The sequence below is a fragment of the Oleiphilus sp. HI0067 genome, from assembly GCF_001635735.1.
The window spans coordinates 1-48,335 of the sequence record NZ_LWFI01000911.1 but is presented as its reverse complement, the minus strand read 5'-3'; the positions used below and the strand labels follow the sequence as shown (position 1 = coordinate 48,335).

The following is a 48,335-nucleotide window of genomic DNA, read 5'->3' as shown; positions in this document are numbered from 1 at the left end:
CTCTAAGTTATGAGAATGGGCAGTCTGTAATGGAAGTGGCGACCGAAAATATGGTGCCGGGTATTGATGCGGATTGTGGTGGGGAATGCGCGTGCGGCACGTGCCACGTNTTTATAGACCCACTATGGCGTGATCAATTGGGTGAAATCAATTTAGAAGAAGCTCAAATGCTAGATATGGCGCCAGAGAAACGAGAAGAATCACGACTTGCATGTCAGGTTCGACTTAGCGCTGATGACAACGGGATGGTCGTCAAACTTCCTGAATTCCAGATGTAATGTCACATAGTGCAACGAAGGTAAAAGACCAATGAAACTGTTAGAGCCTGTGATTGAAAAGAGTACCGCGCTTGTTCCTATGCATCTGCAAATTAAGGGAGCGCATGCCTTTCAAAAATTCAAAAAGCGTTTGGGTTTAGCGCGCGCTATTCCGACATTTACTGAAACCCCAATTCCTCCTGTTGCTGATCTTTCATTGGGTGAAATTGATGTCAGCAATCCTTTTTTGTTTCGACAGGGGCGGTGGTTGGAGTATTTTCAACGTCTACGAGATGAGAGTCCGGTGCACTATCAAGCGAACAGTCCATTTGGACCTTTTTGGTCGGTGACACGTTTCGAAGACATTATGTATGTTGATAAGCATCATGAGCTTTTTTCTGCCGAACCTATTATATCGATAGGCCCGCAACCTGAAGGTATCGAAATTCAAACCTTTATTGCGATGGATCCCCCTAAACATGATGTTCAACGACAAGCTGTTCAAGGCGTTGTTGCTCCTCAGAATTTAAAGGAAATGGAGTCCTTAATTCGTCAGCGAACCTGTGATGTGCTTGATAACTTGCCGGTAGATGAGCCTTTTGATTGGGTGGACTGCGTATCAATAGAGTTAACAAGCCGCATGTTGGCAACTTTATTGGATTTCCCCTACGAAGAACGTCGTAAATTGGCTTTCTGGTCTGACGTGGCTGCAGCATCTCCCGAAACCACCGGTGGGACGGGGTATCCCGCTCAAGCCTTCGAAGTTGCTGGTGCCATGGCAAAGGGCTTCTCGGAGCTATGGCGCGAAAAAGAGGCGCGCTTGAAGTCAGGTCAGTCTCCGGGATTTGATTTAATCAGTTTGCTGCTAACCAATGAAAACACGAAAGACATGATTGATCGACCTATGGAGTTTTTAGGGAACATGGCTTTATTGATTGTCGGTGGGAACGACACAACGCGTAATTCCATGACTGGCGGTGTCTTTGCGTTGAATCAGTTCCCTGATGAGTTAGCAAAACTAAAAGCTGATCCAAGTTTGATACCTAATATGGTTAGTGAAATCATTCGGTGGCAGACGCCTTTAGCTTATATGCGCAGGGTCGCGACGCAAGATGTTGAGTTACATGGTCAAACGATTAAAAAAGGCGACAAAGTCGTGATGTGGTATGCGTCGGGGAATCGGGACGAGCGTGCGATTGAGAATCCAGATGCATTCATCATCGACCGTAAAAATGCACGCAAACATTTGTCTTTTGGATTCGGCGTGCATCGTTGCATGGGGAATCGACTGGCTGAAATGCAACTTCAGATCCTGTGGGAAGAGTTGCTATCACGCTTTGATGATATAGAAGTGTTATCAGAGCCCGAATATGTCCAATCGAATTTCGTGAAAGGCTATACCTCTATGCAGGTTAAACTGACCGCTAAGCAAGGCTAAGCATTTACTGCTCGCAATAGAGTTCTTCAATCGAGGATGATTCAAACCCGTTTTGGTCATCCATCCATGCTGTCATGTCTTTGAAAACGCGCGGTGCTTGTAGGTCGCGACTTAGCATATGGTAGCCATTGGTATAAAGTTTAAGCTGATGGTTAACTTGGCTTTCCATTCGTTTGAGCATTTCGCAAGTAGGTGTTTTAGGAATGACTTCGTCCTTGAGCCCGTATAGTACGAGGGCGGGTGTTTGTATTGCTGACGCGTTCTCAAGCGCTAAGTCCATCAAGTTAGTTAATCCATAAATAGCATCAATTCTCGTCTCTTTGATAACGAGAGGGTCTTGGCTCATCGCGATCAGCGCTTCACCATTATCGGTGGCAACCACACCAAGACTTTCACCTGTAGGTTTCCAGCCAGGGAATGTATGTACGGCGACAAACAGCGCAAAACGCTGATACCAGGGTTGAGTGCTCCGTGCCCAGACTGCAGGGGCTAGTAAGATAATTCCATCTATATGCGAGGTCTTGTCGTTATTTTGAGTGAGCGCAGAAATAATGACGGCGCCGCCCATACTTTCACCAACAAGATAAAGTTCTGCATTTGGATATTGCAGTTTTAGTGACTTGCTCATTGTCATTAAGTCAGACTGTAGCTTTCCTTTTTGCGGCCAGATACCGGTTTGTTCTGTCGCACCGAATCCTCTTTGGTCATAGGCCATGCAAAGGGTTTTTGTAGAGTGTTTATCAGTCATGAATTCGCAGAGCCCACTGAAGGCATTTGAGTAATCATTAAAACCGTGTAGTGCGAGGATAATACGCTCAGGTTCTTCTGCAGCTGGCCAGCTTTTAAAAGGAAGTTTGTACCCGTCTTGCGCAATGAAATGCGTTTCATCAAAGGTGGGAGTTTGTATGCGGGTTTGGGCTAGTTCATTAGACGCTTGTGTGCTTGGTGTGACGCAGGACGCCAATGGTATTAAGGCGAAAATAGTCAGGAGACACCTAAGTTGTATCGACATTTATTAATATTCCATATGTCTTTTATCTACGCGTGACTCTAGCGATCGTGGACGCTTTACGATGGAAACTCTATCACCGTTGCCTTTTGATTGTCGCCTTGATGAGTCTCTTGTTTTAGTGGCAAATTTGAAGCGCTTTGCTCACTTTCAAGTAAGGCTTCAAATTGAGGGATTTGATTTACCAAGCGTTGCACGTTTTCGGCGGCAAGCATATGTCTATAAGCGAGATCTAGCTCAATATCTTGCAGATCTTCATGAATTTGGTAGTGACTCAATCTCAGACCAGTTTCGGAATTACGGATGCCAGCATCAACTTGTGCTTGAAAGCGCTTAAGCTTTGCAACAATGTCATTCAGTATTGCTTGGGAGGCACTTCCAGTCTGACGCTTTTGAATTTGCAGTTGTGTGTTGCTGGTAAGTATTGAGCGAATCAGGTTCATTCCGAATTTGTCGGATGTTTGACGTTTGACTGAAGGTGCTTGTCTCTTAACTGGGAGGTCTACGGCAAATGCAATGTTGTTCCCGAGTTGCGCATGCTTATTGCGCTCAGCTTTACTGTTTGACCAGTAGACGTCTTGTTTGCATTGCGGGCAAAAGAACTTGTCGGCTTTGTCTGTAGGGTCAAGACCGTCTATAGATCGAGGGCAATCGTTTTGCCAGCTGAGTGAACGACAGTCGATGATTGTGTGTGATGTTTTTGGGTCAAGATGTTCGCGACGAACGAAAAAACCTTTCGCCTTTGAATCTAATCCGCGTAAACCGATCGCTTCATCATGGCTGATGCATAGCGATGCAGCGCTTTTGCGTTGCAACTTAACTTGATGAATAACAGATGCCAATTTGGGGTGAATCACCGGCGCTGATTTATCGTTTGATTGGTCGTTACTGCTCATAAACTACTCACTCATTTTTCTGCACTTTAACGAGCGATGTAACAGTTTGTAAAGTTGGTAAGGCCTGAAATGTCTACTTAGATAGCATTTAGAGCGCAAAAGACGCTAGATTTTAATGAATATTACGTTTCGGAAGATAAGCTTGAGTAAGTTAAGAATATGCATGCAAAAAAAGGCCGGTTGTGCAATGCACAGCCGGCAATAAGTGCGAGTAGTATCCATGAAAGTCTTTCTATTGCTGACGCATGAATAACATCAGCAACCCAATACTGGTACAGATTTTTGGTTATGCAAATAAAAAGATGAAATTATTTTGCGTTCAATATTTCTGATGCTCTAAGTGTTTGTTTTTGCGTCAAACGTTGGCAGAATTACGTTGAAGAATTTTTATAAATAATAAAAAAATAGGTGTATCTGTGGCCGTCATCGAACCAATATCCAACCCGCGCTGTGCTCAAATTAGTCAGTTTGCTGAAGACCCCGTTAAAGGTGTCGAGAAGAACTTACATTTGGTTTCTCAAGTAAAACCCAATGTACAAGATCTAGTAAGTCATGATGTATTGATTCAAGTGAAAGCTGCCGCGCTTGGCTGGGTCGATCTACTCATGACAAGCGGACAGTATCAGCATATGCCGCCTTTACCATATACCCCAGGCTTAGAATATAGCGGGGTGATTGAATGGGCTGGTAAAGAGGCGAAAGCAGAGGGTTTGTCTATTGGTGATCGCGTATTTGTAGATGGGTTTGTGACCGGACCAAGATCTCCGGGAAAGTATCAGCAATATGGAGGGTTCGCTAACTACGCGGTTGCACCTGCTGAAGCTGTTAGAGCAATTCCTGAGGGTTTCAGCTTTGAACAAGCGTGTAACCTTTTAGGAAGTTATGAGACTGCTTATCACTGCCTCGTAAAATGTGGCGAATTAAAGCCTGGTGAGACCGTTCTCATTCATGGCGCCTCAGGCGCAACGGGTTTAGCTGCGTTGCATATGGCCAAGTTGTTAGGCGCTAAGGTCATTGCAACTGGGCGCAGTGATGAAAAATTGGCAGTGGTTAAAGAGCAGGGTGCAGATTGGGTTATTAATACTTCATCATCTGATCCTGATTTCGGTGTGAGTCGCTTCAGAGATGAAGTGAAAGCACTTACCAATGGTGCCGGGGTCGACGTGGTTTACGATGGCGTAGGTGGGGATATATCGCTTGAGAGTATGCGTTGCGTAAAGTTCGGAGCGCGGTTTCTTATTGTTGGTTGGGCATCAACGCCGTTTGTCGCAAAAGGAAAAGGCCAACGTGGAGCGCCTAATGCGAATATGCTCCCCACTAACTTAATTATGATGAAAGGGCTCAAAGTCTTGGGCTGTCCTACTGTCATATCCGCGCAGCAAGATCCATCTATTCGACAAGAACGCTTATCACAGATTATGTCATGGGTACGAAATGGTGATATTCAGCCGTTTGTTTCAAGTGTTTATGACTTGGAAAATGTTAAACAAGCAATGAAAGATAAATGGACTGGTAAAATTATTGGCGGCGCAGTGCTTAAGCCAGAATAAATTGATATTGAGAGTAAGTGCACGAAAGTGTAATGAGTGCCTGATTGTGTGAGAGCGTTAATTCAGAATTTAGAGGAAAGTGCGGGGCGCTGAGTTGAAAGTGGTTTGAGAGAGCCACAATGAAACTGTGGCTCTGCATTCTCAGAGACTATGAAAGGATGTTTACGCTAGGCTTAGCGGCTTTTCACCCTGTGATGTTAGAAATACGTCGATTGGGTCTTCGAAAGTATCGTGAGCATCACCTTCAAATTTGTTTTCCCATAATAGGTAGCTTAGAAGAAGCTCTTCACCTTTCATTTCATTTTGAACTTGAGTTGTTTTAACTGTTTCAGTGTTGTTAGAAGCTACGATAGTAAGCATGTTCAATCTCCGAGAAAAATAGTGTTGTTTTTGCAATGGTGTGTTTAAAGCAAAAACCATGTACAGAGTTGAAAATAGCTATTAAAAACAATTGTTTATATTTAATTATTTTAGCTGATTATCAAGTTTCAGATTGCGGTGTCAAAAGTTTGGCGCATGTTTCTGGCAACCTGTGACCTAAGTGTATATGAGGTTTTTGTTGAGCTCGGTAGTGTTCACAATTGTTCTAATTGCTGTGCGAATTTTCATCGCATTGTTTCGTTGCTGAACAATTCACGAGGTGAAGTCATTCGCAAGCTTGGTGAGTTTCATTACTTCTGTAAATTGCTTCTCTTGAATAGTCTGTGCTTTTGTCGCGTTGTCATACGTTTGTACCGCTGAGTCTTGGATTGTGTGAACGTTCTGATTAATTTCTTCATATACCATGCTTTGTTGTTCTGTTGCCGAGGCAGATTGAATCATTGCCGCAAGGGTTTCTTCAGTCAGATTTGTGATTTCTGCTAACGCTTCTTTGGCCTCTGTGGATTGACGAGTAGTGGTGTTTGAGCTTTCAAGGGTTTGATTCATTAGATCGACAGTGACATCGACGCCTTCTTGTATCGCCGCAATAGCTGCTTGAATTTGCTCTGTTGTGGTTGCTGTGCTGCTCGCTAAATTCCGCACTTTATCTTCTACGACGGCAAAGCCACGACCTTGTTCGCCTGCATGGGCGGCTTCTATGGCCGCGTTTAATGCCAGTAGATTGGTTTGTTCAGCAATGCCATGAATCGATTGAACCAGTGTTGAAATTTCTTGGCTGGTATTACTGATACTTTTGATTTGTTCTGAGGTTGTTGAGAGCTTCGAAGCCAGTTCTCCGACTACTTGTTGCGTTGCGTTGCATTGACTTGGCTTGAGCCTTGCGCGACGTTATTTTGAACCGATTGCATTAGGCTGCTCACGTTTTGGGTGTTCTGTGAGACCTCTGTTATAGATGTCGACATCTCATTGATAGCGGTGGCAAGTTGCTCAAGTTCTTGTTTCTGACGTGCTGTTTGCTGCTCTGTATCACTCGCCATATTCGCAGATAATCGCGCACCATCTTCTACGTTTTTGGTGCTGTCCACCACTCGCCAAAGGGCGGTTTCTAACTTATTGCGCATAAATATTTTACTAAGCTCAAGACTGCCTAGTTCATCCAAACGGCCCGTATAAATATACTGCGCGAGTGTGTCGGAATAGGTTGTTGCTGATTCTTTCGCTGCTTGTCGTATGTTGAGTGTGATGAAAAAATTAAAAAGTGTCATCACTCCAAGAAAAGCGATTGTGGAAGCGGCTCCGATTAAAAAATGTGTGATGGCCAAAAAAATGGCAATAGGAAGTAGTAGGGTCGTGGTCGCTGCATTCAATTCATAGGCGATTGGCCAATGTTTAGGGTGCTATAGATGGTAGGGCTGTTTACCTTCATTAATTAGCTTGTAAGCATGCGTAGCGCGACTGATTTGATCACGACTTGGCTTGAATCGAACGCTTTGCAGGTGAGCTTCACCGTCAGTTTCATCCGCATTAGCCATCACGAAAGCATCGACCCAATAGTGATCCCCGTTTTTACAACGGTTTTTAATGATGTCCATCCACGATTTTTGATCCGCCATTGCGTCCGAAAGCGATTGAAACGCGGCTTGTGGCATATCTGGATGACGAACAATGTTGCGTGCTTGCCCAAGCGCTTCTTCTTCGGTAAACCCTGATATTTCAACGAAGTCTTTATTGACGTATGTGATCACGCCTTTAGACGTGGTTGTTGAAACAATGCGAGCGTGCTGGTCATATTCAAGCTCGTTTTGAGTAACGGGTTCGTTAATGCGCATGGGGATTTCCTAATTAGTAAACTGCCCAAAGAGCTTAGTAAGCGCAGGCATAGCTTGCTGAGCTTTTCGAATATGCTGGATCTAAATCAATTAACTTGAAGGGAGCTATCATGGAAACGGATCATCACATCAACTAAGGTTTGGAATCTAATCTAAGCAATGACGCGTATTTAACGCTGGGTTTAATCAAAGGAATCTTTTATGTATAGAGCGTATGCAGCAGAGACCGCAGGCGGAAAGTTGGTTGAAGTAGGGAGAGAACTTCAACCTTTAGGTGCGAATGATGTTGAAATTGACGTGATGTATTGCGGTATTTGCCATAGTGACGTGAGCATGCTCGACAACAGCTGGGGGATGTCTGTGTACCCTATCGTAGCAGGGCACGAAGTCATTGGCCGTGTTGCAAGCGTTGGCGCGGAAGTTGACGATACCTTAGTTGGTAAAAATGTAGGGCTTGGTTGGCATTCTGACTATTGTGGTCATTGTAAAAGCTGCCGAAGTGCAGATGAGAATTTATGTGCAGAAGCTCAAGGCACGATCGTCAACAGAGATGGCGGATTTGGTGACAAAGTCGTTGCGAGCGCGGCGAGTGTTGTAGAAATTCCTGAGGGCATGGACCTGCCTAAGGTAGGGCCTTTGTTATGTGGTGGTATTACCGTTTATAACCCTCTAGTTCAGTTTGATGTTAAACCGACTGACAAGGTTGGCGTCATCGGCATAGGGGGCTTAGGGCACATAGGTCTGAAGTTTTTAAACGCGTGGGGATGCGAAGTTACCGCTTTCACAAGTTCTGACAGCAAAAGAGAAGAAGCCTTAGCTTTGGGGGCGCATGCAACGATTAATTCTAGTTCTGCGGCAGACCTTGCTCGGGCGGTGGGCCAGTTTGATTTTATTATTTCTACCGTCAACGTGAAGTTAGACTGGAACGCTTACATTGCCTGTTTAGCTCCAAAAGGCCGACTTCATTTTGTGGGAGCGACAACAGAGCCTCTCGATCTAGCTGTCTTTCCACTGCTAATGGGACAAAAGTCTGTGTCGGCTTCGCCAGTAGGGAGTCCTGCAACGATTGATCAGATGCTAGCGTTTGCGGTAAGGCATGACATCGAACCACAGGTTGAGATGTTCCCGATGTCTGATATCAATGCGGCCATTCAACATTTGAGAGATGGCAAAGCGCGGTATCGCGTTGTGCTTGATAATACTTGAGGTTTTACGCTGTAAATAAAAAGGGCGTGAAGTGAATACTTTACGCCCTTTTTTGTATCTATTAACTGTCTAGTCGTTAGCGGCAACGGTAAAGAACAAAAGTTTGACGGCCGTCTTCAATTTCTGAGATGGGAGTAATGGTGTTCGCCTTTTTTGAGTAGGCGGCATTTCGAGCTAGTGTTGAAAGCTCTTGCGCCATTGTATCTTCGTCACGATCAATGCCAGCAATACTGGATAGTACTTTTACCTCGGTTTCGCCAATGCGCTTACATTCTGCCGTGTCGTGGCTAATGATCACCTTCTGACTGCCGGGCACCGTATCAACAAATGAACATCCGACAAGCGTGATCGATAATATAAAAGCAGGCGCAATGCTTGTAAGAATACGTTTAGGTGTGAACTGCATGAAGAATACCCATGAATTTGTTGTTAGAAGCCGGTTGATATTAACAGGTCTTTGTCGATAATACCTCGCACAAACTTCATTCTCTGATTTCGAACGAAAGGCGCTGTAATGGCATTAAAATACGAAATTGTTCCGGTTACGCCATTTGAGCAGAACTGCAGTCTTGTTTGGTGTGATGTGACGATGTCTGCTGCGGTTGTAGATCCAGGCGGGGACTTACCTAAAATTCAGGCACGTATTGATGCGCTTGGTCTTAAACTAGATAAGATTATTTTGACGCACGCGCATATCGATCATGCTGGTGCGGTAGGGGAATTGAGTACATCTCAAAACCTTCCCATTGAGGGGCCGCACAAAGAAGACCAATTCTGGATTGATATGCTGCCTCAGCAATCTCAGATGTTTGGCTTTGCGCCAGCTCAATCCTTTACTCCAAATCGGTGGTTAGAGCAGGGTGATACTGTCGAGATCGGACAGGAAATTCTAGAAGTCTTGCACTGCCCAGGCCACACGCCGGGTCACGTTGTTTTTTATCATCGTCCGAGCGAATTGTTGTTCGTCGGAGATGTTCTCTTTCAAGGCTCTATCGGTCGAACTGATTTCCCGAAGGGAGATTACGACACTTTATGTAAGTCTATCCGCGGCAAGCTCTGGCCTTTGGGTGATCAGATTTCTTTTGTTCCTGGTCATGGCCCTATGTCTACGATTGGACAAGAAATTAAAACAAACCCTTTTGTTGGTGGTTACGGTTAGTCGATAAGCTAACGAAAGAATTTTTAACCACCCATATTATTTACTGAACGACTGGAAATTTTAATGACTCAAACTGTACGTACCCGTATTGCTCCATCTCCAACAGGCGACCCGCATGTCGGCACTGCTTATATCGCACTGTTTAACATGTGCTTCGCGAAGCAACATAACGGCAAGTTTATTTTACGTATCGAAGATACGGATCAGGCGCGTTCCACGCCAGAGTCAGAAAAGCAGATTCTTGATGCTTTACGTTGGTTAGGTCTCGATTGGGATGAAGGGCCTGATGTTGGCGGTCCTCATGGACCATATCGCCAAAGCGAGAGAAAAAATGATTACGGCGCGTATGCGAAACAACTGGTTGAAGAAGGTAAGGCTTTCTACTGCTTCAGAACACCTGAAGAGTTAGATGTTATTCGTGAGGAACGAAAAGCAGCTGGTTTGAATCCCGGTATTAAAGGTGATTTGGAATTGCCAGCAGATGAAGTCGAGAAGCGTTTAGCTGCAGGCGAGCCTCATGTTATTCGTATGAAGGTGCCAGAAGAAGGTACATGTGTCATTGATGATATGTTGCGCGGCACGATCGAGATTGATTGGGCGCAAGTAGATGCTCAAATCCTGTTAAAAAGTGATGGAATGCCAACCTACCACTTAGCCAATGTTGTTGATGATCATTTAATGGAAATCACTCACGTGATTCGTGGCGAAGAGTGGATTAATTCTGCGCCAAAGCATCAGCTTCTATATGAGTACTTTGGTTGGGATATGCCAACCCTATGTCACATGCCTTTGTTGCGTAACCCCGACAAGAGTAAATTGAGTAAGCGTAAGAACCCTACCAGTATCACCTATTATGAACGGGCTGGTTTCATGTCTGAGGCTTTAACAAATTACCTTGGCCGTATGGGTTATTCATTGCCCGACGAAACCGAAAAATTCTCGCTTGATGAAATGATCGCAACATTCGATATCAAGCGCGTTTCACTAGGTGGACCAATTTTCGATGTTGAAAAACTTAGTTGGTTAAATGGTCTGTGGATTCGAGAAAATCTTTCAGCCGAAGACTTTGCCGCGCGTGCTCAGCAATGGGCATTTAACTCAGATTATGTGAAGCCAATGCTTGAGCATGTTCAAGGTCGAGTAGAAACTTTTGCTGATATTGCGCCACTTGCTGGATTTATGTTCTCAGGAATGCTGAATATTTCTAAAGACGACTTTGCGCATAAAAAATTAGAAGAAGGGCAGGTGAAGCGTGTGCTCCAGTTTGCTTTGTGGACGCTTGAGGCGCAGCGTCATTGGAACAAAGACAATATATTTGGTGATGTAAAAAGCTTGGCAAAAGCAATGGAAATAAAGATGGGTGATTTCATGCAGCCATTATTCGTGGCAATTGCTGGAACGCCTAATTCGTGGTCTGTGGTTGAGTCGATGGCCATGCTTGGACCGGATATGACGCGAGCGCGATTGCGTCATGCCTTAAATGTTTTGGACGGGTTCTCCAAGAAAGAAGGTAAGCGTGTTGAGAAAGAGTTTGCTGCACTGCAAAACGTCCTAGCAGGCTAATTTTAAAGCGTTATTTTTGAGAAATTGATCAATGATTGTGCGATCAAAAATAATCTCGAAAAAGTTCAAAAAAGCGCTTGACTCACCAAGGGGGCTTCTTTAACATTCGCCCCCGTTGTGAGGCACTCATCGCAGATGGGGCCATAGCTCAGCTGGGAGAGCGCAACGCTGGCAGCGTTGAGGTCGACGGTTCGATCCCGTCTGGCTCCACCAAACATCTAGGCAGTTTGGTGAGATGAAGGAAAAGAGTTCACAACAACGGCAATAAATTGCGAGTTGTCAAAAAGGTTTATGTCCCGTTCGTCTAGAGGCCTAGGACACCGCCCTTTCACGGCGGTAACAGGGGTTCGACTCCCCTACGGGATGCCAATTCTGCATTAGCAGATCAAAACCGCTTCAGGAAACTGAAGCGGTTTTTTTTTTGCCTAAAATATTTAGGCGTAAAAAAAGGGAGTCATGACTCCCTTTTTAACTGATTGTATTTGAATCTTTGGTGTTATTGGCTTTCTGGTACATTAATAGTGAGGTCGAAGCCACCGCCTGGGCGGGGAATTAATTCGACTGGACCACCGTCTTGAACCGCTTCAGGGATATTAATTTGATCAATTCCTGGCAGGTTGCCAATAGAGAACGTTAGCTTATCGCCCTGTCGGCTAAGTGCTAAGTCATCACCAATGTATGAGAAGTCGAAGTCACCTTCAGGTGGACGATATCGTTCATCACCAAGAATATCGGCAACCGGCTGAGTGTTGATCTCCTCATAGGTGGGAATGTCAACTTCAATCTCAGGGATAAATACAGCATCAACCGAAGAGTTTCTCAGGGTTTCCTCATCAAGAGCAACGGCGTTAATCAAGCCTGTTTGAGATTCTTCCTGCTCGATCAGTAACTCAGAGTCGGTGTCTTCACCTTCATATGGCGCAATTGTGACACTTGAAATTGTTCTCTGTTGGCTCAGATTACTTTGTTTTTTCGGGGTGATAATAATCGTAGAGTCTTCAATGTACGTATCGGTTAATTCTGAGCTCGTTAGTGACTTAACTTCAGCCTGAACGCTTGAGCTAATTGCGAAGACGCTTCCTGCGACTGTAATGAACGCGCTTTTTCCTAAAGAGCGAAGAGATAGACGATCAATCATAAAGTCTTTACTTCTATGTGAATGCCCCATGAGTATTTACCCAAGTCTCGTTTATTGCAAGTTGACGCGCTATTTATATGCTTCTTTTATTAGGTGTTTATGCTGTAATTAGATGCAGTTAAAAAAATTGGAGAATGACAATAAAAAAGCTATTTAGGCGTTGGCTTGAACGTCGTACGCAAAGGCGCTCCGAGTACCTTCTTACCCAAAAGAATATTTATATATTTCCGAGTAAGCAGGGTTTTTTCTTTCTGTTGATGTTGCTAGTGATGCTAATCACAGCGATCAACTATCAGAGCAGCCTTATTTATTTGTTCGTTTTCATGTTGGGTGGCGTGTTTGCAGTCTCGATTTGGCTTTGTTTTTTTAATATGCAAGGTTTGACTTTGCGACTCAGCGAAATGTTACCGGTTGAGGCTGGAGAAAAGGTCACAGTAAATGTCGTTGCAGATACGGCGGGTAAGCAGCGTTCTGGGTTTTATGCTGCATTTGAAGTAGGGCCAGAATCGATATGGCATATGGAGCAGAGTTTCGATGTAAAGGTTCAGACTCAGTCATTTGAACGAGGCGTGCACTCGTTATCAGGTATTCGTCTTCAAACATACTTTCCTTTCGGTTTAGTTCGAGCATGGACATGGATGTGGTTTGACGAAGCTGTGTACGTTTATCCTAGACCCTTACCGTCACCCGAAAATACAAGCCTAGAGCGCAATGCGGTTTCAGGATCGGGGCAGATCTCGGGGCAAGAGCTCGATAATGTTAAGGCTTATGATAAGGGCGATAATGTTCGAAGAATTCTCTGGAAGCATTTTGCTAAGCGTGATGAGCTAATAGTTCGCTCGCCAGAGCTTCTTAGCGCGGATCCTGTCCATCTTGAGTATGACTCATATATGCGCTTTGGTAAGGAGTTGGCGCTGAGTTATTTGTGTTTCGATGTTTTTGAGTTACATGAAAGTCGTCTTCCGTTTTCGTTATCCTTGCCAAATGTAAGTGTTGGCGAAGAGCAGGGCGAGCTGCATTTGCGACGCTGTTTGAGGGCTTTGGCGGAGTGTGCTTAATGGCCGAAGTGCAAGTATCCCAAACTGAGGTTCTTGAATTAAACGGCATTCGGCACGGAGTTGTTGGTGTCATGCTGCTTCAGGCCGTGTCATTTTTATCGATCGCGCCAATATGGCTCTTCTCGTGCATCGCCCTGTTTATCGCTTTAGTTGCATTACCAGGTCTGGTTGGTAAGCGCTTGTTAAATGTGATTGTTCTCAGTGCGTCATTCATTGTTTTCTTCCTTGACTATCGACTGGATTATTCCGTTGAAATGGCAGCTGTGTTTCTCTTGTTAGTCGGTTGTATGAAGTCACTAGAGTTGCGTTCTCAGCGGGATGTGCTCATTTTCGTTTATGTGATGTTATATTTAAGCGCAGTATCGATGCTGTTTGAGCAAGGTATCATGCATGTGGTGCTGCAGTTTTGCTCACTTCTCTTTTGTTTGGCGCTGCTCATGCGTATTAACGATAGTGTGATAGGAAGCGTGCGCTCTCAAATTGGACGAGTGTTGAAGATTGTTTCTTTGGCGTTTCCGTTGGCAATTTGTCTTTTCATGTTTTTTCCTAGAATTGCGCCACTGTGGTCGATGCCAATTAAAACAAGTTCTGCACAAACCGGGCTCAGCGAGACACTTCGTCCTGGTGCTATTGCCGATCTCACTCAGTCCGCGGAAACGGCATTTCGTGCCACATTCTTTGGTTTGCAGCCAGAGCGAGAAACCTTGTATTGGCGAGCGCTTGTTTTAGATCGATTCGATGGTGATGCTTGGTCGCGTGATCGTGAAGCGCTTTTGGTGGAGCGAGGGCGTGCTGGCATTGCTTCAGTTCAGGCACAAAAGATATATCAGCCGCAATCTGTGAGTACGCCATATTATGATGTGATCCTGGAGCCGCATAACAACCGATGGGCTCTCGCATTGGCAGGTTCAGAATCTGCATCAGGAAACGTATTTTCTATAGGGATGGGGATCAGCGAATTTAACTACTCTCTTAACTCTCCAACACCATACCGAATGAAAATAGATGGGGTGGCAAGTTCCTACGAGGGTACGGCAATTGCTTCTTTGCCTGATGTATCACGTAAGGTATCTAGTTCATTTCAGGATGTGCAGTTGCCGGCTAATGGAAACCCACGCGCTCGTGACTTAGTGACTCGCTTTTTATCCGATGGTACCACCGAAATCGAACTGATATCTAAAATACTGGATTTTTATGCTTCTGAGGGTTTTGCATACACGCTTAAGCCGCCATTACTTGAGCAAGATACAGTCGATGGTTTTCTATTCGATACAAAGCTTGGTTTTTGCGAGCACTATGCAAGTAGCATGGCTTTTTTGCTGCGTGAGGCGGGTATTCCTTCAAGGATTGTTTTGGGATACCAAGGCGGAGAATTTAACGAGAGTGCAGGGCACTGGACGATTCGCCAATATGATGCGCATTCTTGGGTTGAAGCCTATGTTCAAGGGCATGGTTGGTTGCGTATTGATCCGACAGCCTATGTGGCGCCAGATCGCTTGTCTTTCGGGCTTGCGGCAGCAGTACAGGCGGAAGGAACTTTTCTTCAGGATAACTATTTAGCTTCAATCGGTTATCGAGTGGGTGCGTTACGCTGGCTGATTGAGCAGGGTGATGCAATCAATTATCGTTGGCAGCGTTTTGTCTTAGGGTATGGAGAGGCTGATCAAAAAAAACTGCTTCAAAGTATGTTGGGTGAGTTTAGCTGGCGACATTTAGTGTATTTGCTTATTGGTATTCTCTCTGTGTTATCCGCCGCAACGATGCTTTATTTATATCTTGGACGATATTCGAGAAGTTTAACTCGCGTTGAACGTCGCTATTTGCGTTGTTTGTTAGTGTTGCGAGTTTTTCGCGTCGAGCGTTTGCGCGGTGAAACGCCGATCAATTTTTATAAGCGTGTGAGTGATGCTTTGCCGACATATATAAAAAAATATCTTGCCATTCGTACTCGCGAGCTGCACAAAAAACTATACAATGCGGATCTGTCTTTAGAGTAGTGAATTATGAATATCATGCCTTGGCATGCTGAGTTGGTCGAGACAATCTCAGATTTAGAAAAAAGAGACGCATTACCTCATGCGGTTATGTTATCAGGCGGAGAAGGCTTAGGTGTCGATGTGCTTGCGCATACTCTAGCTAGGGCATTGCTGTGTGAATCGCCTGCTTCTGGTTATCCCTGCGGACAGTGCAAAGCTTGTCATTTGATGGAGGCAGGGAGCCACAACGACTTTATGTCTCTTGAGCTAGAAGAGGACGCAAAGCAAATTAAAATTTCTCAGGTGAGAAGCTTGGTTGATTTCGTTAGCGAGTCTAGCATGCGTGGCGGACATAAGGTTGCGGTGATCAATCCGGTCGAAGACTTAAATATCGCCGGTTCAAACGCCTTACTAAAAACGCTTGAAGAACCAGCAGGCGATACGATTATATTTCTCGTTGCGCAGCGTCAAGAAGCTGTATTGGCAACTATTCGTTCTCGTTGCCAGATCTTAAACATCCAGCCGCCCTCACATGAAGATGCTTTATCGTGGTTAATGCAGAGTTTGCCTGCTGCAGATTCTGATGTTGTTCATTCATGCTTGAGTATCTCGAATGGCGAGCCAGTTACAGCGATGCGATTTATTGAGCAAGACGCTTGGGGTCAGCAAAAAACTATGATTGAAGGGCTTGGTGCGGCCGTTAAGCGTAAAAAAACAGTCAGCGATTTGGCTGAGTCATGGGCGGATGACTATTTGCAGGATCGACTCGTTTGGCTGATTCAATGGATCGAGCAAATGATTCGTTTTAGTTCGACGGAAGATGAGAGCGTCTTTTTAAACGCTGATAGCGTTGCAATGCTTAAGTATTTGGCAGGCAAGGCGGGTTTTTCCGTATTGTTTGAATTGCGCGAAGCGCATTTGGTGCAATTGCGTCTATTGATGGGAAGCACAAACCCCAATCCGCAGCTTCTTTGTGAGTCGCTGATTATTCTATGGCAAGACCTAATGCGAAGTTCTCGATAATGTTGCGCTAATTTCACTCGCAGAAATGCGTCATTGCCCTATACTTCAAAAATAGACGTTATTTTTCAGGAATTTAAAACGATTATGTCAGCTGGGTTCGGAGCGCGTAGCGGTATATTAACGCTAACGATCAAAGATAAAGCAGTACTGTATGCTGCGTATATGCCATTTATTCAAAATGGCGGCTTGTTTATCCCGACAGGCAAAAACTATCACCTGGGTGATGAGGTGTTTTTGCTTCTCAATCTAATGGATGAGCCTGAAAAAATTCCGGTAGCAGGTAAGGTTATTTGGGTGACACCAAAAGGTGCGCAAGGAAATCGCGCAGCAGGTATTGGCGTTCAGTTTAGTGCTGAAGACGAAACAGCAAAAAATATTATTGAGAAGGAATTAGCTGGGGCATTAAGTTCGGATCGTCCGACCCACAGTATGTAATTCGTTCTTTTGTAAATAAAAAAAGGCGCACATCATGATGCGCCTTTTTTGTGTTCGCGTTACACTGGCGCGCATTATTTGTGTGTATTCGAGTACTTATGTTTATAGATTCCCATTGCCATTTAGATCGATTAAAGCTTGAGAAATATGAGGGTGGATTAGCAGATGCCATATCTGCAGCTCGTGACGAAGGTGTGAGTGAAATGCTTTGTGTTGCGATTGATCTTGAGCACATCGAAGATGTGTTAGGCGCGGCAAGCTCCTTTGATAATATTTATGCTTCGGTCGGTGTTCATCCAACAAGTTATGAGGGCGAAGAACCGAGCGTTGAGCGTTTATTAGAGCTATCTAAGCGAGAAAAGGTCATTGCGATTGGTGAAACGGGGTTAGATTACTACTACAGCGAAGATAAAAAAGAGCTTCAGCAAGAACGCTTTATTCGACACCTAGAGGCAAGCAAGCAATGTGGCAAGCCTGTGATCGTCCATACGCGAGATGCAAAAGAAGATACCTTAGAGATTATTGCAAAACATGGTGACCCTAGTGTTGCTGGCGTGCTCCATTGTTTTACCGAAGATCTCGATATGGCCTTACGCGCGATTGAACTCGGTTACTATATTTCGTTTAGTGGTATCGTCACGTTTAAGAATGCAGTTGAGCTGCAAGACGTCGCTAAGTCGATTCCGCTTGAGCATATGCTAATTGAGACAGATTCACCTTATTTAGCGCCTGTTCCGTTTCGCGGTAAGCCTAATGAGCCAAAGTATGTTCCTAAAGTGGCGGAGTTTATAGCCGAGTTGCGCGGTATTTCTGTTGAGGAAGTGGCCAAGAAAACCGCGGAAAATTTCCACGCTCTGTTCACGCATGCAAGAGCGTAAGTGTATTTTGAATTATCAGCACTTTTCTCAACAAACTGAGCGATTGACGCTTGCGGGCTTCCATAACGGACAAACGCAGGGCCGGCCTGTGATCATGCTTCATGGGTGGCTAGACAATGCGGCGGCCTTTGAGCCTATGCTCGAAAGGCTTCAACTAGAGGGGCGTCCTGTGTATGCATTGGAGTTGCCTGGTCATGGGAAGTCACAGCATCGCGATAAGTCAGCTCAATATCACCTTGTTGATAATACGATCGATGTCTTGGCGTTTGTTGATAGTATTTCTGAAGGAAGTGATTTCGATATCGTTGGTCATTCCATGGGTGGCATTATCGCGACCTTAGTTGCTGCTTCAGTGCCCGAACGAGTTAAGCATTTGGTGTTGCTAGATAGCTTAGGGCCGCTGACTGATGAAATTGAAAATGTGTTGCCGCAACTCAAAAGAGCGGTGAAGCGTGCATCCTCGTTGAGAAACTCAAAGCTTAATGTTTATCCTACTAAAGAAGTGGCTGCCCGCGCGCGAACGGCAGGGGTCGGTAAGATTTCTATGCCTGCATCAAGACTTCTTGTAGAGCGGGGCACGATAGAGGTGGAAGGTGGTTGGACGTGGTCATCTGATCCAAGGCTGTTAGAGCCATCACTTTTGCGATTTTCTGAAGCGCAGGTTGAGGCAATAATGGGAGGCATCGAATGTCCTGTGCTATTGCTTGTTGGAACGGATGGTTATTTCAAGCAATATGAAGCTATTAAGAAGCGGCTTGCGTATATAAAAACGTTAACGCAGCATCAAGTAGACGGCGGGCATCACTTCCATATGGAAGGTGACGTTGCGCTGACAGCTCAATTAGTCGGTGACTTTGTCACTGAGTAACTACATCGAACCAAAGGGGTTTAGTGAATGCAAAACAGGTTGGCTCGTTCAAGTTGGATGAATGTACACGTGTTTTTGGTCTCTATGCTTTCGATTGCGCTAGTACAAGTAGCGCATGCGAAGCAATTTAGTTTTGAGGCGCCGGGCTTGGAGTTTGTTTCGAAATCGGAACAGGACGTTGCTTTGCATCCGTTTCCTCTTAGTAGCATTAAACGGGTGAGCAATAGTTTACGTGTTGACCGCCAAACTAGCCTCGAAGGTAGTCGAACTAATTATTTATACCGTGTTGCGAGTTTTTCGAGTCGCGATAAGGTCTTAAGTTACTACCGAAATTTGCTTTCATCAAAGGGAAAAATTGAATTTGAATGTGCCGAGCGTAACTGCGGATCGAGTAATGATTGGGCTAACAAAGTGTTCAGTATTCGAAACCTTGCGGGGCGAGACAACAATCAATCTTACTTAGTTGGGAAGGTTGATGATGGTGTAGAGCAAGGCTGGCTTAGTGTTTACGTTGTTGAAAATGTTCGTCGCGAGAATATGGTATATCTGAGCTTCTCCGCGGCGCCTCCAGCAGATTTAGTCGCAGACATGAAGCGCGGTTTATTGGTCAGTGATTCGATGCTAAAGCATTTCAATGCGGATGCGCTAAATGATTATTTGACGAAAACCGAAGGCGCTAAAGTTGTTGCTTTGGCTTATTCGAGTGTTGAGGGTGAAACGCAAGTTGAAGCTTTGGGCGCTGCCGAAGCCTTCGCAAAGCCCTTGCTGCAAGATATCTATGCCCAAGGTTTGAAAGCTGAAAACGTTGAATTTCGACCGATGGGCCGTTTAGGCCAAAAGCCACTTTCTCTCGACGCTAGCCAATGGCTATATCTATATCTCTTAGATTGAGGCCTCTTTTTTATAGTTTTTACGCTTCAGTAGCCAGCATGCTTAGCACTCTGGCTCCATTCCCTATATAATTGCGCGGTTTTTCTACCTTGAGGCAATGTTGTGGCGGCGCAACTACACACAATTGCAGACTTTATTCGATATAGCTTTACGCGGCTCAATAGCAGTGATGTCTATTTTGGTCACGGTACAGATAACGCGTGGGATGAAGCTGTCGCATTAGTTTTACAAACCTTGTCTCTTCCATGGGATTTTGACCGTGAACTTTGGGCTTGTCGTGTGACGGATGAAGAAATTCTTCGCCTCACTAAGAATCTCAATGCGCGCATTGATCAACGTATTCCTTTGGCTTATTTGACCAACAAAGCTTACTTTTGTGGCCTAGAATTTTACGTTGATGACCGCGTTCTCGTGCCACGCAGTCCGCTGGCACAGCTCATTGAGAATGGTTTTTCTCCTTGGTTATTGGATGAACCGCAACGCATTATGGACCTTTGCACAGGTAGTGGGTGTATTGGTATTGCGTCGGCACTTCTTTTTGAAGAGGCTCAAGTTGACTTATTAGATATTTCTGAAGACGCATTAGAGGTATGCAATAAGAATATCTCGAAGTTTGCCCTGCAGGATCGCGTTACTGCCATGAAGTCAGATTGTTTTTCTGCGCTAAGTGAGCGAGATCATCACACTTACGACTTGATTGTGTCTAACCCTCCGTATGTCGATGCAGAAGATATTGGCAGTATGCCGGACGAGTATCGCAAAGAGCCGATGCTGGGTCTCGCATCAGGCAATGATGGCTTGGATTTCACAAGAGAAATGTTACGTCAGGCTGCTTCATATTTATCGCCATCAGGCGTCCTGATCGCTGAGGTTGGAAATAGTTGGGTTGCGCTAGAAGAGGCGTACCCAGAATTAGAATTTACGTGGATTGAATTTGAGCACGGCGGGCATGGTGTATTTATGCTCACGGCAGACCAACTTCAAGCCGTTAAAGAATAAGCAAAACGAAAGGGTTATACGATGTCAGGTAATACCTTCGGAAAGTTATTTACGATAACCACCTTCGGCGAAAGTCATGGTAAGGCACTCGGTTGTATCATCGATGGTTGTCCTCCAGGAATAGAGATTTCTGAGGAAGATATTCAACACGATTTAGATCGTCGTAAACCCGGGACTTCGCGCTTCACCACGCAACGTCGCGAAGCGGATGAAGTAAAGATCTTGAGTGGCATTTTCGAAGGAAAAACCACAGGGACATCGATCGGTATGATTATAGAAAATACTGATCAGCGCTCAAAAGACTATTCAAATATTGCTGATACCTTCCGTCCTGCACATGCCGATTATGCCTACACGCAGAAGTACGGTTTTAGAGACTACCGTGGCGGTGGTCGTTCCTCTGCGCGTGAAACAGCGATGCGTGTCGCTGCGGGCGCTGTTGCTAAAAAGTATTTAAGTCAGGCTTTTGGCATCGAAATTAAGGGATATTTGTCTCAACTAGGCCCGATTAAAGTTGAGAATGTTGACCTGTCTATCGTTGAGGGAAATCCTTTCTTCTGCCCGGATGCGGATAAAATTCCGTTGATGGAAGAGTACATGAAAGACATCAACAAAGAAGGTAATTCGATCGGTGCAAAGATCACGGTGATCGCGACAGGAATGATGCCGGGCTTGGGTGAGCCAATCTTTGATCGTCTTGATGCTGAAATTGCTCATGCTCTGATGAGTATTAATGCAGTAAAAGGTGTGGAAATCGGTGCAGGTTTTGATTCCGTTGAGCAGAAGGGTACTGAGCATCGCGATGAGATGACTCCTGAAGGTTTTCTTTCCAATAATGCTGGTGGTGTCGTTGGTGGTATTTCTACGGGGCAAGATATTGTTGCTCACATTGCTTTGAAACCAACATCAAGCATGCGCCTACCTGGCAAGAGTATTGATCGTTTCGGTAACGAAATTGAGGTAGTGACACATGGTCGTCACGACCCTTGTGTTGGTATTCGTGCAACGCCAATTGCTGAGGCGATGTTAGCGATTACATTGTTGGATCATGTTATGCGTCATCGTGCTCAAAATGCCGACGTTAAATGCGAAACACCAATTATTAAGTCTGAAGCAAACTAAGAGGGTACATGAAGGTTTCTGATTTCGACTTTGAATTGCCAGAGTCGTTGATTGCAAAATATCCACCGAAGGTAAGAGGCGAAAGCCGCTTGCTGCATGTTCAAGGCGCAACCGGCGCCTTGGCAGATCTTCAGTTTGCTGACTTACCTAATTTGCTTAGGAAAGGCGATCTTCTCATTTTCAATAACACGAAGGTCGTTCCCGCTAGGATGTTTGCAAAAAAAGAAACCGGCGGGGCACTCGAAATCTTGTTCGAACGTAAAGTCGAAGAGCAGGTTTTTTTAGCACATGTTCGTTCGTCTAAATCACCGAAACCTGGTTCCAAGTTATATACAGAAGGCGGAAGTGAACTTGAAATGCTTGGGCGCAGAGGCGCGCTGTTTGAATTGAAAGTTTGCGGAGATCAAGAGGTGTTTGCGCTTCTTGAGTCGGAAGGCCATGTACCGTTGCCACCATACATCGATCGTGAAGACGAGTCTCTTGACGATGATCGTTACCAAACTGTTTACGCCAAAGAACCTGGCGCCGCCGCTGCGCCTACTGCGGGTCTGCACTTTAGTGATGAAATGATCAGTGATCTTGCTGAGCAAGGTGTTGAATCGGCTTTTGTCACCTTGCATGTTGGGGCGGGAACGTTTCAACCAGTAAAGGTTGATAGTGTCGAAGACCATGTTATGCACAGTGAGTGGATTCAGGTCACCAAAGAATCAGTCGACAAAATTCGTGAAACGAAGGCAAATGGCGGTCGCGTCGTATGTGTCGGTACAACCAGTATGCGAAGCCTGGAGGCAGCTAGTCAATCAGGTAGCTTAGAGCCTTTCGAGGGCGATACTGATATTTTTATCTACCCAGGGTATTCGTTTGTAACTGTCGATGCCTTAGTCACAAACTTTCATTTACCGCAAAGCACGCTATTAATGTTGGTCTCGGCGTTTTCTGGTCAAGAGAACATGATGAACGCGTATGCTCATGCGATTGAGAATAAGTATCGCTTTTTTAGCTATGGTGATGCGATGTTCTTAGAGCCTCAGCGCTAATCACAAACTATTTTATTTATTGGAGAAGCTATGTCTCGCCCTGAATGCTTTATGTCGTTCGAATTAAAGACGACAGACAAAGTTGCGCGACGCGGAGAACTGAAATTCCCAAGAGGAACGGTTCAGACTCCGGCATTTATGCCTGTAGGTACCTACGGCACGGTTAAAGGTATGCTGCCTCGTGACATCAAAGAGATCGGTGCAGAAATTATTCTAGGTAATACATTTCATTTGATGTTGAGACCAGGAACTGAAGTTATCGAAGAGCATGGTGACCTTCATGACTTTGCGCAATGGGACAAGCCAATTCTTACAGACTCAGGCGGTTTCCAAGTATTCAGCTTGGGCGACATGCGTAAGATAACCGAAGAAGGTGTGAAGTTTAAAAGCCCTATTAATGGCTCTGAAGTGAATGTTACGCCTGAAGTGTCTATGCAGGTTCAGCGTAGTCTCGGCTCAGATATCGTGATGATCTTTGATGAGTGTACGCCTTATCCAGCAACATGGCAGGAAGCGAAAGATTCGATGGAGCGTTCTATTCGCTGGGCGCAACGTAGTAAAGATGAGCATGGTTCAAGTCCTTCTGCACTATTTGGTATTGTGCAGGGTGGTATGTACGAAGATTTACGCGATATCTCTTTAGAAGGCTTAACCGATATTGGTTTTGACGGTTATGCAATTGGCGGTCTTTCTGTTGGTGAGCCAAAGGAAGACATGATGCGCATACTCGAGCATTTGCACGACAAGATGCCAGAGGATAAGCCACGTTATTTAATGGGTGTTGGTAAGCCAGAAGATCTCGTGGAAGGTGTTCGTCGAGGTGTTGACATGTTTGATTGTGTGATGCCTACGCGAAACGCACGAAACGGACATTTGTTTACGCACAGTGGTGTTATAAAGATTCGCAATGCGGTACATCGTCATGATCTAGGTCCAGTTGATTCTGAGTGTGATTGTTACACTTGCAAAAACTTCTCACGAGCATATTTGCATCACTTAGATCGCTGCAATGAGATGCTCGGGGCGCAACTGAATACCATCCATAATCTCCGTTATTATCAAAATCTTATGAGTGGTTTGCGCGAAGCAATCGAACAAGGTAAATTGTCCGACTTTGTTGACGACTTCTATGCTGCGCTAGGGCGCGATACGCCCCCATTAGACATCGAAGATGCGTTTAACGACGCTTAAAACACTAATTTTTTAAATATTCTAAATAGTTAAGAGGAAGAAAATGAGCACGCTTATTAAACAACTTTCGTTATTGGTTCTTATGGTTATGTCAGGTGCGGCATATGCAGAAGGCGCAGCGCAACCAGGTGAGCCTAGCGCGCTTATGCAACTTATCTTCTTCGGTGGTTTCATCTTGATCTTTTACTTCTTGATGTGGCGCCCACAGTCTAAGCGAGCGAAAGAGCATAAGAATCTTGTAGCTAGCTTGAATAAAGGCGATGAGATCGTTACTAACGGCGGAATTGCGGGCAAGATCACAAAAGTATCGGATGACTTTGTTTCGGTCGAGGTTTCTGAAGGTGTTGAATTGAAAATTCAGAAAGTGGCCGTATCTTCTGCTTTACCGAAAGGGACGTTGAAAGGTATTTAATGGAAAGCCGGGTTCGCCCGGCTTTTGTTTTTTTGTGCGCAGTAACTTCTTAGTAACATCCTACTCAAGTTGCATGTGATTAGACACAACAATTAGAAAGGCATTTAGGAGCTCACATGCTCAATAAATATCCGGCTTGGAAATATGCATTGATCGCCCTGATTTTGGTGATCGGTGGTATTTATGCAACGCCTAATTTATTCCCAGACGATTTCGCGATTCAGGTGACGGGTACTCAAACTACGACCGTTGCTGATCAAGAACTTGCGAACGACATTAGCGAAGCGCTTGAACAAGCAGGTATCAATCCCAAAGCGGTTGAATTGCAAGACCGTCTTGTATTGGCGCGATTTGATTCAACTGAACAGCAGCTGAGTGCTAAAACTGTACTTCAGGATGCGCTTGGTGATGATTTTATTGCTGCGCTGAACATGGCACCAACTACGCCAGATTGGTTGAAAGCACTTGGTGCAGGGCCAATGAAGCTAGGTTTGGACTTACGTGGTGGTGTTCACTTTTTGCTTCAAGTAGATATGGAAAAAGCGCTAAGTCAGCGTTTGTCTGTATACGAAAGTGAAATTAAGAGTGCGTTGAGAAATGAGCGTATCCGATATAGAGCTTTCTCGATTGACGGTTTGGACGGTATAAAGATCAAATTCCGTACCGCTGAAGAGCGTGATAAAGCAACTTCTTTTGCGGCGACAGAATACCGCGAGTTCACACGCACCAATCAAGATGAAGAAGATGCGGCTTACCTCATCTTGCGTCTTTCAGAACAAAGCGTGAAAGAGATTGAAGACTATGCCGTTCAACAAAACTTAGTCACGCTTCGTAATCGTGTTAACGAGCTGGGCGTTGCAGAGCCATTGGTTCAGCGCCAAGGGCGTGATCGTATCGTAGTTGAGCTTCCAGGTGTTCAGGATACTGCAACAGCTAAACGTATCATTGGTAAGACGGCTAACCTTGAGTTCCGTTTGGAAGCCAAAGCTGGTGCGCCAAGTAGCCAAACTCAGCGTTTTAACTTTAAGCAAGACGAAAACCGTAGCGGTATTCTCGAAAAAGATGTGATCGTTACGGGTAGTAACGTATCCAATGCGAATGCTGGTTTTGATGAAAATGGCGTCGCGCAGGTAAATATTTCGCTTGATGGTAACGGCGGCAAGATGATGCTTGACGTTACGAAGCGCAGCATCAAACGTCGTATGGGTGTTTTGTTTATTGAGCAGAAAACAGAAACTCGTAAGCGTATTGTTGATGGTGAAGAGGTGGTCGAACGCCGCAATCGTGAGATTCGTAACATCATCAACCTTGCAACAATTCAATCTGCCTTTGGTAATGCCTTCCGTATTACCGGTCTAGATTCCCCGACTGAAGCGGCTGAGCTTGCATTGTTATTGCGTGCTGGTTCATTGGCGGCACCAGTGTATTTCGTTGAAGAGCGTACGGTTGGACCAAGCTTAGGACAGGCTAACATCGATGCTGGCTTGTTGTCCGTGCAGATCGGTTTTGCTCTAGTACTATTGTTTATGCTTGTTTATTACCGTGTATTTGGTGTGATTGCGAACATCGCGCTATTAGTTAACGTTGTGCTCTTGTGTGCATTGATGTCTATGATATCGGCGACGTTAACTTTGCCGGGCATTGCAGGTATTGTTTTGACGGTCGGTATGGCAGTTGATGCGAATGTACTCATATTTGAGCGTATACGCGAAGAATTGAAAGCAGGCATGTCTCCACAACGAGCGATTGATGCGGGTTATGGCAGAGCTTTCGTTGCGATTTTAGATGCAAACATTACAACCTTTATCGCAGCGATTATTTTGTTTGCTGTAGGCACCGGACCAGTGAAAGGCTTTGCGGTTACCTTAGCGTTAGGTATTTTTACCTCAATGTTCACTGCAATTTTCTTGAGTCGTGCCATTACTAATTTGGTTTACGGTTCACGTAAAGTTGAAAAGTTATCCATTGGTTAATAGGTAGTAGGAAACAAAATATGAATACGATTAACTTTATGGGTAAACGCAAACTAGCAGCGCTAGCTTCTATTTTGCTTCTTATCGCATCGATAGCTTCTATTGCTACACAGGGCTTGCAGTTAGGTCTCGACTTCACCGGTGGCACATTGGTGGAAGTGGAGTACGAAATGGCTCCTGATCTAGAGGAGGTTCGAGCGACCCTTAATGATGCAGGTTACGACAAGCTTGTTGTTCAGAACTTTGGTGCAGATACCTCTGTCTTAGTTCGTTTGTCACAAGGCTTTGACGACACAGTTGGTGTGCAAGTGCTGAATGCCTTGTCACAGAGTGGTGAGAAGGTAACGCTGGAGCGCGCAGAATTTGTTGGCTCACAAGTCGGTGAAGAATTGCGTGAGCAGGGCGGTCTAGGGTTGTTGCTCGCACTTGGTATCGTGATGGTTTATGTTGCCTTGCGCTTCCAATTCAAATTCTCTGTGGGTGCCGTAGCGGCCCTTATCCACGATGTAATTATCGTGGTGGGTGTTTTCTCGATCACGCAGTGGGATTTTGACCTGACAGTATTGGCGGCATTGTTGGCGGTCATTGGTTACTCTCTAAATGACACGATTGTTGTTTCGGATCGGATCAGGGAAAACTTCCGTAAGCTGCGGAAGTCGGACTCCGAAGAAGTCATCAACATTTCTTTAACTCAAACCCTGTCGCGTACCTTGGTGACCTCGTTGACAACGATCCTAGTGTTGATTGCGTTATACATTGTGGGTGGAGAGATGATCAATGGCTTCGCTAAAGCTCTTTTGATTGGTGTTTTAGTAGGTACATACTCTTCAATCTATGTGGCAAGTAATATCTTGCTTGCAATGGCGGTCACCAAAGAAGATCTTCTTCCGCCTGTTGATAAAGATGGAGAGGAGTTTGACGAAGGTCCAAGTGAAGCGGATCTGAGAAAGCTTGAGGAACAAGATCGCAAGCGTGCTGAACGTGAAGTGCAACCTTAATCACCAAATAGTGATGAACAATAAAAAACCAGCTTCTTAGCTGGTTTTTTATTGTTTGGAGTAAAGCAAAGCTATTTAACTTTGTAACTTACTTGCATAGCCGCTAAAGCGCTGCAGTGTTGTTTTGAACAACTTAGGGTTGGCTGCAACAACGGAACGGCTATTTGAATTAATCATTCCAGTAGCAAGGTCACCAACTAGGGCGCCAGCTTCTTGGCAGATCAACAAAGCAGCTTCAAGGTTTTCTGATTTTGCCGACGTAAGTAGGGCTGCATCAAGTTGGCCTGAAGCGACTAGTGCCAAATCAAGTGTAGGGCAGTTACTGACACGAGAATTGATTCCCGCGTTGCCCATGTCTGTGATCAGATCGCTAACAACATGATCGGTGCTGCTGTTGCCGAATTGATTGACGACATCACTTGCAAAATATGCGGCGTCTAGATTACGTAAGCTGTTAACGCGGCAACGATGGTCATTGAATGTTGCACCGCTTCCTCTTACTGCAACGTATTCTGCGCCGGTAAAAGGGTTTACGACTGCTGCGCTATGAATCTTTCCGTTTTTCTTGTGCACAAAGCTGTACGCAGTGTCAGGAAGTTTGCGAAGTAGGTGTTGTTCATTGTCGAAGCCTTGGATGAACCAGGCATCTTCTTTTATTTCACTAATTTTCTCGCCAACTTCAGCAACGTAGTGTGTTGGGTAGCCTTTTTTCAGCGCGTCCATAAGTGTTTTGAAAAGCACTTCTTCTAGGTGACGAACCAATTTTAGGTCTTCCTTGAGATCGTTAGCGTTATGCTCTTTACGATCGATGCTTAAGTTCACGTACTCGTTAAATTGTCTGGCAGCGCGGAGCGCGATTTTCAGAATCGGTTGCATTCTTTTCACCTAGTCCTAATCTTGTGGCGCGCATAATAGCAAAAAAGAGTTTTATTGCAGCAAAAAAGCGGTTTTGTTCACAATATATGAATATACTTGCCCTCAATTATAGTCGCAGTTCTTTTTATTGGAGTGGTTAAGGGTGCAAGAGCCGGAGTCTGGTCTCGATATTTTAAATTATCTCAATGACAACGTTGCCGTTATTTTGGTCGGAACGACGCATGCTGGAAATATTGGTGCCGTTGCGCGAGCGATGAAAAATATGGGCTTAAGTGACTTGCGTTTGGTGAGTCCTCAAGACTTTCCCTCTGATGAGGCGGTAAGCAGGTCTGCAGGTGCTGTAGATATTATTGAGAATGTTAAGGTGTTTGATAGTCTCGCTGAAGCCTTGAAGGATCGTCAGCATGTGGTTGGCGCTAGTGCACGTGTTCGAAGTTTTCCTTGGCCAATTGTTAACCCTCGTGTCGCCGCTGAAGATACTCTGGACTTGATTAGTACGAATACAGCCCCAATTGAGGTTGGCTATGTATTCGGTCGTGAATCGAGCGGCTTAACGAATGAAGAGCTACAGCAATGCAATAGCCATGTAAATATCCCAGCCAACCCGATTTACTCTTCATTGAATTTGGCAATGGCTGTTCAAGTTATTACGTATGAATTGAGAATGACCGCATTACAAGGTCTCGATTCGCAGTTGCTCAAAACAGTACGTGATGGCAAATCAGGTGACTGGGATGAAGAGTTAAGTTCACAAGAAGAAGTTGGCGGTATGCTAGATCATCTGACGCGCGTTATGGTTCAGACTGGTTTTTATGACCCCGACAATCCAGGTCAACTTTTACCAAGATTACGACGATTGTTTCAGCGTCGCCATCTCGACAAAATGGAAGTTAACATTTTGCGGGGTATACTCAAAAGTGTTGAGAAAACGATTAAGTAGGTAAGTAATGTTCAAAGCGATGAAAGAAGATATTCAAAGTGTGTTTCACCGTGATCCGGCGGCACGGAATACATTCGAGGTTTTGACAAACTACCCTGGGCTGCATGCTCTTTGGTTCCACAGGATCGCTAATAGCTGTTGGAGAAACGATTTTAAATGGTTGGGGCGTTTTATTTCTTCAGTGAGTCGGTGGTTTACAGGGATTGAAATTCATCCAGGCGCGACCATTGGGCGGCGGTTTTTTATCGATCACGGCATGGGTGTTGTGATCGGAGAGACAGCTGTGATCGGTGATGACGTCACTTTGTACCAAGGCGTGACGCTTGGCGGGACTAGCTGGAATAAAGGTAAGCGACACCCAACCTTGAAAGATGGAGTGGTTGTCGGTGCAGGCGCCAAGGTTCTCGGCCCCTTTGAGGTTGGTGAAAATGCAAAAGTTGGTTCGAATGCGGTTGTAACGAAAGCAGTTCCTGCAGAAGCGACGGTGGTTGGTATCCCTGGGCGAATCATTTTGAAGTCTGTACCGACTTCAAAGGCCAGCGTTGATGAATCGAAGCGTAAAAAAATGGAAGAGAATTTCGGCTTCGATGCATATGGTTTGAGCGAAGAAATGCCTGACCCAGTGGCGCGATCTATCAGAAGTATGCTTGATCATATGCATTTGGTTGATGAGCGTATGAATCAGATGTGCAAAGAGCTCAGAAAGCTTGATAACTCTTTCGTAAAAGAAGATTTGCAAGGAATTAACGAGCAGGATATCGACTGCTTCAAACAAGCAAAGTAAGGGTATGCTTAGTAGTTGACTGATTTGGTCAGGTATTGAATAATGCGATTAATTCCTATTTGATGTCTGACTATGCGTTTAACTACAAAAGGGCGATATGCCGTCACAGCAATGCTTGATCTAGCGCTTCACAGTGCATCTGGTCCGGTTACCTTAGCAGACATCTCTGGCAGGCAAGGTATTTCATTGTCATATCTCGAGCAGTTATTTTCTAAGTTGCGCCGACGCAAGCTCGTCGCAAGTACGCGCGGCCCTGGTGGCGGATATACGCTAGGCCAAATGGAATGCTCTGTGTCGATTGCGGCGATCATAGATGCAGTAGACGAGTCGATAGATTCAACGAAGTGTCAAGATAAAGGCAATTGCCAGCAAGGTCAGAAGTGCCTTACTCACCATCTGTGGTCCGATCTGAGCGAACAGATCCACTCTTTTTTGAGCGATATTACACTAGAACAGCTTATGTCGAAGCGTGAAGTGATCGAAACTGCAGAGCGACAAAATTCTCTTGCGGGTCTAATATACGCCGAGCAGTGAAATATCTCTTGTAGAGCGAAACAAATGATTTATCTCGATTATGCGGCGACGACGCCAGCAGATCCTCGTGTTGTTGAAAAAATGTTGGCTTATTTGGGCCACGATTCTTGTTACGCAAATCCAGCATCTCGCTCCCATATGTTAGGTTGGCAAGCTGAGGCAGCCGTCGAAAGTGCACGCAAACAAATTGCGACAGGATTGCATTGCGATGTAAGAGAGTTGGTTTGGACGAGTGGAGCGACGGAAGCAAACAATTTAGCTATTAAAGGTCTGGCTGAGTACTTTGCTGATCAAAATGACCCACGAAAACATATTGTAAGTTCTGCTACCGAGCACAAGGCAGTCTTAGATGCATGCACGTACCTCGAGACAAAAGGTTATGAGGTGACGTTTGTGCGTCCAGATGATCAGGGTGTTGTTACCCCAGAGATTCTGGAAGAGGTTGTACGGCCAGACACTTTGCTGGTTTCAGTCATGCATGTGAATAATGAAACAGGCGTGATTAATCCTATTAAGGAATTGGCAGAGTTTATAAAATCGAAAGGCATATTCTTCCACGCGGATTGCGCACAAAGTGCGGGAAAGTTGCCGTTAGATTTATCTAAAATTCCTGCTGATTTAGTCTCTTTGTGCGCGCATAAAATTTATGGCCCAAAAGGTATAGGTGTTCTGTTTGTTCGTCGGAGCGCGGATTTTCAGTTAGTGTCACAAATACACGGTGGCGGACACGAGCGTGGTATGCGTTCGGGTACCTTGCCTACTCATCAAATCGCTGGGTTTGGTGAGGCATTTCGCTTGTCACTAGATGAGATGGACGGCGAGCAGAGTCGCATCGAATCACTTAAAAAGCGTTTTGTCGATGCGCTTCAAGGTGTCGATATGATTGTTAACGGGGAGGGCGCAATGTCTGTCGCTGGAATCGTTAATTTGAGTTTTCCTGGTGTAGACGGGCAGATGTTGTTAACAGCTCTTCCTAATTTAGCTATTTCTTCCGGTAGTGCGTGTAATTCTGCAAGCATGGCTCCATCACATGTGCTTAAGGCAATGGGGTTGTCTGATGAACTTGCTTTGAGTTCATTGAGGTTCTCTTTTGGGCGTTTTACGACGGATGCTGATGTTGATAATGCTGCGGCGGTATTGAAAGATGCGCTGCTTAAAATGCAAAGTTAACAAAGTAGCTATAAGTTTTACGAAAGTAAGCGGAAGAAAGATATATTTTTGCTTTAATCGGCCTTATAATTCCGCGGCAAATTTTTAACAGCTCATATTAGAGCGCTAATACATAATTTATGGGGATAATATCATGGCGGTAGAACGCACCTTATCAATCGTTAAGCCAGACGCAGTTGCTAAAAACGTAATCGGCAAAATCTACGATCGTTTCGAATCAAACGGTTTGCAAATCGTTGCTGCAAAAATGGTTCAACTTTCTCAAGAGAAAGCTGAAGGTTTCTACGCTGAGCATAAAGAGCGTCCTTTCTTTGGTGACTTGGTGGCGTTCATGACTTCTGGTCCTGTATGTGTACAAGTTCTTGAAGGCGAAGGTGCGGTTCTTAAAAATCGTGAGTTGATGGGCGCAACAAACCCACAAGAAGCTGACGCTGGTACTATCCGTGCAGATTTCGCTTCTTCAATCGATGCAAACGCTGTTCACGGTTCAGACTCTACTGAATCAGCAGCGCGTGAAGTTGCTTACTTCTTTGCTGATGAAGAAATCTGTCCTCGCGGCTAATTTCTTTTTCGCAGGTAGACAAAAGCAGGGCTCTGTTTGGGGTCCTGCTTTTGTGCGTATTAGGACATCGTATTTTAGGTGACAAACATGACTGAAGTGACAAGCACTCCGCGTAAAAATTTACTTGGAATGCCAAAAGCTAAATTAGAGGCATTTTTTGCTGAAATTGGTGAGAAGCCGTTTCGAGCCAAGCAGGTCATGCAATGGATTCATCAATATGGTGTGTCAGATTTTGATGAAATGACTAATATTTCCAAAAGCTTACGAACTAAACTTAAGGAAATTTGCGAAATTACGCCGCCCGAGGTAACTTACCAAAACATTTCTGCTGACGGAACGCGCAAATGGGTTATGCGTATGCCTGGTGGTAGCAGTATAGAAACTGTTTTGATTCCTGAGGGTAATCGCGGAACGTTATGTGTTTCATCTCAGATTGGATGTGCGTTGGACTGCAGTTTTTGCTCAACTGGCAAGCAAGGCTTTAACCGAAACTTAAGTACTGAAGAAATTGTGGGGCAGATTTTCAATGCGATTGCCTCATTCGAAGGGATTGATCGAAACAAAGAGCGTCCAGTTACAAATGTTGTGTTCATGGGTATGGGCGAGCCACTTCTAAATTTCGATAACGTCATGGATGCCGTAAATCTCATGATGGACGATCTTGCTTATGGGATTTCTAAGCGGCGTCTTACGGTGAGTACTGCGGGTGTAGTGCCTGCGATTGATAAAATGAGCGAAGTGACGGATGCAAGTATCGCGATCTCCTTGCATGCGCCAAATGATGAGTTACGAAATGAATTGGTACCTGTAAATAAAAAGTACCCAATTGACGTGCTAATGACCTCGGTAAAGAATTACCTGAGTGGATTGCCAGACAAGCGTAAAGCGACCATAGAATACACATTGCTCGCTGGCGTGAATGATCGTAAAGAGCATGCCCAACAGTTAATTGAAGTATTGAAAGGTTTGCCTTGTAAAATCAATTTGATCCCATTTAACCCGTTTCCGCATAGCGGGTATAAAAAGCCAAGCAATAACGAGGTGCGTCGTTTTCAAGAGTGGCTGACAGAGGGTGGGTACATCACGACAGTTAGAACAACTCGTGGTGACGATATAGATGCTGCGTGTGGCCAATTAGTCGGGCGCGTTGATGATCGTACTAAGCGCAGCGAACGATACATAAATCTGAGACAAATGAACGAGTAAATTTAACTATGATGAGCCGTATTATAATAATTCTCGGTTTAACAGTTTTGTTGGCTGCATGTGTGACGACAAATGATAGCTCCTTGTCTCGCAACGCAGATCCTGAGGTTGCACTTGAACGCTACGTTAATCTTGGCTTTGAGTACATCAAACGAGAAGACTTTACGCGGGCGAAGAAACATCTAAATAGAGCTTTAGAAATTGATGATGATAATGCGCCGGCTAATAGTGCTCTTGGCCTTATTTATTCTCGTCAGGGCGATAAAGAAATCGCCGAAAAAATGTTCAAGAAGGCAATTGCAGCGGATTCAACGTATACGCGCGGCCGCACTTACTATGCAGCGTATTTATTTACGGAAGGACGTTTTGAGACAGCGCTGGAGCAATTTTTAATCGCGGCGGAAGATACTACATTCCCTTCTAGAAGTCAGTTGTATACCAATATCGCTTTGTGTCAGATTCGCCTCGATAATCCTGATGCAGCAATCTTAGCTTACGAGCGCGCTTTGCAGCTTGATCGATTTAACTCGAACGCATTAGCTGGAATGACAGAGTTATTGCTCACCAAGAACGACTTTAAACGTGCGCAGTTTTACTACAATCGACTTGTGAATCAAATTGCACAACAGGCGTTGACTCACTCGGCTCAGACCTTGTGGCAAGGCGTACGTATTGCCAAACATTTTAATGCTGTAAAGCAGGCCGAAAGTCTAGCTGCACTTTTGCGTGAGTTATATCCAGACTCACAAGAATATAAAAACTACCTAAGTCTATATTTCGGTAAATAAGCATGAGTGAACAAGAAGAAGTCCAAGAAATTACTCATCCCGGACCTATTCTCAGGGCGGCAAGAGACGAACTTCGTTTGTCGATCGATGAGGTGGCAAGTCAGCTTCACTTGCGTCCAAGTGTTGTCGCAATGATCGAATCCGAAAATTATCATGATTTTTCCAGCGATGTCTTTTTGAAAGGGTATTTTCGATCTTACTGTCGTTTAGTTGGTTTGCATGAAGAGCGCATGGTGGAATTGCTTGAAAGACAGCTCACAGTCATCGTGGAAGAAAAGAGGCAGCTAGACAAGCAGCAAGCTGACGAAAAGCTCAAAGCAAAACGTATTCATTTGATGAAATTGACTGGTGTTGCAGGGTCGATTGTGGTGGTTTGCGCTTTACTGGTCTGGACCTTGATTGGTAGTGAGAATGAGCATGAGCTTGAACAGCGTTCAGATAGTTCGTTGGAAAGTCCAGGGGCGGTTGTTGAACCCCCGGCAGCGCCGGAGGAAGTGGCGGAAGAGAATGATTCAGTAGAGCTTGTGTTAGTTGATGAGAAACAGTCCGCTGCTGAAACCTTAGGCGAAACGTCTGCAGTAACTGATGTAGCTATTCAATCATCGAATCTAGATGCAGAAGATCAGTCTTCTGAAAGTCAGCCTGTGGATGAAGTTTCAGCGCTTTCAAATCAAGATCAACCTCAAGTCAGAGGGACAATTTCAATCACTTTTACAGGTGACTGTTGGTTTGAAATATATGATGACCAAGATAATCGTATCAGCGCTGATTTGATGCGTGATGGTCGTAAGTTTGACTATGAATTTTCAACGGCACTTCGCGTTGTTCTTGGCGATGCAAGTGTTGCGCAAGTGTTCGTAAACGATGTCCAGTACGATATTTCGTCCTATGTCAGCACAACTGGACGCGCAGAATTTACTGTAGAGTAGAGTTATGAAGTTTGAGTCGCCGATAAAGCGAAGAGTTTCCCGTCAAATTATGGTGGGTGATGTGCCTGTGGGCGGAGATGCTCCGATTGCAGTGCAAAGTATGACGAATACTGAGACCACCGACGTCCAAACGACGCTCGGGCAAATTCAAGAATTAGCCGATGCGGGGGCGGACATTGTTCGGGTATCAGTCCCAACGATGGATGCCGCCGAGTCATTTAAGTTAATCAAGCAAGGCTCGCCAGTACCTTTAGTTGCAGATATTCATTTTGATTACAAAATTGCACTTAAAGTTGCTGAATATGGGGTCGATTGTTTACGTATCAATCCCGGAAATATCGGTAAAGAAGAACGTATTCGTGAGGTCATTGCGAGTGCTAAAGACCACGGGATTCCAATCCGAATTGGTGTGAATGCAGGGTCGCTAGAGAAAGACTTGCAGAAGAAGTACGGCGAGCCAACGCCTGCTGCGCTTGTTGAGTCTGCGATGCGTCATGTCGAGATTTTGCAGAGACATAATTTCGATAACTTCAAGCTGAGTTTAAAAGCGTCTGATGTGTTCATGACGGTTGCAGCATATAGAGAAATCGCTCGATTGATTGATCAGCCATTGCACTTGGGTATTACAGAAGCGGGCGGTTTTAGGGCTGGAGCGGTTAAGTCTGCAGTTGGTCTTGGCATGCTTTTAATGGATGGTATTGGCGATACGCTTCGTGTTTCGCTGGCAGCAAATCCTGTTGAAGAAGTCAAAGTCGGTTATGACATTCTTAAGTCTTTAAAGCTTCGTTCAAAAGGTATCAATTTTATTGCTTGCCCTAGTTGCTCGCGACAAAACTTCGATGTCGTTAAGACAATGAATGAGCTTGAAACACGTCTCGAAGATATTTCAACGCCGCTCGATGTTGCCATTATTGGATGTGTTGTTAACGGTCCTGGTGAAGCTAAAGAAGTAGATCTTGGGTTAACTGGTGGATCTCCGAACAATCTCGTTTATGTCGATGGCAAACCAGATCATAAGCTTTCAAATGATGACTTGGTTGATCAGTTAGAAAAACGTATCCGTGCGCAAGCTGAAGCTAAGCAGGCGCAAGAAGAAAATGTTATTGCGAAAGCTTAGTTTCGCGTTTTAATAAAAGGTTTATTTGTGGCAAAGATTCAAGCTATCCGTGGAATGAATGATTTACTTCCCGGCCAATCGTCAAAATGGCAATACCTCGAAAATATCGTCTCTGACTTATTGAGTAAGCATGGCTATCAAGAGATTCGTATGCCGATTGTCGAGCAAACCGAGTTGTTTAAACGCTCGATTGGTGAGGTCACGGATATCGTTGAAAAGGAAATGTATACCTTTGAAGACCGCAATGGCGATAGCCTGACTTTGCGTCCGGAGGGCACGGCGTGTTGTGTTCGTGCAGCGGAGCAACACGGCTTGCTTTTTAATCAAACGCAGCGCTTGTGGTATCAGGGACCTATGTTCCGTCACGAACGTCCTCAAAAAGGTCGTTATCGCCAGTTTCATCAGATTGGTGTTGAGTGTTTTGGGTTTGAAGGTCCAGATATCGACGCAGAACTTATTGCGTTGACAGATCAATTATGGAAAAAACTAGGAATCCGTGACTCGGTAGAGCTTCAGATTAACTCCTTAGGTTTGCCCGAAGAGCGTTTGGCATTCAAATCTGCTCTTGTGGTTTATTTATCTGATTTCAAAGACCAGCTTGATGAAGATAGTGTTCGGCGTCTTGATACAAATCCTTTGAGAATTTTGGATTCAAAGTCTGAGCAGACTCAAAAAATACTTGAGCAGGCGCCTGTTCTCACAGACTTCTTCGGTGAAGATTCGAAAAAGCACTTTGCAGAATTAACGGCATTTTTGGATGGTTTAGGTATTCGCTATGTAGTGAATCCTAAATTAGTACGTGGCCTAGATTACTACTCGAATATGGTGTTCGAATGGGTTACCGATGCGCTTGGTGCGCAGGGTACGGTGTGTGCGGGTGGTCGTTACGATGGCTTGGTAAAACAGCTTGGTGGAAAGGGTTCTCCTGGCGTTGGTTTTGCGATGGGTGTAGAGCGTCTTGTTCTTCTGCTCGAAGAGCTTAAGGTATTCCCTGAAGAGCTTGATGTGGTTGCGGATGTTTATATTGTCGCCGCAGGTGATGGTACTCAAATTAAAGCCTTCGAATTAGCAGGTCACTTGCGATCTGAAGGTGGTCTTCGTGTGTTGCAAAATATGGGGCAGGGCTCGTTCAAATCTCAAATGAAAAAAGCGGACAAGTCTGGTGCGCGCTATGCGGTTATTCTTGGCAGTAACGAAATTGATACCGACACAGCTTTGGTTAAGCCTTTAAAGAGTGATGAAGAACAAAAAAGCGTTGCTCAAAGTGATTTGATTAAATACATCGTTGTTTGAATGCAGTAAACTACTGCGCGGCTGATTAGCTGCTAATAAGAAATTGAGTTAAGTGGAGTAATTTGTGGACGAGTTTAAGACCGAAGAAGAACAAATCGCAGCGATTAAAAACTGGTGGAAGAATAACGGTAGTTCTGTGTTGCTAGCCGTTGTTGCTGCTCTTGCAATTGTATTTGGTTATCGTGCATGGCAAAACAACGTAGAGAATGATAAAGCGACAGCCTCTGCGTTATATCAGCAGTTGGTTAGCATCTCTACCCAGCAAGCAGGCTTAGGCGACGACCAGTCAGCTAGCTTTATTGCGAACGAGCTTAAAGAGAAATTTATAGATTCTGAATATGCGCGTTTTGCAGCATTGTTCTTGGCGAAACAAGCCGTGACTGCCAAAGATTACGATACTGCGCTTGCAGAACTTGATTTCGTTTTAGAATCAAATGAAGACCCGCGTACGATCCACATCGTTAATGCACGTAAAGCTCGCATTCTATCAGCGAAAGGTGAGTATGAAGCTGCGCATGCTTTACTCGATGCATCAGATGAAGCATTCGCCCCTGCATATCTTGAAATTAAGGGCGATATCTACATTCTTCAAGGTGATCGCGAGTCAGCAAAAGAAAGTTATCTAGCGGCGTTTGATATGGTGAAAGATGCGCCACAACGAGCACCACTTTTAGGTGTCAAATTGTCTGACTTGGGTGTGGACACACAGAGCCTTTAGTCACCTTCATGGATCATAGTATGACAAAGAGACTTATACAGTGTCTTGGCTTGAGCGCGGTTTTTACCGCGCTTTTTGCTTGTAGTTCTGACACTGGAAACATTCCTACAGAATTAACACGTATTGAAAACCCGATTTCTGTTGATAAAGCGTGGGACGCTGATGCAGGTTCTGGTGATGATGAATTACAACTACAGCTAGAGCCCTTCGTTAGTGGGCCCAGCGTATTCACAATCGACATAGATGGTGAATTACAATCTCGCTCCACAGAAACTGGTCGTTTAGAGTGGGAAGTAGATTTAGATCGCAGGGTTAGTGGCGGTGTGTCGGGAGATAGTCGCCAGCTCTATGTGAGTACGTTCCAAGGGCAACTTATTGCTTTATCTCGTAGCAATGGCCAAGAATTGTGGCAAGCGCGATTAAGTTCAGAAGCACTGAGTGTTGTAGCAAGCGACGGGTCTACGGTAGTTGTGCATGCCAGCGATGGGAAGGTATTTGGGATTAACGCTGATACTGGAGCACAAAGGTGGCGTTATGATAGCGATACGCCAGTTCTTTCTCTGCGCGGCACATCTTCTCCTTTAATTAGCGGTGACTCAGTATATGTGGGTCTCGCTAATGGGGCCTTGATCGGTATTGCGATTGATTCGGGTCGTAAGCAATGGTCTGTTAACTTGGGAACACCAAGCGGACGCACTGAGCTTGAACGTCTAGTAGATGTCGATGGAACTTTTGTCTTAAGCGGAAGAACACTTTATGCAACCGCTTATCAAGGCGACTTGAAAGCCATCAGTCTTACTACTGGTGAAACCTTGTGGTCGATGGCCTTATCCTCTTATTCAGGCGTAGGGGTGTCCGAAGATGGGAATACTATTATTTCTGCAGATTCCGACGGAAGAGTTTTTGCGGTCGAGGCATCGACAGGCAAAGAGCTTTGGGAAACGGAAAAACTTCTATACCGACGTTTAGGTGCTGTTACGACAATTCTAAATTATGGAGTGGTCGCTGATTTTGAGGGTTATGTTCATTTTCTTGATTTAAGCAATGGCGAACTTGTAGGGCGTGTTCGCCCCGATAGTGATGGCGTATTAGGACGCATCAAAGTCGTTGAATCCACACTCTACGTCTATACTCGTTCTGGCGATCTGTACACCTACGAATTAAATCTTTAAGCGGAATACGATTAAATGGTTCCTGTAATAGCTCTTGTAGGGCGACCAAATGTTGGGAAATCAACTCTCTTTAACCGGATGACAAAGTCGCGCGATGCGATTGTTGCTGACTATCCGGGGCTGACTCGTGACAGAAAATATGGCGAGGGTCACCATGGCGATAAGAAGTATATCGTTATTGATACGGGTGGTTTGACGGGAGACGAAGAAGGCATCGATATGGCGATGGCCGAACAGTCATATCTTGCGATTGAAGAAGCGGATTTGGTTCTGTTTGTTGTATCAGCAAGAGACGGCTTAACGCCCGCCGATGAGATCATTGCGAAGTCGATACGACAGTCAGGTAAGCCGTGCGAACTTGTCGTAAATAAAGTTGATGGGTTGAGTCAAGACGCAGTGGAAGCTGATTTTTATAAGCTTGGTATAGGAACCCATCACTTAACTGCAGCCTCACAAAATCGTGGAATCACGTCTTTGACTAGTGAGATTATCGATAACTTTCCAGAAGCTGATGAGGTGGAAGACCAAGAGCCTCATGGTTGTAGTATCGGAATCATTGGTCGTCCTAACGTTGGTAAATCAACCTTGGTGAATCGCTTACTGGGGGAAGAACGTGTCGTTGTTTTCGATATGCCTGGTACAACGCGAGACAGCGTTTATATTCCTTACGAACGTAGAGAGAAGCCCTACACCATAATCGATACTGCAGGTGTTCGTCGCCGAAAAAATGTAAAAGAGACGGTTGAGAAGTTTTCAATTGTAAAAACACTGCAGGCGATCGCTGACTCCAACGTAGTGGTATTAGTGATCGATGCTCGTGAGGGAGTTGTTGAGCAAGATCTTCATCTACTTGGCTTTGCAATGGATGCTGGACGCGCGATTGTTATTGCTGTCAATAAATGGGACGGCATGACTGGTGAAGAAAAAGACGCTGTAAAAAATGAGCTCTCTCGCCGATTAGTCTTTATGGATTATGCAAATACACACTTTATTTCTGCGAAGCACGGAAGTGGTGTGGGTGACATGTATAAGTCTATAGATCAGGCATACAAGTCAGCATTTGCTAAATGGCCAACAAAACGACTGACAGAACTGCTTCAAGATGCAGTAAGCGATCATCAGCCACCTGTTGTTCGTGGACGTAGAATCAAATTGCGTTTCGCGCACCAAGGCGGTTCAAACCCACCTGTTATTGTTGTTCATGGTTCTAAAACCGATGACTTGCCAGATAGCTACAAGCGATACTTGGAAAATACGTTCAGAAAAGTATTGAAAGTAAAAGGTACGCCGATTCGTTTTGATTTTAAATCGAGCGAGAATCCGTTTGCGAATCCTACTAATAAGTTATCGGCAAAAGACAAAGTCAAAGCGAATCGCAAGAATGAAGCGAAGGCGTTTGAAAGTCGCCGCTCTAAGAAAAATCGAAGAGGTTCGAAGGGTAAACGATGACGAAAATAGCATTAGTTACAACCGGCGGTACGATAGATAAAGATTACTTTGATGCGCTTAGCGATTATAAAGTTGTTGAGTCAATCATCCCGGAATTGTTGGCCCGTATTGGGTCTGGCGTTGAAGTTGAACAGCATGAGATTTGTCGCAAAGATAGTTTAGAGTTAACGGACGACGACCGCGCGGCGCTGAAGGCGTGCATAGAAAGTCTTGGATGTGACAAAGTGCTTGTGACACATGGTACAGACACGATGGTCGACAGTGCTCAGGCGCTTGGTGATATGCCTGGAAAAACGATTGTTTTTACGGGAGCTATGCGTCCAGCACGTTTTCTTGATAGCGATGGTCTCTTTAACGTTGGTGTGGCGTTAGGTGCGCTACAAAGCAAGGAAAGCGGTATTTTCATCGCAATGACGGGCCAAGTATTTACGCCTGATGCGGTGAAAAAGAATCGCGCAGCGCAACGTTTTGAAAGTACGAGTGAATAATAAAGCTGTTTGCCCGTCTTGCGGTAACGAAAACAAATGCGGTATGGCTGCGCTGGACGCGGAATCGAATCTTTCGCAAGTGAGATGTTGGTGCTTACCTGAAGGTGGTTTTGATTTGGATTCAGTGAACGCTGAGTCAGTGTCGGGTGCTCAGCACTTGTCTTGTTATTGCAACCAGTGCTTAAAAGATAAGAAAGTTGTTGAAGGCAATAGTGTAATCACCGAATAAGGTCGGTACACTGCGTCTACAATCAAGAAGGGGGGGAGCAGGGAAATGAAAGTGCTTATTGGCGTTGCCATAGCAGGCGCAGTTGGCGCACTGTTACGTTTCGGTGTCACTCTTCTTGTCGGCCAGCGTTTTTTCCCTTGGGCGACTCTTTCCGTCAATGTTGTTGGGTCGTTTTTGATGGGAGTAGCTTATGTTGCGATTGTCGAAAAAGCTATTATTCACCCAGACTTGAAACCTGTCATTATGGCGGGAGGCCTTGGTGCTTTCACGACCTTTTCCGCGTTCTCTCTAGAGGTGTGGGCTTTCATTGAGAAAGGTGCGCTTTCGTATGCGCTACTTTATATTTTTAGTTCAGTGTTGTTGTCTATTACGGCACTGTGGTTGGGTATCGTAATTAGTCGTTACTGCCTCGCATAAAGAATTGAACAAAATTAAACGAAGTTGATTAGTCATGTTAGATCCAAAACTTATTCGTAGCGACGCTCAAGCAATTGCAGAGCGCCTTAAAATCAAAAAATATGAGCTTGATGTAGCCGGATTTGAAGCTTTAGAAGAAAGACGTAAAGCGATTCAAGTGGAAACTGAGACCTTGCAAAGCGAGCGTAATGCCCGTTCGAAGGGAATTGGTAAAGCTAAAGCGGCCGGCGAAGATATTGCACCACTAATTGCTGAAATGGATAAGATGGGCGCTGCTTTAGAAGAGAAAAAAGCCGAGCTTAAAGTTCTTCAAGATGAGATAAATGCGTTGTTAGCTGGAATGCCAAACATTCCTGACGAAGAGGTTCCTACTGGTAACGACGAAAATGATAACGTCGAAGTCGCTGTTTGGGGCGAACCAACTACGTTTGATTTTGAAGTGAAGGATCATGTTGCGTTAGGCGAAGGCTTGGGCAAATTAGATTTCGAAACAGCAAGTAAGCTAACCGGATCGCGCTTTGTATTGATGCGTGGCGCCTTAGCTAAATTACATCGTGCTCTTGCTCAATTTATGCTTGATACGCATACCGAGACTAATGGCTATGAAGAGCTATACCTGCCGTACATCGTCAATGACGAGTCTTTGTACGGTACCGGTCAGTTGCCAAAATTTGCAGAAGATTTATTTAAGCTCCATGCAGATAGAGAGTTTTATCTGATTCCTACTGCAGAGGTTCCTGCGACAAATATTGTTCGTAATGAAATTGTTGAAGAAGCTGAGCTACCATTACAATTCGTGTGTCATACACCTTGTTTCAGAAGTGAAGCAGGTTCTTATGGGCGTGATGTGCGAGGTATGATCCGTCAGCATCAATTCGATAAAGTTGAACTCGTTCAGGTAGTAAAACCAGAAGATTCTGACGCCGCGCTTGAAACCTTAACGTCGCATGCCGAAGGTATTCTTCAGGCTTTGGAGCTTCCTTATAGAAAAGTGATGCTTTGTGGTGGTGATTTAGGTTTCTCAGCGGTAAAAACCTATGACTTGGAGGTTTGGTTACCAGGTCAGCAGGCTTATCGTGAAATCTCGTCATGTAGCAACACGCGTGACTTCCAAGCTCGTCGCATGCAAGCGCGTTACCGTGACCAAGCTAGCGGGAAGCCGGCATTGGTGCATACCCTGAATGGATCAGGTTTAGCGGTAGGTCGTACCATGATTGCGGTACTTGAAAACTATCAGCAAGAAGATGGTTCGATTAAAGTGCCAGAAGCACTTAAATCATACATGGGTAATATCGACGTTATTCGCTAAGAGACGCTCTTATGAACTGGCTTCCGTTGTATTTTAAGCCGCAAGGGCAGTCAGTTCTTGTCTTTGGTAGTGGTGACGTTGCGACTAGAAAAGTTCGATTTCTACAACGAACAGAATTTCCGATTACCGTAATTAGTATTGATGAGACTGCTAAGGATAGGTTTACTGAGTTTGAATCGGTGGATGTTATTCATAGTACAGGCCTTGATTCTCTTAGCTCTCAATTGTTTGAAAACGTTATTTTTGCAGTTGCGGCATCTGAAGATCATAGCGCTGACGTCTTTTTTGCTCAGCAGGCTCGCCAAGCTGGTATCCCAGTTCATGTGGCACATTCCATAGACGATAGTGATTTTTTGCTTCCTGCTGTAATTGATCGAGGCCCGATATCGGTCGCGGTATCGAGTGCAGGTCAGCATCCTACCTTAACTCGCCTTGTTCGTAATCGTATCGAATCCGTATTGCCGGCAAGGCTCGAAGCTTTGGCTGAGCTAGCATTACGCTATAAAGATAAGGTACGAGAAAAGCTCTCAACTAATAATGCCCGTCGTGCTTTTTGGGAGCGTCAGCTAGAAGGTCGTGTTGCAGATCTTGTATACAGTGGACGTGATGAAGACGCGGAGCGTTTGTTACTAGAGAGCTTAGATAGCATAGCGAGTTCCACGCAGGGCGTTGGAGAAGTTTATCTCGTTGGTGCAGGGCCTGGTGATCCTGATTTACTTAGCTTTAGAGCATTGCGGTTGATTAGACAGGCAGACGTCGTGTTATTTGATCGTCTTGTGTCGCCCCAAATACTCAACCTAGTTCGCCAAGACGCGGATATGATAGATGTCGGTAAGCGGCGTTCTCATCATACGATGCAACAGGAAAGTATCAACGAATTGCTAGCTAAACTCGCCAAACAAGGTAAACGTGTTCTTCGCTTAAAAGGCGGAGACCCCTTTATATTTGGGCGAGGTGGGGAAGAGATCGAAACGCTCTCAGAGCATGGCGTTCCATTTCAAGTTGTTCCGGGTATTACTGCAGCTGCAGGGTGTGCGAGCTATTCGGGAATTCCATTGACGCATCGAGATCATGCTCAATCTGTGCGTTTTGTGACTGGGCATTTGAAGAATAATAGCTCGGAGTTAGATTGGCCTAGCCTTGTCGCTGAACAGCAAACGCTCGTATTCTATATGGGCTTGGTCGCTTTACCTCAAATTGCAGAAGGTCTAGTGAATCAAGGCATGTCGCAGGATATGCCTGTGGCAGTTATTTCACGCGGAACCTTACCAGATCAGCGTGTATTGATTAGCTCTCTGTCTCGCGTAGCGGCAGACGTTACGGCTGCTGAGCTTAAAGCTCCAACGATTATTATTATTGGTACTGTCGTGAATCTTCACGAAAAGTTGGGATGGCAGTCTTAACTAAGTGTGTAATTGTGTGAATCGAAATGTAGCGAATTGTTTTTCATTGCTGCGCTTCACGCGCCCTAAGATAACCATGACCGACTGAAACTGACATTAAGTGTCATAATGAATCTAGTAGTAACACTGTTAGGCACATTATGAACATCATTCCTAAATCTGCAATTCGTATCCTAGAGTTGCAAAACGTATCTCTCCCGAGCGTCGGCTTGAACGAGCCTCAAACCACAATTAATAAGGTCAGCAAATCAAAAGGATTGCTATCCCGTTTTTCGAAATCAAAACAAAAGTCTACAACTGCCCTTGATAAGAGAAGCCAGCAGCATAGTTTTGAGGTCGCGAGCTGGCTGAGGTTTGGCTTTTCGGAGGAGTCTCGCTTGGTTACGCTGTGTCTATCTTATTCCGATTCTAGTGGCGATTATGTAGCCCTGGTCGAAGAGCAAAGTGTAAACGATAAGGCAAGTACAATGATGTCTGCCGTTATTGATTTGCAAACCAAAGGTCCGATACAAAAACTGGCAGTAGCTTGTGCGGGGTTAAAAGTTGAAGATCGCTGTTATATAGAAGATTTAACGATAAAAAGAATAACTCAAGAACAAAAAATTAGTGCATAGAGAGGTTAAGCGCTGCTGAGATAATGAAAGCAGCGCTTGAGATGCTTAGCGTGTAGGAAGAACGTCCTTCAATTTCGCATGCATATCTAGAATAGCTTTCTCTGTAGTTTCCCAATCAATACAACCATCTGTCACAGATACGCCGTATTCCAGCTCTTCTAAGTTTTCAGGAATTGATTGATTCCCGAAATTAATATTACTTTCGATCATCAATCCAATGATTGACTTGTTACCGTCAATAATTTGATTCGTAGCGTCTTGCATTACCAGTGGTTGCAATGCTGGATCTTTGTTTGAGTTTGCATGGCTACAATCAATCATAATATTGCTTGCCAGATTTGCTTTCTCTAGAGCTTGTTCGCAGAGCGCAACGTTCACGGAATCGTAGTTTGGCTTACCGCCGCCGCCACGCAATACAACGTGTGCGTATGGGTTACCTTTTGTACGTACAATTGAACATTGGCCTTCATGGTTGATTCCCAGGAAGCTATGAGGGTGTGCGACTGATCCAAGTGCATTGATTGCTACACCAAGTCCACCATCTGTTCCGTTTTTAAAGCCAATAGCAACAGACAGACCAGAGCTCATTTCACGGTGTGTCTGCGATTCAGTTGTTCTTGCTCCGATTGCAGACCAAGAGATTGTGTCTTGAAGGTATTGCGGAGAAATCGGATCAAGCGCTTCTGTAGCAGTCGGTAGGCCGATTTCTGCGATGTCGATCAGAAGCTTACGACCAATATGAAGACCATCTTCGATTTCAAATGAATCGTTTAGATGTGGGTCATTGATCAATCCCTTCCAGCCAATCGTTGTGCGTGGCTTTTCAAAATAAACGCGCATGACTAGGTAAATAGTGTCGCTTACTTTGTCTGCCAATTCTTTTAGCCTTAGGGCGTAATCTTTGGCAGCATCAATGTCATGAATTGAACAAGGACCGACAACAAGGAAGATACGCTTGTCTTTGCGATCAAGGATATTATTGATCGTTTCGCGACCTTCAGTGACAACTTCTTTCGCTTTCTCGGTAAGAGGGATGTCTTGCTTTAGTTGTGCGGGAGTAATAAGGAGTTCTTGGCTCGCAACATTTATATTATCTAATTCAGCGCTCATTTATTTAACCTACTGATATCGTTTCGTTTCCGACAGGTTATTGTTTTAACAACAGAAAGTTTGTCTTTGTGGGCACGATGTTGACCTAAACGTTAATGCTTTGCAACGACATAGCGAATGTTCCGTGAAACATTATGAAAAAACCTGTGATTATCGATAACCTTTTGAACATCGCTGTCTATACTTTTGTTATTCAAAACAAAAACAAGCTTCGGTAAAGGAATATATGATTAGGTATTACAGTGATGACGAGCGGCGCCGCGAAGCACGGATGTATCGCAGTGGCGAAATCTTTGTTGAACTCGTTGCACCGACACCAGATGAAACTTCGAGCCCTGAAATTGTTCGCTGTGAAGTGCTGGACATCTCTGCAACGGGCGCTCAGTTGCTAGCCGACGATTCAATGAAAGTCGGAGCGATTCATACGCTTGTGATCGATCTTGATGAATATGACAAAAACTATCGACTAGCAGGAGAAGTCCGTTGGGTACGTACCCATAATGACGGCTTTCTTATAGGTTTTGAGTTTTTGGATTCTGAACAAACAGGTATTGATGATTGGAAGGGCTTGCTCGCTAATTTCTTAAATTAACGAGCGGTGTGCTTTTACTTATTGCTCGTCAGTCATTTCTGGTAAGCCATCACCAAATAAGGCTTCTTTATCACCTACAGAATTAACCGCATCTTGTAAGGTGAAGGAATCGCGGCCTAAGCCTTCGAGAGTCGGCAGAGGTTCGTCGTTTATGAAAGCAATTAAGTCATAGGCAGAGTCTTCTGCATGCTCTTCCATCGCCAAATGCCCGATTCCTTTATACTCAACCATCATTGCATTTGGAACTTCTTCCACCCATCTCTCGGCGTGCTCGAAGTCACCCCATTTGTCTTTATTTCCCCACATAATTAGAGCGCGATTTTCAATGTTACTCAGAGTCTCTTGAGTTCCGTACTCCATCAGCTCGCGCGCTAGGCTGGCGTGACGTACATTTGTCGCATGCGCTCCTGGGCCTTGCAAAAGATGGATGTAACGCTGGAGGGTGTCGGGGGTGATTTTTTCTGGATTGGCGTAAAAATCATCTACCATTGTGGTAACGATCGTTGATGGTTGAAAATACTCGGAAAGTAGGCCTGTATTATCTAAGTATCGGACCATGAAAGGGGGCTCTTGCTGCATGCCAAGAGGCGATACCAAAGTAAGAGTTTTTACTTTATTTGAGTTGTCTATAGCGTAACGTGCAGCTAAATATCCGCCGTAAGAAGCACCGACTAAATGAAAGTTTCGGAGCTCGAGATCTTCAATTAGGTAGGTGAGGGTATGACTCAGGTAATCACGACTTAAGTTTTCAGGACATAGATCTTCTGGTGAGCGAATGCAGCGTGGTGCCCCCGTTAAACCTGAGCCAGGTAAATCAATCGCGATAACACGAAATTCTTGGCGAAGTATTTCGACCCAGCGGTTCCATGTGTGAACAGAGGAAAGCTCGCCATGGATAAGGACAATGGTATCGCCTTCGCCTACATCACGAAAATGCACAGGTAAGCCAAAGTCATTATCGCGATAGTCTGAGTCAGGATAGGTATAGCGGGAAGTGATGTACCAATCAGGTAATTCCGAAAAACCTAGAAAACTAGTCAGAGAAGTCGAGGATTTAGATGCACCCTTCATATTCGTACACGCGCCAAGCAATACAATGCTCAAAGTGACTAGCGCAACTTTTAAAATGCGAAACATACGCAGTTGTTTCTCTCTAACTTCCCAGTAAAACCGTAAGCATACGCAAACTAGCAGACTATTCAGTGAACTAGTGCTGTTTACGTTAGCTAACTTAGTTAGGCATCGTCCAAAGGATGCATAGCGGTGGTATTAAATCCGCCATCAACGAACAAAATCTCTCCACTAATTCCACTCGCTAAGTCGCTACACATAAATGCAGCCGCATTAC

52 protein-coding genes and 2 tRNA genes are annotated in these 48,335 nt (G+C 44.8%); 42 read left to right on the top strand and 12 right to left on the bottom strand.

The window, feature by feature from the left end; all coding sequences use genetic code 11:
- Window positions 1-278 (top strand): 2Fe-2S iron-sulfur cluster-binding protein (locus tag A3739_RS10655; RefSeq protein ID WP_068501285.1); only part of this gene is annotated, 278 nt, incomplete at its 5' end.
- Between the two features lie 31 nt (window positions 279-309).
- Window positions 310-1,695, top strand: coding sequence for a cytochrome P450 (locus tag A3739_RS10650; RefSeq protein ID WP_068473608.1), 1,386 nt, complete (start codon window positions 310-312; stop codon window positions 1,693-1,695).
- A gap of 4 nt (window positions 1,696-1,699) precedes the next feature.
- Here the strand turns inward: A3739_RS10650 and A3739_RS10645 are convergent, their stop codons facing one another.
- A complete protein-coding gene (locus tag A3739_RS10645; RefSeq protein ID WP_068473611.1) occupies window positions 1,700-2,707 on the bottom strand; it encodes an alpha/beta fold hydrolase in 1,008 nt (335 codons plus the stop codon).
- A gap of 56 nt (window positions 2,708-2,763) precedes the next feature.
- Window positions 2,764-3,600, bottom strand: coding sequence for a hypothetical protein (locus A3739_RS10640; RefSeq protein ID WP_068473614.1), 837 nt, complete (start codon window positions 3,598-3,600; stop codon window positions 2,764-2,766).
- A 416-nt stretch (window positions 3,601-4,016) separates the two neighbouring features.
- On the opposite strand from A3739_RS10640, the gene A3739_RS10635 reads away from it, so the two are divergent.
- On the top strand, window positions 4,017-5,150 hold the full coding sequence (locus tag A3739_RS10635) for an NADPH:quinone oxidoreductase family protein (protein ID WP_068501283.1): 1,134 nt from the start codon (window positions 4,017-4,019) through the stop codon (window positions 5,148-5,150).
- Between the two features lie 162 nt (window positions 5,151-5,312).
- On the opposite strand, the gene A3739_RS10630 is transcribed toward A3739_RS10635, so the two are convergent.
- The 4 genes from A3739_RS10630 to A3739_RS10615 all read right to left on the bottom strand — a co-directional run bounded on the left by A3739_RS10630 (window position 5,313) and on the right by A3739_RS10615 (window position 7,360).
- Window positions 5,313-5,510, bottom strand: coding sequence for a hypothetical protein (locus tag A3739_RS10630; protein ID WP_068476656.1), 198 nt, complete (start codon window positions 5,508-5,510; stop codon window positions 5,313-5,315).
- Window positions 5,511-5,783: 273 nt separating this feature from the next.
- The gene (locus A3739_RS10625; protein ID WP_082869158.1) at window positions 5,784-6,362 is read right to left on the bottom strand and encodes a methyl-accepting chemotaxis protein; all 579 of its coding nucleotides are present in this window, start codon (window positions 6,360-6,362) and stop codon (window positions 5,784-5,786) included.
- A gap of 8 nt (window positions 6,363-6,370) precedes the next feature.
- On the bottom strand, window positions 6,371-6,796 hold the full coding sequence (locus A3739_RS10620) for a methyl-accepting chemotaxis protein (RefSeq protein ID WP_068476660.1): 426 nt from the start codon (window positions 6,794-6,796) through the stop codon (window positions 6,371-6,373).
- A 132-nt stretch (window positions 6,797-6,928) separates the two neighbouring features.
- The gene (locus A3739_RS10615) at window positions 6,929-7,360 is read right to left on the bottom strand and encodes a PAS domain-containing protein (protein WP_068476662.1); all 432 of its coding nucleotides are present in this window, start codon (window positions 7,358-7,360) and stop codon (window positions 6,929-6,931) included.
- Between the two features lie 201 nt (window positions 7,361-7,561).
- On the opposite strand from A3739_RS10615, the gene A3739_RS10610 reads away from it, so the two are divergent.
- On the top strand, window positions 7,562-8,566 hold the full coding sequence (locus A3739_RS10610; protein WP_068476664.1) for an NAD(P)-dependent alcohol dehydrogenase: 1,005 nt from the start codon (window positions 7,562-7,564) through the stop codon (window positions 8,564-8,566).
- Window positions 8,567-8,642: 76 nt separating this feature from the next.
- On the opposite strand, the gene A3739_RS10605 is transcribed toward A3739_RS10610, so the two are convergent.
- Window positions 8,643-8,972 (bottom strand): DUF4156 domain-containing protein, encoded by a 330-nt coding sequence (locus tag A3739_RS10605; protein ID WP_068763552.1) that lies wholly within the window; start codon window positions 8,970-8,972, stop codon window positions 8,643-8,645.
- A 108-nt stretch (window positions 8,973-9,080) separates the two neighbouring features.
- Here A3739_RS10605 and A3739_RS10600 point away from each other — a divergent pair, with 108 nt between their 5' ends.
- From A3739_RS10600 to A3739_RS10585, 4 genes are all read left to right on the top strand, one after another.
- Complete coding sequence (locus A3739_RS10600; protein WP_068473790.1) at window positions 9,081-9,725, top strand: MBL fold metallo-hydrolase; 645 nt, start codon at window positions 9,081-9,083, stop codon at window positions 9,723-9,725.
- Window positions 9,726-9,788: 63 nt separating this feature from the next.
- Window positions 9,789-11,288 (top strand): glutamate--tRNA ligase, encoded by a 1,500-nt coding sequence (gene gltX / locus A3739_RS10595; RefSeq protein ID WP_068473793.1) that lies wholly within the window; start codon window positions 9,789-9,791, stop codon window positions 11,286-11,288.
- Between the two features lie 137 nt (window positions 11,289-11,425).
- A tRNA-Ala gene (locus A3739_RS10590) sits at window positions 11,426-11,501 on the top strand.
- An 80-nt stretch (window positions 11,502-11,581) separates the two neighbouring features.
- Window positions 11,582-11,657: transfer RNA gene (locus tag A3739_RS10585), tRNA-Glu, on the top strand.
- Between the two features lie 127 nt (window positions 11,658-11,784).
- Here the strand turns inward: A3739_RS10585 and A3739_RS10580 are convergent.
- Window positions 11,785-12,456, bottom strand: a complete 672-nt coding sequence (locus A3739_RS10580) for a hypothetical protein (RefSeq protein WP_156493480.1) — start codon at window positions 12,454-12,456, stop codon at window positions 11,785-11,787.
- A 239-nt stretch (window positions 12,457-12,695) separates the two neighbouring features.
- Between A3739_RS10580 and A3739_RS10575 the strand changes: the two genes are divergently transcribed.
- The 14 genes from A3739_RS10575 to secF all read left to right on the top strand — a co-directional run bounded on the left by A3739_RS10575 (window position 12,696) and on the right by secF (window position 27,287).
- Entirely contained in the window at window positions 12,696-13,484 is a 789-nt protein-coding gene (locus A3739_RS10575; protein WP_231876648.1) for a DUF58 domain-containing protein, read from the top strand.
- Window positions 13,484-15,481, top strand: coding sequence for a DUF3488 and transglutaminase-like domain-containing protein (locus tag A3739_RS10570; RefSeq protein WP_068476668.1), 1,998 nt, complete (start codon window positions 13,484-13,486; stop codon window positions 15,479-15,481). The genes A3739_RS10575 and A3739_RS10570 overlap by 1 nt, the downstream gene beginning before the upstream one ends.
- A 6-nt stretch (window positions 15,482-15,487) precedes the next feature.
- Window positions 15,488-16,483 (top strand): DNA polymerase III subunit delta', encoded by a 996-nt coding sequence (locus A3739_RS10565; protein WP_068476670.1) that lies wholly within the window; start codon window positions 15,488-15,490, stop codon window positions 16,481-16,483.
- Between the two features lie 84 nt (window positions 16,484-16,567).
- A complete protein-coding gene (locus A3739_RS10560; protein ID WP_068476673.1) occupies window positions 16,568-16,918 on the top strand; it encodes a PilZ domain-containing protein in 351 nt (116 codons plus the stop codon).
- A 98-nt stretch (window positions 16,919-17,016) separates the two neighbouring features.
- Window positions 17,017-17,796, top strand: a complete 780-nt coding sequence (locus A3739_RS10555; RefSeq protein WP_068476799.1) for a TatD family hydrolase — start codon at window positions 17,017-17,019, stop codon at window positions 17,794-17,796.
- The gene (locus A3739_RS10550) at window positions 17,783-18,664 is read left to right on the top strand and encodes an alpha/beta fold hydrolase (protein ID WP_068476674.1); all 882 of its coding nucleotides are present in this window, start codon (window positions 17,783-17,785) and stop codon (window positions 18,662-18,664) included. The genes A3739_RS10555 and A3739_RS10550 overlap by 14 nt, the downstream gene beginning before the upstream one ends.
- 27 nt (window positions 18,665-18,691) lie before the next feature.
- Window positions 18,692-19,555 carry a DUF4892 domain-containing protein gene (locus A3739_RS10545; protein WP_068476676.1) on the top strand — a complete coding sequence of 288 codons (864 nt, stop codon included), beginning with the start codon at window positions 18,692-18,694 and terminating at the stop codon, window positions 19,553-19,555.
- A 102-nt stretch (window positions 19,556-19,657) separates the two neighbouring features.
- Window positions 19,658-20,554 carry a 50S ribosomal protein L3 N(5)-glutamine methyltransferase gene (prmB, locus tag A3739_RS10540; protein WP_068476678.1) on the top strand — a complete coding sequence of 299 codons (897 nt, stop codon included), beginning with the start codon at window positions 19,658-19,660 and terminating at the stop codon, window positions 20,552-20,554.
- Window positions 20,555-20,575: 21 nt separating this feature from the next.
- On the top strand, window positions 20,576-21,676 hold the full coding sequence (aroC, locus tag A3739_RS10535; RefSeq protein ID WP_068476680.1) for a chorismate synthase: 1,101 nt from the start codon (window positions 20,576-20,578) through the stop codon (window positions 21,674-21,676).
- Between the two features lie 8 nt (window positions 21,677-21,684).
- Window positions 21,685-22,713 (top strand): tRNA preQ1(34) S-adenosylmethionine ribosyltransferase-isomerase QueA, encoded by a 1,029-nt coding sequence (gene queA / locus A3739_RS10530; protein WP_068476682.1) that lies wholly within the window; start codon window positions 21,685-21,687, stop codon window positions 22,711-22,713.
- 51 nt (window positions 22,714-22,764) lie between these two features.
- Window positions 22,765-23,904, top strand: a complete 1,140-nt coding sequence (gene tgt / locus A3739_RS10525) for a tRNA guanosine(34) transglycosylase Tgt (protein ID WP_068476801.1) — start codon at window positions 22,765-22,767, stop codon at window positions 23,902-23,904.
- 43 nt (window positions 23,905-23,947) lie between these two features.
- Window positions 23,948-24,316 carry a preprotein translocase subunit YajC gene (gene yajC, locus A3739_RS10520; RefSeq protein ID WP_082869160.1) on the top strand — a complete coding sequence of 123 codons (369 nt, stop codon included), beginning with the start codon at window positions 23,948-23,950 and terminating at the stop codon, window positions 24,314-24,316.
- 116 nt (window positions 24,317-24,432) lie between these two features.
- Window positions 24,433-26,289 carry a protein translocase subunit SecD gene (gene secD, locus A3739_RS10515; RefSeq protein WP_068476684.1) on the top strand — a complete coding sequence of 619 codons (1,857 nt, stop codon included), beginning with the start codon at window positions 24,433-24,435 and terminating at the stop codon, window positions 26,287-26,289.
- 20 nt (window positions 26,290-26,309) lie between these two features.
- Window positions 26,310-27,287: a protein translocase subunit SecF gene (gene secF, locus A3739_RS10510; RefSeq protein ID WP_068476686.1), complete on the top strand. Its 978-nt coding sequence runs from the start codon at window positions 26,310-26,312 to the stop codon at window positions 27,285-27,287.
- Between the two features lie 75 nt (window positions 27,288-27,362).
- Here secF and A3739_RS10505 read toward each other — a convergent pair whose 3' ends face one another.
- On the bottom strand, window positions 27,363-28,163 hold the full coding sequence (locus tag A3739_RS10505; RefSeq protein WP_068473937.1) for an inositol monophosphatase family protein: 801 nt from the start codon (window positions 28,161-28,163) through the stop codon (window positions 27,363-27,365).
- 142 nt (window positions 28,164-28,305) lie between these two features.
- Here A3739_RS10505 and A3739_RS10500 point away from each other — a divergent pair, with 142 nt between their 5' ends.
- The 19 genes from A3739_RS10500 to A3739_RS10410 all read left to right on the top strand — a co-directional run bounded on the left by A3739_RS10500 (window position 28,306) and on the right by A3739_RS10410 (window position 45,285).
- Entirely contained in the window at window positions 28,306-29,103 is a 798-nt protein-coding gene (locus A3739_RS10500) for an RNA methyltransferase (RefSeq protein WP_231876647.1), read from the top strand.
- A 7-nt stretch (window positions 29,104-29,110) separates the two neighbouring features.
- Window positions 29,111-29,887, top strand: coding sequence for a serine O-acetyltransferase (cysE, locus tag A3739_RS10495; protein ID WP_068476687.1), 777 nt, complete (start codon window positions 29,111-29,113; stop codon window positions 29,885-29,887).
- A 72-nt stretch (window positions 29,888-29,959) separates the two neighbouring features.
- Window positions 29,960-30,421 carry a Fe-S cluster assembly transcriptional regulator IscR gene (gene iscR, locus A3739_RS10490; protein WP_068475890.1) on the top strand — a complete coding sequence of 154 codons (462 nt, stop codon included), beginning with the start codon at window positions 29,960-29,962 and terminating at the stop codon, window positions 30,419-30,421.
- A gap of 24 nt (window positions 30,422-30,445) precedes the next feature.
- On the top strand, window positions 30,446-31,591 hold the full coding sequence (locus tag A3739_RS10485) for a cysteine desulfurase family protein (protein WP_068476689.1): 1,146 nt from the start codon (window positions 30,446-30,448) through the stop codon (window positions 31,589-31,591).
- A gap of 133 nt (window positions 31,592-31,724) precedes the next feature.
- Window positions 31,725-32,153 carry a nucleoside-diphosphate kinase gene (gene ndk / locus A3739_RS10480; protein WP_068476691.1) on the top strand — a complete coding sequence of 143 codons (429 nt, stop codon included), beginning with the start codon at window positions 31,725-31,727 and terminating at the stop codon, window positions 32,151-32,153.
- A gap of 87 nt (window positions 32,154-32,240) precedes the next feature.
- Window positions 32,241-33,359: a 23S rRNA (adenine(2503)-C(2))-methyltransferase RlmN gene (rlmN, locus tag A3739_RS10475; protein WP_068476693.1), complete on the top strand. Its 1,119-nt coding sequence runs from the start codon at window positions 32,241-32,243 to the stop codon at window positions 33,357-33,359.
- 8 nt (window positions 33,360-33,367) lie between these two features.
- Window positions 33,368-34,147, top strand: a complete 780-nt coding sequence (gene pilW / locus A3739_RS10470) for a type IV pilus biogenesis/stability protein PilW (protein WP_082878354.1) — start codon at window positions 33,368-33,370, stop codon at window positions 34,145-34,147.
- A gap of 2 nt (window positions 34,148-34,149) precedes the next feature.
- Window positions 34,150-35,076 carry a helix-turn-helix domain-containing protein gene (locus A3739_RS10465; RefSeq protein WP_068476695.1) on the top strand — a complete coding sequence of 309 codons (927 nt, stop codon included), beginning with the start codon at window positions 34,150-34,152 and terminating at the stop codon, window positions 35,074-35,076.
- A gap of 4 nt (window positions 35,077-35,080) precedes the next feature.
- A complete protein-coding gene (gene ispG, locus A3739_RS10460; RefSeq protein ID WP_068476698.1) occupies window positions 35,081-36,193 on the top strand; it encodes a flavodoxin-dependent (E)-4-hydroxy-3-methylbut-2-enyl-diphosphate synthase in 1,113 nt (370 codons plus the stop codon).
- A 27-nt stretch (window positions 36,194-36,220) separates the two neighbouring features.
- The gene (gene hisS / locus A3739_RS10455; protein WP_068476700.1) at window positions 36,221-37,486 is read left to right on the top strand and encodes a histidine--tRNA ligase; all 1,266 of its coding nucleotides are present in this window, start codon (window positions 36,221-36,223) and stop codon (window positions 37,484-37,486) included.
- A 64-nt stretch (window positions 37,487-37,550) separates the two neighbouring features.
- Window positions 37,551-38,204 carry a tetratricopeptide repeat protein gene (locus tag A3739_RS10450; protein WP_068476702.1) on the top strand — a complete coding sequence of 218 codons (654 nt, stop codon included), beginning with the start codon at window positions 37,551-37,553 and terminating at the stop codon, window positions 38,202-38,204.
- 20 nt (window positions 38,205-38,224) lie between these two features.
- Window positions 38,225-39,376 (top strand): outer membrane protein assembly factor BamB, encoded by a 1,152-nt coding sequence (gene bamB, locus A3739_RS10445; RefSeq protein ID WP_197472266.1) that lies wholly within the window; start codon window positions 38,225-38,227, stop codon window positions 39,374-39,376.
- A 15-nt stretch (window positions 39,377-39,391) separates the two neighbouring features.
- The gene (der, locus tag A3739_RS10440) at window positions 39,392-40,825 is read left to right on the top strand and encodes a ribosome biogenesis GTPase Der (RefSeq protein WP_068476706.1); all 1,434 of its coding nucleotides are present in this window, start codon (window positions 39,392-39,394) and stop codon (window positions 40,823-40,825) included.
- Window positions 40,822-41,313 carry an asparaginase domain-containing protein gene (locus A3739_RS10435; protein WP_068476708.1) on the top strand — a complete coding sequence of 164 codons (492 nt, stop codon included), beginning with the start codon at window positions 40,822-40,824 and terminating at the stop codon, window positions 41,311-41,313. The genes der and A3739_RS10435 overlap by 4 nt, the downstream gene beginning before the upstream one ends.
- On the top strand, window positions 41,306-41,542 hold the full coding sequence (locus A3739_RS10430; RefSeq protein ID WP_068476710.1) for a cysteine-rich CWC family protein: 237 nt from the start codon (window positions 41,306-41,308) through the stop codon (window positions 41,540-41,542). Before A3739_RS10435 ends, A3739_RS10430 begins: the two co-directional genes overlap by 8 nt.
- A 45-nt stretch (window positions 41,543-41,587) precedes the next feature.
- Window positions 41,588-41,959 (top strand): fluoride efflux transporter CrcB, encoded by a 372-nt coding sequence (gene crcB, locus A3739_RS10425; protein ID WP_068476712.1) that lies wholly within the window; start codon window positions 41,588-41,590, stop codon window positions 41,957-41,959.
- Between the two features lie 34 nt (window positions 41,960-41,993).
- A complete protein-coding gene (serS, locus tag A3739_RS10420; protein ID WP_068476714.1) occupies window positions 41,994-43,268 on the top strand; it encodes a serine--tRNA ligase in 1,275 nt (424 codons plus the stop codon).
- Window positions 43,269-43,279: 11 nt separating this feature from the next.
- Complete coding sequence (cysG, locus tag A3739_RS10415) at window positions 43,280-44,671, top strand: siroheme synthase CysG (protein WP_068476716.1); 1,392 nt, start codon at window positions 43,280-43,282, stop codon at window positions 44,669-44,671.
- A gap of 140 nt (window positions 44,672-44,811) precedes the next feature.
- Window positions 44,812-45,285: a hypothetical protein gene (locus tag A3739_RS10410; RefSeq protein WP_068476718.1), complete on the top strand. Its 474-nt coding sequence runs from the start codon at window positions 44,812-44,814 to the stop codon at window positions 45,283-45,285.
- Window positions 45,286-45,330: 45 nt separating this feature from the next.
- Here A3739_RS10410 and A3739_RS10405 read toward each other — a convergent pair whose 3' ends face one another.
- The gene (locus A3739_RS10405) at window positions 45,331-46,395 is read right to left on the bottom strand and encodes a 3-deoxy-7-phosphoheptulonate synthase (RefSeq protein ID WP_068476719.1); all 1,065 of its coding nucleotides are present in this window, start codon (window positions 46,393-46,395) and stop codon (window positions 45,331-45,333) included.
- A 226-nt stretch (window positions 46,396-46,621) separates the two neighbouring features.
- On the opposite strand from A3739_RS10405, the gene A3739_RS10400 reads away from it, so the two are divergent.
- Entirely contained in the window at window positions 46,622-46,987 is a 366-nt protein-coding gene (locus A3739_RS10400) for a PilZ domain-containing protein (RefSeq protein ID WP_068476721.1), read from the top strand.
- A gap of 18 nt (window positions 46,988-47,005) precedes the next feature.
- Here A3739_RS10400 and A3739_RS10395 read toward each other — a convergent pair whose 3' ends face one another.
- The gene (locus tag A3739_RS10395) at window positions 47,006-48,124 is read right to left on the bottom strand and encodes an alpha/beta fold hydrolase (protein ID WP_068501280.1); all 1,119 of its coding nucleotides are present in this window, start codon (window positions 48,122-48,124) and stop codon (window positions 47,006-47,008) included.
- Window positions 48,125-48,222: 98 nt separating this feature from the next.
- A partial coding sequence (locus tag A3739_RS28765) for an SDR family oxidoreductase (protein WP_156502532.1) occupies window positions 48,223-48,335 on the bottom strand: 113 nt, incomplete at its 5' end.

What these genes read in the sequence shown, in the direction of transcription:
- A3739_RS10650 (WP_068473608.1), top strand. Translation starts at nt 310, where the DNA reads ATGAAACTGTTAGAGCCTGTGATTGAAAAGAGTACCGCGCTTGTTCCT.
- A3739_RS10645 (WP_068473611.1), bottom strand. Translation starts at nt 2,707, where the DNA reads ATGTCGATACAACTTAGGTGTCTCCTGACTATTTTCGCCTTAATACCA.
- A3739_RS10640 (WP_068473614.1), bottom strand. Translation starts at nt 3,600, where the DNA reads ATGAGCAGTAACGACCAATCAAACGATAAATCAGCGCCGGTGATTCAC.
- A3739_RS10630 (WP_068476656.1), bottom strand. Translation starts at nt 5,510, where the DNA reads ATGCTTACTATCGTAGCTTCTAACAACACTGAAACAGTTAAAACAACT.
- A3739_RS10620 (WP_068476660.1), bottom strand. Translation starts at nt 6,796, where the DNA reads ATGACACTTTTTAATTTTTTCATCACACTCAACATACGACAAGCAGCG.
- A3739_RS10615 (WP_068476662.1), bottom strand. Translation starts at nt 7,360, where the DNA reads ATGCGCATTAACGAACCCGTTACTCAAAACGAGCTTGAATATGACCAG.
- A3739_RS10610 (WP_068476664.1), top strand. Translation starts at nt 7,562, where the DNA reads ATGTATAGAGCGTATGCAGCAGAGACCGCAGGCGGAAAGTTGGTTGAA.
- A3739_RS10605 (WP_068763552.1), bottom strand. Translation starts at nt 8,972, where the DNA reads ATGCAGTTCACACCTAAACGTATTCTTACAAGCATTGCGCCTGCTTTT.
- A3739_RS10600 (WP_068473790.1), top strand. Translation starts at nt 9,081, where the DNA reads ATGGCATTAAAATACGAAATTGTTCCGGTTACGCCATTTGAGCAGAAC.
- gltX (WP_068473793.1), top strand. Translation starts at nt 9,789, where the DNA reads ATGACTCAAACTGTACGTACCCGTATTGCTCCATCTCCAACAGGCGAC.
- A3739_RS10580 (WP_156493480.1), bottom strand. Translation starts at nt 12,456, where the DNA reads ATGGGGCATTCACATAGAAGTAAAGACTTTATGATTGATCGTCTATCT.
- A3739_RS10575 (WP_231876648.1), top strand. Translation starts at nt 12,696, where the DNA reads ATGCTAATCACAGCGATCAACTATCAGAGCAGCCTTATTTATTTGTTC.
- A3739_RS10570 (WP_068476668.1), top strand. Translation starts at nt 13,484, where the DNA reads ATGGCCGAAGTGCAAGTATCCCAAACTGAGGTTCTTGAATTAAACGGC.
- A3739_RS10565 (WP_068476670.1), top strand. Translation starts at nt 15,488, where the DNA reads ATGAATATCATGCCTTGGCATGCTGAGTTGGTCGAGACAATCTCAGAT.
- A3739_RS10560 (WP_068476673.1), top strand. Translation starts at nt 16,568, where the DNA reads ATGTCAGCTGGGTTCGGAGCGCGTAGCGGTATATTAACGCTAACGATC.
- A3739_RS10555 (WP_068476799.1), top strand. Translation starts at nt 17,017, where the DNA reads ATGTTTATAGATTCCCATTGCCATTTAGATCGATTAAAGCTTGAGAAA.
- A3739_RS10550 (WP_068476674.1), top strand. Translation starts at nt 17,783, where the DNA reads ATGCAAGAGCGTAAGTGTATTTTGAATTATCAGCACTTTTCTCAACAA.
- A3739_RS10545 (WP_068476676.1), top strand. Translation starts at nt 18,692, where the DNA reads ATGCAAAACAGGTTGGCTCGTTCAAGTTGGATGAATGTACACGTGTTT.
- aroC (WP_068476680.1), top strand. Translation starts at nt 20,576, where the DNA reads ATGTCAGGTAATACCTTCGGAAAGTTATTTACGATAACCACCTTCGGC.
- queA (WP_068476682.1), top strand. Translation starts at nt 21,685, where the DNA reads ATGAAGGTTTCTGATTTCGACTTTGAATTGCCAGAGTCGTTGATTGCA.
- tgt (WP_068476801.1), top strand. Translation starts at nt 22,765, where the DNA reads ATGTCGTTCGAATTAAAGACGACAGACAAAGTTGCGCGACGCGGAGAA.
- yajC (WP_082869160.1), top strand. Translation starts at nt 23,948, where the DNA reads ATGAGCACGCTTATTAAACAACTTTCGTTATTGGTTCTTATGGTTATG.
- secD (WP_068476684.1), top strand. Translation starts at nt 24,433, where the DNA reads ATGCTCAATAAATATCCGGCTTGGAAATATGCATTGATCGCCCTGATT.
- secF (WP_068476686.1), top strand. Translation starts at nt 26,310, where the DNA reads ATGAATACGATTAACTTTATGGGTAAACGCAAACTAGCAGCGCTAGCT.
- A3739_RS10505 (WP_068473937.1), bottom strand. Translation starts at nt 28,163, where the DNA reads ATGCAACCGATTCTGAAAATCGCGCTCCGCGCTGCCAGACAATTTAAC.
- cysE (WP_068476687.1), top strand. Translation starts at nt 29,111, where the DNA reads ATGTTCAAAGCGATGAAAGAAGATATTCAAAGTGTGTTTCACCGTGAT.
- iscR (WP_068475890.1), top strand. Translation starts at nt 29,960, where the DNA reads ATGCGTTTAACTACAAAAGGGCGATATGCCGTCACAGCAATGCTTGAT.
- A3739_RS10485 (WP_068476689.1), top strand. Translation starts at nt 30,446, where the DNA reads ATGATTTATCTCGATTATGCGGCGACGACGCCAGCAGATCCTCGTGTT.
- ndk (WP_068476691.1), top strand. Translation starts at nt 31,725, where the DNA reads ATGGCGGTAGAACGCACCTTATCAATCGTTAAGCCAGACGCAGTTGCT.
- rlmN (WP_068476693.1), top strand. Translation starts at nt 32,241, where the DNA reads ATGACTGAAGTGACAAGCACTCCGCGTAAAAATTTACTTGGAATGCCA.
- pilW (WP_082878354.1), top strand. Translation starts at nt 33,368, where the DNA reads ATGATGAGCCGTATTATAATAATTCTCGGTTTAACAGTTTTGTTGGCT.
- A3739_RS10465 (WP_068476695.1), top strand. Translation starts at nt 34,150, where the DNA reads ATGAGTGAACAAGAAGAAGTCCAAGAAATTACTCATCCCGGACCTATT.
- ispG (WP_068476698.1), top strand. Translation starts at nt 35,081, where the DNA reads ATGAAGTTTGAGTCGCCGATAAAGCGAAGAGTTTCCCGTCAAATTATG.
- bamB (WP_197472266.1), top strand. Translation starts at nt 38,225, where the DNA reads ATGACAAAGAGACTTATACAGTGTCTTGGCTTGAGCGCGGTTTTTACC.
- der (WP_068476706.1), top strand. Translation starts at nt 39,392, where the DNA reads ATGGTTCCTGTAATAGCTCTTGTAGGGCGACCAAATGTTGGGAAATCA.
- A3739_RS10435 (WP_068476708.1), top strand. Translation starts at nt 40,822, where the DNA reads ATGACGAAAATAGCATTAGTTACAACCGGCGGTACGATAGATAAAGAT.
- crcB (WP_068476712.1), top strand. Translation starts at nt 41,588, where the DNA reads ATGAAAGTGCTTATTGGCGTTGCCATAGCAGGCGCAGTTGGCGCACTG.
- serS (WP_068476714.1), top strand. Translation starts at nt 41,994, where the DNA reads ATGTTAGATCCAAAACTTATTCGTAGCGACGCTCAAGCAATTGCAGAG.
- cysG (WP_068476716.1), top strand. Translation starts at nt 43,280, where the DNA reads ATGAACTGGCTTCCGTTGTATTTTAAGCCGCAAGGGCAGTCAGTTCTT.
- A3739_RS10410 (WP_068476718.1), top strand. Translation starts at nt 44,812, where the DNA reads ATGAACATCATTCCTAAATCTGCAATTCGTATCCTAGAGTTGCAAAAC.
- A3739_RS10405 (WP_068476719.1), bottom strand. Translation starts at nt 46,395, where the DNA reads ATGAGCGCTGAATTAGATAATATAAATGTTGCGAGCCAAGAACTCCTT.
- A3739_RS10400 (WP_068476721.1), top strand. Translation starts at nt 46,622, where the DNA reads ATGATTAGGTATTACAGTGATGACGAGCGGCGCCGCGAAGCACGGATG.
- A3739_RS10395 (WP_068501280.1), bottom strand. Translation starts at nt 48,124, where the DNA reads ATGTTTCGCATTTTAAAAGTTGCGCTAGTCACTTTGAGCATTGTATTG.